The organism is Teichococcus oryzae (genome assembly GCF_008386565.1).
GTDB lineage: Bacteria > Pseudomonadota > Alphaproteobacteria > Acetobacterales > Acetobacteraceae > Pseudoroseomonas > Pseudoroseomonas oryzae.
Genome location: NZ_VUKA01000003.1, coordinates 281,723 through 337,854, shown reverse-complemented (window position 1 = coordinate 337,854; position 56,132 = coordinate 281,723). Strand labels below are relative to the sequence as shown.

The following is a 56,132-nucleotide window of genomic DNA, read 5'->3' as shown; positions in this document are numbered from 1 at the left end:
GCAGCGTCGCGGTGATCGGTGCCTCCGCCGATGCCGGCAAGATGACCGGCCGCCCGGTCGGCTATCTGCAGAAATACGGCTTCACCGGTGAGATCTGGCCGGTGAACCCGCGCGCCGACAGCATCGCGGGCCTGCGCTGCTACCCCGATGTGGCCGCGCTGCCTGGCGCTCCGGACGCCGCCATCGTGCTGCTGGGGCCGGAGCGGGCCGAGGCGGCGGTGCGCGACCTCGCGGCCAAGGGCTGCCAGGCCACCATCGTGCTGGCCAGCGGCTACGGCGAGGCAAACGAGGACGGCGCCCAGCGGCAACAGGCGCTGAAGGACGCGGCGGGCGGGATGCGGCTACTCGGCCCCAACACCATCGGGCTGGTGAACCTGACGGACGGCATGATGCTCTCCGCCACTGGCGCCCTGGAGGTCGGCAACTTCGCCACCGGCCGCATTTCGGTGGTGTCGCAGAGCGGCGGCATCCTGGGCTCGCTGCTGTCGCGCGCGGCGGACCGGGGCATCGGCTTCGCCAAGCTGGTCTCCACCGGCAACGAGGCGGATATCGACAGCAGCGAGATGATCGCACATCTGGTGGAGGACGAGGCCACCGACGTCATCGCCGTCTACATGGAGGGGCTGCGGCGGCCCGAGGTCTTCAAGCAGGCCGCGCGGCGGGCGGCCGAACTGGGCAAGCCCATTGTCGTGTACAAGGTCGGCCGTTCGGATTCCGGGGCAAGGGCGGCCACGTCCCATACCGGCGCGCTGGCCGGGGCGGACCGGGTCTACGATGCGCTGTTCCGGCAATACGGCGTCATCCGCGCCGAGAGCTTCACGGACCTGCTGGACATCCCCGCGGCCCTGGCCTCCGGGCGCCGCATGAAGGGGGACCGGGTCGCCATCCTGACCTCCACGGGGGGCGCCGGCACGCTGCTGGCCGACAATTGCGGCCTGGCGGGCATCGAGGTCCCCTCGCCGGACGAGGCGACGACCCAGCGCCTTGCCGCCTTGCTCAACGAGGACCCCGCCGCAATTGGTCGGAACCCCGTGGATGTCACGCTGGCCGGGCTGCGGCCGGACCTGTTCCGCGGCGCCATCGACGCGCTGCTGGAAAGCCCGAGCTACGATGTCGTGGTCGTCGTGATCGGTTCCTCCGCCCTGGCGACGCCGGACATCGTGGCGGGCGCCATCGTCGAGTGCCAGGCGCGCAGCGAGAAGCCCGTGCTGGCCTATGTCAGCCCGCACGCCCCGCATCTGGTCCGGCTGCTGAATGGCCAGGGCATACCCGCCTTCGCGACGCCGGAAAGCTGCGCCACCGTGCTGCGTGCCCTGCATCGCCGCGCGCTTCCGCCACTGCCGCATCCCGTGGCCAGCGATGCTTCCGTGCTGGCGGACCTGCCCGCCGGGAACCTCAACGAGGCCGAAAGCAAGGCCATCTTCGCACGGTTCGGGGTACCGATGACCCGCGAGCATGTGGCGGCCGACGCGGCAGGCGCTACGGCCGCCGCGCGGGAGCTTGGCGGCGAGGTGGTGCTGAAGGTGCTGTCCCGCGCCATTGCCCACAAGAGCGACATCGGCGGTGTTCGCGTCGGCCTCCGGGCCGAAGAGGTGCCGGATGCCTGCGCCACCATGCGGCAGCGGCTGAAGGACGCCGGGGCGCCGGATCCGGAAGGCTTCCTGGTGCAGGAGCGTATCCGCGGCGGGGTCGAGATGATCCTAGGCTTCCACCGGGACCCGCAACTGGGACCGGTCATCCTGCTCGGCTCCGGCGGCGTGGCAGCGGAACTGTTCCAGGACACCACCCTTCGCCTGCTGCCGATTTCCCGCACTGACGCGGAGGCCATGGTGGAGGAACTGAAGGCCGCCCGGCTGCTGCGCGGCTACCGTGGTGCTCCGGCGGCCGATGTCCCGGCCCTGGTGGACGCCGTCATGGCCTTTGCCGCCATGGCCGGCGCGGCGGGGGAGCGCCTCCTGGAAGCGGAGATCAACCCGCTCTTCGTGCTGCCGGGGGGTCAGGGCGCCCGGGCGGTGGATGGATTGGCGGTGCTTCGGTGACCACGGCTCCGCTGCCCATCCTGGCCGCCCATGCCGCAGGCTGGCGGCATGCCGCCTGGCCGGAGGGCCTGGAGCACCATGCGCGGCGGGCCCTGCTGGACTGGTTCGCCGCCACCCTGCCCGGCACGCGGCAGCCCCCGGCCACCTTGCTGGCGGCGGCGCTGGCGGATGAGCGGGGGGAAGGCACCGCCATCTGCTACGTGGACGGGCAGCGCGGCTCCGCCCGGCATGCTGCGTTGCTGAACGGCATCGCGAGCCACACGGTCGAGTTCGACGACATCCACCGGGATTCCGGGTTGCACCCTGGCAGCCCGACCGTAGCCGCGGCCCTGGCCGTGGCGCAGGCGCGCGGCACCGGCATGGACGCGCTGCTGCGTGCCATGGCGGCGGGCTACGAGGTCGGGGGCCGCATCGCCCTGGCGGTGCAGCCCAGCCATTACCGCATGTGGCACACCACCGCGACGGTCGGCACCATCGCGGCCGCCGTGGCCGCTGCGGTTCTGCTGGATTGCGATGCCGATCAGGTTGGCCATGCGGTCGCCCTGGCCGCCACCATGTCCGGCGGGTTGCAGCAGGCATTCCGTGGCAGCGGAATGAGCAAGCCGATGCACCCGGGCCACGCCGCCGAGGCGGGCGTGCTGGCGGCGCGGGCCGCGGCGGCTGGCGTGACCGGTGCGCCGGACGTGCTGGATGGTCCGGCTGGCTTCGCCGCCGCCACCAGTGATTCGACCGGGCGCTGGGACCTCGCGCTGGCCGACCTCGGCACCCGCTTCGTGATCGGCGAGATGACGTTCAAGAACCACGGCTGCTGCGGGCATATCTTCCCGGCGCTCGACGGCTTGCTGGCTCTGCGGGCGCGGCATCCTTTCCAGCCGGAGGACGTGTCCCGCATCCATGTCGCGGGATACCGGGCCACGGCGGAGATGTGTGACCGGCCATCCGTGCGAACCGAGCAGGAAGCCCGTTTCAGCATGCAGTTCTGCGTCGCGGCGCTGTTGCACCACGGGGCGGTCCGGCTGAATGCCTTCACGCCGGAGCGGCTGCGCGACCCGGTTCTGCAGGCTTTCATGCCCAAGGTGTCCGTCAGCCTGGCGCCGGAACTGGTCGACGCCTATCCGAGACGTCGCGCGGCCCGGCTGCTGCTGGAGCTCAGGAGCGGTCAGGTGTTCGAGCACGAGCAGCCTAACCGGAAGGGAGATCCGGAGGATCCGCTCACCGATGAGGAACTGGACGCCAAGTTCGGAGAACTGGTGGAGCCTCTCTTGGGAAAGCCGGGAGCGGTAAAGCTTCGAGAGCTGATCCGGCGGGGCGGGGAACTCCCGGGCTCGGTGGTGCCCATCTCAGTGCCGATCGCGCAGCCTCATGAAGCATGAAAGGTGCTTCATCATGGCTGTAGCAGGGCCCGCCATATCGTTCAGCCGCGAGGGCGCCGTCACCCGATGCGCCCCATCTGCGCGCCGGTTGACGCCCTTTCCCGTCCTTCGCGCCCGTAGCGTGAAGCGGAAGCTGAATGCGAGGGAGCGCATGCTTTAAAGCGGGCAGGCATCAGCTTTGTTGTCGCATTTGGGCGCGAAGCTGCCGATGCCTGGAGGACAAGGGCATCGCGAACCAGTGGGGCCATGCCGCGTCAACCCATCACCTCCCGCAGACAGCGCCGGAACTCCAGTGCCAGGCGCGAGGGAGGGCGGTGGCGGGACTCCACCAGATAGGCGCTGTTGCGCACCGGCAGGTCGAGCGGACGGGTTTCCAGGTCGGCCCCGCCGGCGGCAAGCAGGCCGAAGCCGTCCAGCACCGCCACCCCCGCCCCGCGCCGCACCAGCGCCCCGGCGACCGAGGCCAATGCGCTTTCGATCGCGATCCGGAAGGGCAGGCGGGCCTGTTCGAAGGCCACACTGAGCTGCGCGCCGGTTTGGTACTGCAGGCCCGGACAGATCAAGCGCTCGCATGCGAGGTCGGCGAGAGAGATGCTTTCCTGCGCGCACAGCCTGTGGCCGCGCGGCAGCAGGCAGCCGAGGCCACGCGACCCCAGCTCGATTGTCCGCACGCTGGCATCGCCGGTCGCGCCAATGATGGCGCCGAGGTCAACCTGGTGATCGGCCACCAGATTCACCACCTGCTGCGCCGGCGACACGTGCAGCAGCACCGCGACCTCCGGCCGGTCGGCGTGGAAGCGCTGAATCGAATCCGCCACCGCGCCGCTGGCCAGTGCCGCCACCGTCGCGACCTTCAGCGTGCCGGCCCGGCCCTCGCGCAGGTTCTCGGTCAGGCGGTGCACGGCATCGAGCGCGGCGAAGGCATTCGCCGTCTCGGCAAAGAGGGCGCGGGCCTCCGGCGTGGGGAGCAGGCGCTTGCGGACGCGAGTGAACAACGGAAAGCCGATCCGCGCCTCGGTCTGGCGCAGCATCCGGCTGACCGCGGGCTGGGAAACGCGCAGCCTTGCAGCCGCTGCCGTGACACTGCCCGCCTCCATGATGTGCCGGAACACTTCGAGTTCGCGGAATGGAAGGTTCATAACGCCACGTTATCATGAAGACGTGCACTTTGTATTGGCGGCCTCCGCTGGGCACGCTGCACCATCGCCGCATCCCGGCATTCAGGACCCGTGACAGCAATGAACTTCCTCGATCGCCGAGAACGGCGCCCGATCACAGATGCGCTGCGCGCCAGAGTGCTGGAGGACCTGCCCGAGCTGTCCAACGTCCAGAACAGGGAGCTGCGCCGGAAGACCATCGAAGCCTGGGCCCATGCCCTTTCCGAGAGCAGCTTCGAGCGGATCCGCGACATCCCCGGCGAGGCCAACCCGGGCATGTTCCGCCTCAGGCATGGCGACCAGGCGACGCATCTGCGCGGCGTCGCCCGAATAGCGCTGGCCATCGCCGATGACTTCCTCGGCACCTTTCCTGAGGCGGAGATCCATCGCGACATCATCCTCGCCGGTGGGCTGATGCACGATGTCGGCAAGGCGTTCGAGTTCGATCCTGCGAACCGCGCCCGCTGGGCTGCGGACGGCTCGCAGGCTGGCATGCCATCCCTCCGGCACCCGGTCTATGGCGCGCATGTCTGCATCGCCGCCGGCCTGCCCGAGGAGATCGTGCACATCGTCATGGGACATTCCTTCGAGGGCGAGCTGGTCAATCGCAGCCTGGAATGCCTGATCGTGCACAAGGCGGATCATCTCTGGTGGTCCATCGCCGGCGCCTGCGGCCTGCTGGAGCCCGAGACGGCAAAGGCGCTGGAAGCCCGGAAGATCACGCCGCGCGCGCCGCGCGGCTGACACGCCTGGCCCTCGGCCATAGATGGAGACGCCGATGACGCACTTCCCGCGCCGCGCATTGCTTGGCCTCCTGGCCGCGGGCAGCATGGTCAAGCCGTTCACGGTGTGGGCGGTGGATTATCCGAGCCGCGCGGTCCGCATCATCGTCCCCTATTCAGCCGGCGGCAGCAGCGATGTGGTGGCGCGCTTCGCCGCGGAGCTGCTGCGCCCGCGCATGGATGGGCAGCCGGTGGTGGTGGAGAACCGCCCGAGCGCCAATGCGGTGACCGGCATGCAGCATGTGGCGCGGGCCGAGCCGGATGGATACACGTTGCTGCTCGGCGGCGCTTCGACCAATGCGGTGAACCCGCATCTTTATCGCCGCAAGCCGTATGACGGGATCGCCGACTACACCGTGCTCGGGCTGGTGGGCACGGGGCCGCTGGTGGTTTCCGTGCATCCAGGGCTGCCGATCCATAGCCTCCAGGAACTGATCGCCTATGCCAGAGCCAATCCGGGCAAGCTCGCCTTTGGATCAAGCGTCGGGGTGACGTTGCATCTGGCGGGCGAACTGTTGAAGACGCTGGCCGGCATCGACATGCTGCACGTGCCCTACAACAGCAACACCCAGGCGCTGACCGACGTTGTCGCTGGGCGGCTGCAGGTGATGTTCGATCCCGTCAGCAACTCCGCATCCTTCATCGCCGATGGGCGGCTGCGCCCGATCGTGGTGCCGGCGCCTCGGCGCGCCGCCGCGCTGCCAGAGGTGCCGACCTCGGCCGAGGCCGGGCTGCCCGCCTTCGAGGTCCTGACCTGGTTCGGCCTGTTCGGCCCGGCCGGCATGCCGGCGGAGATCGTGACGACGCTCAACCGGCGGCTCAATGCCGGGCTCATGGAGCAGGCATCGGTGGATCAGCTGGCCCGGCTCGGGCTTAACCCGGCGCCGACCGATCCGGCAGGTGCGGCGGCTTATCTGAAGGCGGATTCCGAGAAATGGGCTGGGGTAATCCGGCGCATCGGACTGGTGGTGGATTGAAACGGTGCTGCGGGAGGGACAGGCTTCCCAGCATGGCACTCGCAATCAGCCCAGGATGCCTTTCCAGGATCCGGCACGGGAAGCACAGGCCACGCGCCAGGCGGCCGAGATGGACGGAGACGAGGCCGGGATGGCAGAGGCCAGAGCCGCCTTGAACCAGGCGCGGGCGCCCAACCGGCCGGGAAACGCGCCGGGCTGCATGGAGGCGGTGGTGGAAGCCGAGTGCCGGCCGGCATTCCGGCCCTGAAACCCTTGCACAATGCAGCGAGCGGCAGGCGCGGATCGAGGAAGCGAGCCAGAGCCGGTGGCTGAAGGAAGGAAGCTCCTACTCGACCGCGGGAGCGGTCCTGTCGCTGTCGCCCAGAGACAGCTGCATCAGCACGGTGTCCAGCCAGCGCCCATGCTTGCGGCCGACCGAACGCAGGGTGCCGGTCAACTCGAACCCGAGCGTCCGGTGCAGGCGGATGGATGCCTCATTCCCGCTATCGCCAATGACGGCCACCATCTGCCGGTAGCCAAGGGCCGTGCATTCCTGGATGAGGGCTTCAAGCAGGCGGCGTCCGATGCCCCGGCCACGGGCTTCCTCGCCGATATAGACCGAGTTCTCAAGGGTGTGGCGGTAGGCGATCCGGGGCCGGTAGGCACCCGCATAGGCGTAGCCCAGCACCGCGCCGCCTGCGGCTTCGGCCACCAGATAGGGCAGCCCGCGTTCGGTGATGGCCGCGCGGCGCTGCCGCATCTCCTCGGCCGTTGGCGGCTCCGTCTCGAAGGTGGCGGTGCCATGCAGGACGTGGTGGCGGTAGATGGCGGCGATGGCACCCATATCCGCCTCGCTGGAAGGGCGGATCCTCACCTCGACCTTTTGCGGATTTCCGGAAGTCTCGTTGGGAGGCGCCATCGTCAGGTCTCGTGCTTGAATGAAAATCGCGTGGCAGGTCAGGATGGTATCCGCGCAGTGAAGCCCGCTTCCGGGCCATGGGCAACGGCATTGCCCCCCGGAAGATGTTGTCTTTCCAGGCGCCGGTGGGCTGTCACGGCGCCGCATGGCGCGACGGCCGGTCAGCGGGGCGTGGCCGCGGTTACGGCGTTTCCCGCCGAAGCGGCAGGCCTCCCGGTCAGTCGCGGTAGGAGGGGTCGGTGTCGTCCAGCAGCCGGCGCAGGGATGGCCATGCTTTCTGGCCACGGTCCAGCGCGAAATCCTTCTTGCTGAGCAGGGCGCCGAACCAGGCGGCTGCCTGATCGGAAATCGGGTTCAGCTTCGCCCCGCCGGACAATGCGGCGATCTGGGCGGCGCAGGCGCGCTCCAGCGTGTGCATCAGCCAGAACGCTTCGCCCACCGTGCGGCCGCAGGTCAGCAGCCCGTGATTGCGCATGATCAGCGCCCAGCGTTCGCCCAGGTCCCGCGCCAGGAAGGCGCGGCCATCGACGCCAGATTCCATGTGCTCGATGTCGTGATAGGCCAGGATGTCATGGAAGAAGCAGGCATGCTGACTGGCCTGCAGCAGCCCGTGCGACTGCATGGAAACCGCCATGCCTGCCACAGTGTGCGTGTGCATGACGCAAACGGCATCCGGCCGCGCCATGTGGATGGCCGAATGGATCACGAAGCCGGCGGGATTGACGCCATGGGCGGATTCCATCACCGGCTTGCCCTCCCAGTCGATCTTGACCAGCGAGGAAGCCGTGACCCGCTCGAACAGCATGCCATGCGGGTTGATCAGGAAGTGCTGGTTGTCGCTGCCCGGCACCGCCAGCGATGTGTGCGTGCCGGTCAGGTCCGCCCAGCCATAGCGGGCGATCAGCCGGTAGCAGGCGGCGAGATCAAGCCGCGCTTCCCATTCCTCCGGCGAAACCCGACCTTGGACCGAGGCGGGTTTCAGGGCTGCGACCGATGTCATGTTCCTGTTCCTCATGCATCGTCACGCACGCCGTATGTTCCACGGCAAAGCGTTGGTTGAAGAAATCCGGCCGGTGAGATGAGCGCGATGCGCCGTGGCGGGATAATACTGGCCCAGCGGCACGATCGGCGCGGTCTGGAAGGCTTCCTTTTGGATCTCGTCAAAGGCGGCCTGCTTTTCCGCATCCGTGGTTGCTTGGGTCCAGGCATTGGTCACGCGCTCGATCCCGGCATTTTCATACCAGCCGAACCAGCCATCCTTGCCCTGGCCGCGGATGTAGTAGTTCAAAGCGGGATTGGAGATCGAGACGCTTGTGGTCCAGGTGTGGAAGATGTTCCACCCTCCCTCCTCGACCGGCGCCCTGGATGTCCGCCTTTGCCCCAGGGTGCCCCAGTCCATCTGCTGCAAATCGACATTGAAGCCGAGCTTCTTCAGCAGATCCGCGGTCACCTCGCCTAGCGGCGCGATCGAGGGGAAGTCGGCGGGGTTGATCACCACCACGCGCTCCCCCCCATACCCGGCGCGCCGCACCGCTTCCTTGGCGCGGTTCAGGTCGCGTGGCTGATTCATCAGGCCGGAGCCGAGTTCCTTCACGAAAGGAACGCCGCAGGGGAACATGGCCGCGCAGGGCCGCCAGCGGACATTGTCGCCGTTCACGGCGCGCATGTAATCCGACTGGTCCACGGCGGAAAGCACGGCGGCGCGCAATCCGGGGTTGTTGAAGGGCGGAACCAGGGAATTGAAGCGCAGGATGGACAGGAAGCCGAGCTCGTCGATCTGCGAGACCTTGATGTTCCTGTCCCGGGTCAGCAGGGGCAGCAGGTCCGGATGCGCGAACTCCCACCAATCAACCTCGCCATTGCGCAATGCGGATGCCGCGGTCGAGGGGTCGGGGATGATCTGCCATTCTATCCGGTCGAAAAACGCCTGTTTTCCGCCGGACATGAAATCCGCGGGTTCCGTCCGTGGCACATAATCCCCGAACCGCGCATAAACGACGCGGCTGCCCGACACGAATTCCTTGTCCAGGAAACGGAAGGGGCCTGATCCGACGACCTCCGTGACCTGCGTGTTGCCATCCGTTCTGGCCAGCCGCTCGGGCATCATGAACGCGACCATCGAGGCCGGCTTGGCGATGGCATCGAGCAGGGGGGCGAAGGGCGTTTTCAGGCGGATGCGGATGATCCGGTCATCCGCTGCCTCCCAGGCATCGACGGAGCGGGCGAGGGTCTGCCCGAAGCTGTCCCGCTGGCTCCATCGCCTCAGGCTTGCCACGCAATCTGCGGCACGGACGCGTTCGCCGTCGTGGAATTTGAGGCCTTCACGCAGCTTGATGCGCCAGGTCAGCCCATCAGGGGAAACCTCATGCCCCTCGGCCATCTGCGGCTGAGGCCTGAGCTGGCTGTCCAGGCCATAAAGGGTGTCAAACACCGCATATCCATGGCCCGTGGTGACCGAGGCCGTCGTCCAGATGGGATCAAGCGCTGTGAGGTTGGCCTGAGGCACCATGCGGAGCGTCCGGTCCCGCACCGGCTGCCCGATGGTCGGGGAGGCGAGCATCGCTGCCCCCGCGGCGGCTCCGGCCAGAAGCTTCCGTCGATGCATCCCTCAAACCTCCCTCCGGCCGGCTAGTTCTTGCCTGCTTCGAGAATTGCGTATGGATGTTTCCGGTACAAACGTTCGGTGCCGCGCGCGAAGACGCGGCGGACCATCGGCTCGAAGGCTTCAAGCGGAAGGTTGTCGTAACTCCCGTCGAAGCAGCTCTGGTCGAAGCGCTCGCAGAAATCCAGCGTCCGCTCAAAGGCGGGATGTCCCTGGTATTTGAGGCAGGCTGCCCTGTCATACTGGGAGTGGTCCCGGAAATGCAGTTGAAAGATCGGATGGTTCGCCACCATCCAGTGATTTTCCGCCGATACGAAGTTCCTGACCACCTCTCCGGCGATGTCGCCGTGATTGAAAGGGTCAAGAAACTCGCCGACATCATGAAGCAGGGCACAAACGACGTATTCCTCGTCCATGCCGGCCCGGAACGCCTTTGTGGCCGCCTGCAACGCATGCGTATAGGCATTCACCTGCCAGCCGCTGGTTTCAACCGTTTCCTGGCTTCGCAACAGGGCAAGAACATGAGCGCCGGCGCTGCTGATGTCCCGCTCGCGGGATCGGTGAAATACCTGCTCCCATTCCTCGGCGGAGGTGTCTCGAAAGCTGCCAGCGGCAATGAATGCGCTCATGCATCCCTCCATGCGGTTGTAGGTCCGGTCGGTAACCTCGTGCGACAATCGGGAATGGAGAACCGTTGCGTTCAGGGACCGAAAAAGTCAATCCTTTTCCAGCTTCATCTTCGCGGGCATCGCCAGGCCGGGATGCATGAGCGGGACGCTGGCGGCTGTGGCGGGGCCTTTGGCGGGCCGGACGATGGGCGCAGCGGTGATGCGGTGCCGGACAGCCCTCCTGCGCCCCCAGGGCAAGCGGCAGCGGGCGGCTTTTTCAACAACGCCGCAATCGTTTAGCAGGGTTCACGGGAAGGCGGCGGCGCCGCATGATCCCGCCGCGAGACCATGGATCTGGAGTGGATATGAGCAAGCAGCCAACAATCGGCATGATCGGCGTCGGCCTCATGGGGCATGGCATCGCCTGGAACATCGCGAAGGCCGGCTATGGCCTGACCGTGCTGGACCATCCGGGAAATCAGCCGCTGGACGACCTGCGCGGGATGGGGGTGCAGGTGAAGCCGCAGATCGCCGATGTTGTCGAGGCCGCCGATATCATCGTGCTGTGCGTGACCGGCTCGCCCCAGGTCGAGGCCATCCTGACCGGGCCCGGCGGGGTCGTGGCCAATCTGCGGCCCGGCATGATCGTGGTGGACTGCTCCACCGCCCTGCCCGAGTCCAGCGCGCGCATGGCCGCCGCGATTGCCGCGGCGGGGGGGCATTTCCTGGATGCGGCCATGACCCGGCTGCCGCAACATGCCCGTGCCGGCACGCTGAACCTGCTGATCGGCAGCGAGCCGGCGCTGCTCGAACGCGTGCGGCCGCTGCTGGAAACCTTCAGCGAGAACATCACCCATATCGGCGGCGTCGGGTCCGGCCACCTGATGAAGCTGCTGCACAACTATGTCTCGCTGGGTTTCATGGCGCTGCTGGCCGAAGTGGCGGCGCATGGCCAGAAGGCCGGCGTGGAGATGGCAACGCTGATCGATGTGCTGGCGCAGGGCGGCGGCGGCGGCACGGCGCTGCAGCGCATCTCGCCCTTCCTGCTGGCAGGTGACCCATCCTCGGTGCCGTTCTTCATCAGCAACGCCGCCAAGGATCTGGGCTATTACCGTGAGGCGGCGGAAGCGGCCGGCGTGCATCGTGCCATCGCCGATGCGGTCGGAGCCACATTGGATGGGGTGGTCGCGAAAGGCCATGGGCAGGATTTCGTGCCGCAACTCGTGGAACTGCTGAAGCCAGGGAAGATCTGAGCCCGGGATTTGCCCCGGCGCAGCCTGGCTGGGCGCATGTCGGCCGCCGGCTCGCGGTCCCGTCAGGCGGCGGGGAGGGGAGGCGGCCGTTGACCCTTCCCGTCCCGGCATGGCAGGCAGGGTCCATGCCGAAGCTCCAAGCCGCCCAGATCCCCGTCACGCCCTTCCAGCAGAATTGCGCCCTGGTCTGGGATGCCGAAACCCGGCGCGGCACCGTGATCGACCCGGGCGGTGACGTGCCGCGCATCCTGGCGGCGCTGGACGAGGCGGGTTTCGAGGTGGACCGCATCCTTCTCACCCATGGCCATCTGGACCATGCCGGGGGCGCCGCCGCGTTGAAGCGCGAGCTGGAGGCGCGGCAAGGCAGCGTCGTGCCGGTCGAGGGGCCGGACCGCCGGGACGCCTTTCTGCTCGAAGGCCTCGTCGATCAGGGCGCGCGCTTCGGCATCGAGGGGCTGGAGAACGTGACCCCCGACCGCTGGCTGGCCGAGGGCGACACGGTCTCCATCGCCGGCCAGGACTTCGCGGTGCTGCATTGCCCCGGCCACACGCCCGGCCATGTGGCCTTTGTTTCCACGGCCCTGGGGGTCGCGCTGGTGGGGGACGTGGTCTTCCGCGGCTCGGTGGGGCGAACCGACTTTCCTTATGGCGACCATGCGGCGCTGATCGCGGCCATCAGGAACAAGCTGCTGCCGCTGGGCGACGCGATCCAGTTCCTGTGCGGCCACGGCCCCGGCTCGACCTTTGGCGAGGAGCGGCGGTCCAATCCCTTCCTCAAGGGCCCCGGCTGAAGAAGCCAGGGGGCTTAAAAAGCCAGGGAAATGAGGAAGTTGGGGCTGGGGCGCGATCGCGGCGGCGCCCGGCCCGGCCTATGCGCCGAGAAGCCGCCGCATCTTCCGAACCGCGCTGTCGGGTGTCGTCAGCACCGGCTTCCCGGTCGCCGCCACGATGGCCGGCGCCGCCGAGGCGAGGCTGAACTGCGCCAGGGCAATGATGTCGCAGCCCTCCAGGCCAGCGGCGGCCTGCGCCGCGAGCCGGTTATGGGCCGCGACGTCGCCGGCATTCAGCGCCTCCAGCGCGCCTTCGGCCAGTCGCGGATGCAGCCTGGTGCCGGCGGGGAACTCGGGCGGCATGGAGCGCAGGGTGGGCGCGAAGCTGGCCAGCAGCCCGATCGTGCCGCCAGCGGCCACGGCTTCCTCGATCATCGCCTCGTTGGGCTTCAGCACGGGAAGCGGCGCCAGCGCCTCGCGGCAGGCATCGATGCAGGGGCCGAAGGCGGAGCAGGTGAACAGGATTCCGTCTGCCCCGGTTCCCACCGCGTAGCGCGCCAGATCGAGAAAGCGCCCGGTCATCCTGTCCGTCAGCTCGCCTTCCCGCATCAGATCGGCCGACAGGCTGTCATCCAGGAGGTTCATCAGGCGCGCTTCGGGCCAAAGGCGGGAAAACGCCTCCTCCACCGGGGGCGGCGAATGGCGCAGGGCGTGGATCAGGGCGATCCGGGGCAGGCTTCCGGTCATGGAACATTTGTATCATGATCTAATCCTTGAGGGCAAAAAGGATATATGTGTTGCATGATGGCGGGGCGCGGTGCGACGCTGCCGCCATGGATGACGAGACGCCTCTTGCCGCCCTGCGCCGGGCGATGCCCGGCCTGCCGCCGCGGCTGCGGGAAGCGGCGCGCTATGTCGTCCGGCATGACTACGACGCCGCCACACGCTCCATGCGCGAGCTGGCGCAGGCCGCCGGCACCAACCCGGCCACCTTTACGCGGCTGGCCCAGGCCCTCGGCTATGCCGGCTGGGAACCGCTGCGGGACACGCTGATCGAAGCCCGCCGCAGCGGCCCGGAAACGCCCTTTTCCGGCCGGCTGCGCCAGGCGGCGGCCCGCCCGCCCGGCGCCGCGGCCCCGGCCGGCGAGCTTCCGGCCGAGATGCTGGGCAGCGACCTGGGGGCCCTGGCGCAGCTCGACCCCACGCCCATCCTGGCCGCCGCCACGGCGCTGCACGAGGCGCCACGCATCTGGGTGGCGGGGTTCCGGTCCTGCCGCGCGGTGGCGCAGCTGCTGCATTACCAGCTGCGCCTGTTCCGCCCCGACAGCGTGCGGCTGGTGGGCGGCGCCGGGCCGGAGGACCTCGACCTGGGGGATTTCCGCGGGGGGGACGCGGTGGTGCTGATCGGCTTCGTGCCTTATTCGCGCTCCATCGCCGTGGCCGCCCGGATGGCCCATGCCGCCGGCTGCACCATCCTGGCGCTGGCCGACCGCGCCGATGCCCGCATGGCGGCCGGTGCCCATCACCTGCTGCTTTTCGAGGCCGAAGGCACGCCGGGCTTTTTCCCGAGCCTCACCGGCGCGCTGTCCATCGCCCAGGCCCTCGCGGCCACCGCCTTTTCCCTGGGTGGGGAAGCGGCGCTGGCCCGCCTGCGGGAAACCGAGGCACGGCTCGCCGCCCTTTCCGCCTACATGCCCGACCAGGACCTCACGCCATGAACGATCTTCCCACGGCGCCGCGCCGCTCGCGCGTGCTGCACCGCTCCTCCCGCGCTACGCCGCCGGTGGCGGTGGGCGGGCATGGTGTCTGGCTGGTGGAGCAGGGGGGGCGGGAAATCCTGGATGCTTCCGGCGGCGCCGCCGTGTCCTGCCTGGGCCACCAGCACCCGCGCATCGTCGCCGCCATCCACCGGCAGGCCGACCGGCTCTGCTACGCCCATACCGGCTTCTTTTCCAACGAGCCCGCCGAGGCCCTGGCGGAGGAGCTGGTGGGGCACGAGCCGGGCGGGCTGACGCAGGCCTATTTCGTGTCCGGCGGGTCGGAAGCGGTGGAGGCGGCGCTGAAGCTGGCGCGGCAATACTTCCTGGAGATCGGCCAGCCGCAGCGCGGCCGCTTCATCGCCCGCCGGCAGAGCTATCATGGCAACACGCTGGGCGCGCTGGCGGCCGGCGGCAACGCCGCGCGCCGCGCGCCCTACGCGCCACTGCTGTCGGATGCCTTCAGCCATGTCTCGCCCGCCTTCGCCTATCGCGGGCAGGGGGAGGGCGAGGACGAGGCGGCCTTCACCACCCGCCTTGCCGCCGAGCTGGAGGCGGAGTTCCAGCGCCTCGGCCCGCAGAACGTCGCGGCCTTCGTGGCGGAAACGGTGGTGGGCGCCACGGCCGGCTGCGTGCCGGCGCCGGAAGGCTATTTCCGCGCGGTGCGCGAGATCTGCGACCGCCATGGCGCGCTGCTGATCCTGGACGAGGTGATGTCCGGCATGGGCCGCACCGGCACGCGGCACGCCTGGGAACAGGAAGGCATCGCGCCCGATATCCAGGCGGTCGCCAAGGGGCTGGGCGGCGGCTACCAGGCCATCGGCGCCGTGCTGCTGTCGGGCCGCGTGGCGGATGCCGTCGAGCAGGGCTCGGGCGCCTTCCAGCACGGGCACACCTATCTCGCGCATCCCATCGCCTGCGCCGCCGCGCTGGAAGTGCAGCGGGTGATCCGCGAGGACGGGCTGCTGGACAACGTCATGGCCATGGGCACGCTGCTGGACGCCAGGCTGCAGGAACGCTTCGGCAACCACGCCCATGTCGGCGACATCCGCGGCCGCGGCCTGTTCCGCGCCATCGAGCTGGTGGCGGACCGCGCCAGCCGCGCGCCCTTCGATCCCGCGCGGCAACTGAATGCGCGGGTGAAGAAAGAAGCCCTGGCACGCGGCCTGGCCTGCTATCCTGGCGGCGGCTCGGTGGATGGCGTGCGGGGGGACCACGTCCTGCTCGCGCCGCCCTACATCGTTTCCGCCGCCGAGATCGGGCTCATCGTCGAGCGGCTGGGCGAGGCGGTGGACGCCGCCCTCGCCGGCTGAGGCCAGGGCCGCCCGGCACCGGCCTGGTTCTTTCACATTTCCTCCGGGCATCCGCCAGGGCGCAGTGCCGTCACTTCCCATTGGTTGAAGGTTCAACATGAAAGTTCTGATGCTTGCCGGCGGCCTGCTGCTGGCCGCCACCGCCACCATCCAGGCCGCGACGCTGGACACCGTGAAGCAGCGCGGCACCCTGGCCTGCGGCGTCAGCACCGGCTTCGCCGGCTTTTCCACACCGGACAGCCAGGGCAATTACCGCGGCATCGATGCCGATTACTGCCGCGCCATCGCCGCCGCCGTGCTGGGCGACGCGGCCAAGGTGCGCTTCGTGGGCCTGACTGCGCAGAACCGTTTCACCGCGCTCCAATCGGGCGAGGTGGACGTGCTGCTGCGCAACTCCACCCAGACCTTTCTGCGCGATGCCACCATCGGCCTGCATGCCGGGCCGGTGAACTTCTATGATGGCCAGGGCTTCGCGGCGAAGCGCGAGGCCGGCGTCGCCAAGGTGGCCGAGCTGGACGGCGCCACGGTTTGCGTGGCGCAGGGCACGACGCATGAATCCACGCTGGGCGACTACGCCCGCGCCAACAGGATCACCCTGGAGCCGGTGGTGTTCGAGCGCCCGGACACCATGTACCAGGCCTTCTTCTCCGGCCGCTGCGACGCCATGACGCAGGACGCCTCCGCCCTGGCCGGCGCCATCAGCGTCGCGCCCAACCCGGCGGACTACATGGTGCTGCCCGAGACCATCTCGAAGGAGCCGCTCGGCCCCTTCACCCGCAATGGTGACGGCCAATGGTCCACCATCGTCGCCTGGGTGCATCACGGCCTGGTGGAAGCCGAGGAGGCCGGCGTGACGCAGGCCAATGCCGAGGAGCAGGCCAAGGGCGGCAGCCCCGTGGCGCAAAGGCTGCTGGGCACGTCGGGCGATTTCGGCAGCCGCATCGGCCTCGACAACCGCTGGATGCTGAACGCCATCAAGGCCGTCGGCAATTACGGCGAGGTGTTCGAGCGCAATGTGGGCGGCGGCAGCGCCCTGAAGCTGTCCCGTGGCCGCAACGCGCTCTGGTCCCAGGGCGGCATGATGTACGCCATTCCCTTCCGCTGAGGCGCCATGCGCCGGACCGCGGCCTCCGGGCCGCGGCCCGGCGCACCAGCCGCGGAAAGGTCCGCGGAAAGACAGGCTTCCTGCCCGGCATCCCCGCTGCCGGAGGGAGGGGCGGCTGGACATGGCCGGTCCTGGCGCGCCATCACAAGGCGGCGGGATGCGCGGGCGACAGGTGGCCGCGATTGTGCGCGGCGCGGAATGATGGGCGCCGGCGCATCGACATTCCGGCTGGCTAGGATCATCTTGCGCCTCAAGCGAAGCAATAAATCGAGGGGGAAATTTCCCATGACGCAGTCCCTGGAAACAGGTATGGCGATCAGCCGTCGCGCCTTGCTGGCCGCTCCGGCGATCCTGGGTTCCACAGGCGCCCTGGCGCAGTCGGGCAGTGGCGATTGGCCCCGGCGCACGGTTCGCGTCGTGGTGCCCTGGCCGCCAGGGGGTGGCGCCGACACGGTGGGCCGCATCCTGTTCACCCATCTTTCGGAAACCCTGCGGGCTTCCTTCGTGATCGAGAACCGGCCGGGTGCCGCGGGCGCGATCGGCGCCGCCGCGGCCGCGCGATCGGAGCCGGATGGCTACACCGTGCTCTATGATTCGACGCCGCAGACCATCAATCCGGCCTTGCATTCCGACATGCCCTTCGACCTGTGGCGCGACCTGCGGCCGGTCTTCCTGGCCGCGGTGGTGCCGAACCTGCTGATCGCCACGCCTTCCGCCCCGGCGCGAAGCGTGGCCGACCTCATCGCCCTGGCGAAGGAATCGCCGGGCAGCGTCAATATCGGCTCCTCGGGGAATGGTTCGGCGCAGCACATGGCCCTGGAACTGTTCCGGCAGGCGGCGGGCATCACGGTCAACCATGTGCCCTATCGCGGCGGCGGCCCGCTGACGAATGACGTGATCGGCGGCCAGATCCATTACGGCTTCGCCAATGGCTCCGGGGCGACAGGGCATGTGCGGGGCGGATCGGTCCGTGCGCTTTGCCACACCGGCACCGGGCGCCTCGCCTCGCTGCCCGATGTGCCGTCCATGGCGGAAACCCTGCCGGGCACGGAAGCCTATGAATGGAACGGCGTGTTTGTTCCCACCGGAACGCCGGACATCGTGGTTGAGCGGCTGAACACGGCGATGAACGCCGCCATCCGGGACCCGGCCATCGCCAACCGCCTGGCGCAGCTCAATGTCGGCACGCGCGCCAACACCCCGGCGGATTTCAACAGCTTCCTGCGGGCCGAATGGGACAAGTGGCACCGCGTCGTCAAGCAGGGCAACATCCGCATCGACTGAGGCCTCCCATGACCATACCCACACCCGGCCCCGACCCGCATCCGGAGCCGGTTTCCCCGCCGCCGCCCACCGGCGGCTGGGATTGCCACGCCCATATCTTCGGCCCCTCGGACCGCTTTCCCTATGCCGAGGGGCGCGGCTACACGCCGCCGGATGCGCCACCCGCGCATTTCCTGCGCCACCTCGACGCGCTGGGGCTGCGGCATGGCGTGGTGGTCCAGGCGAATGCGCATGGGCTGGACAACGGGGCCATGCTGGCCGCGCTGCGGGAAGCGCCGGAGCGGCTGCGGGGCGTCGCCATCATGCCGGCCGGAACCACGCCGGATGTGCTGCGTGAATGGCACCGGCTGGGCGTGCGCGGCCTGCGCTTCCACCTGTTCCACCCCGGGCACCGGCCGAACTACCGCCGGGGCGTGGGCTGGGACGCGGTGGACGCCTTGCTGCCGACCCTGCGCGAACTCGGTTGGCATGCGCAGTTCTGGGCGGATGCGCGCGTGCTGCCGGATGAGGAGGAGCGCCTCGCCAGGCTGGCGACGCAGCTTCCCGTGGTGCTGGACCATCTTGGCGAGGCCCCGGCGGCGGATGGCATGGAGACGCCCGGCTTCCAGGCGTTTCTCCGGCTGGTGCGCGACCATGGCGCCTGGGCGAAGCTGTCGGCGCCCTACCGCGTCTCGCTCCAGGGGCCGGATTATCCGGATGCCGTGCCGCTCTACCAGGCGGTGCAGCGCGCGGCGCCCGATCGCGTGGTCTGGGGCAGCGACTGGCCGCACCCCCAGATCCCGGAGGAGCGGATGCCCAATGACGGGCGCCTGCTCAACCTGCTTCTCGCCTGGATCACCGATCCTGGCGAGCGCGAGCAGGTTCTGGTCCGCAATCCGGGGCGGCTCTACGGCAACTGAAGCTCCGGCGGTTGGCGCGCGGGCCTTTGATGACGCGCGCCGCCCTTGGCTGCCCCTTGAGCGGCGTGGGCGGCCGGAGGGGTTTTCCTCCGGCCGCCTGACCGCCGCGCAAGGATGGTGTCGCCGCGGCGTTACTGGGCGATGGACGGGATCGGCGACGCCTCGACCGACGCCTTGGTCCGTTCATAGCCGGTGAGCGCCATGTCCCGGTATTGCGCGCCCGGGATGCCGGCGGGATCGACGCCGATGCGCTTGAAGGCCTGCACCATGGCCGGATTCCTGGAAGCGGCGATCATGGCGCCCTCCAGCCGGGCGACGACGTCCTGCGGCGTTCCCTTGGGCACAGCGAGGCCCAGCCAGGAATCGATCTCCACGTCGTAGCCGGCTTCCTTCATGGTCGGAACATCGGGGAATTCCGGCCAGCGCACCGGGCTGGCCGATGCCAGGATGCGCAGCTCGCCGGCTTCGATCTGCGCCATCACGTCGGAGGGGTTCTGGACGATGACCTCCACCTGGCCGCTGAGCAGAGCCACCACCGTGTCATTGCCGGATTTGTAGGACACCTGCTCGAACTTGGCGCCCGAAACCCGCGCCAGGTCGAACATCGCCAGATTGTTCGGCGCCGAGGGCGCGCCAAAGAAGACCGGCTTTCGCTTGCCCGCCTCAACCAGGTCCTGGAGCGTCCTGTAGGGCGAGGACGCCTTGACCACGACACCGTAGCGATAGCGGCCGAAGGCGCCGACATAGGTGAAGTCGTCCGTCTTGTAGGGCACCTTCATCAGCAATGGCGTGATGGCCACGGCCGAATAGGTGACCACGCCCAGCGTGTAGCCATCGGGCTGCTGGGAGGTCAGCCAGGCCGGGGCCAGCGTACCCAGAGCGCCGGGCCGGTTCGTCACCACCACCGGCTTGCCGAGCTCCGCCGCCATGGCGCGCGCCAGCTCGCGGCTGGCCACGTCGGTGTTGCCGCCCGCGCCGTAGTTCACCACCATCTGGACCTCGCGCTCCGGCCAGGCGGCCCATGCGCTTCCGCCCACCAGCGCCAGGGATGCGGCCAGCGCCACGCGGCGCCCGATCAGTGTCTTGTTCATTGTTTCACTCCCATTCATTTCATGCGGTCCGGACCGGAGCCGCGTCTCAGGGCATGTAGAAGCCGCCATTGACGTCGAGCACCGCGCCATTGACGAAGCCTGCTTCCTCGCTCGCGAGGTAGAGGATGGCGGACGCCACCTCGTCGGTGGTGCCAAGGCGGCGCACCGGGATCTGCTCGGCATATCGCCGGTTCACCTCGGGGCCGGCTTGGCTCGCCATCTCGGTCAGGATGCGGCCGGGCGCCACGGCGTTGGCGGTGATGCCGGACGGGCCCATCTCGGCCGCGATGGCGCGGGTCAGCCCGAGCAGGCCGGCCTTGGACGCCATGTAGCTGCCGCCCGCCACCAGTGATTTCGAGCGGCCGGCCAGGGAGGAGATGTTGACGATCCGGCCCCAGCCCATCTCCCGCATGCCGGGCAGGAAGGCCTGGCACATGCGCAGCACGGCGGTGAGGTTGACCCGGAGCACGAACTCCCATTCCTCCGGATCGATCTCCAGGATCCCGGCCGAGGCGCCATCGGGCTTCTTGGGCGACACGCCGGCATTGTTGACCAGGATGCCCACCGCCCCCCAGCGCCGCTCGATCTCGCTCCGCAGCGCCTGGATGCCCGCCATGTCGGTGACGTCGAGCTGTTCCGTCATCAGCGCCTCGGGCGCGGATGTTCCCAGCAGCGTGGCGGCATCGATCGGCGCGCGGTCGATGGCGACGACGCGGTGGCCCCGGCGCAGCATCTCGCGCGCCGTGGCGTGCCCGATGCCGCGCGAGGCGCCGGTGACGAGCGCGACCCGGCTCATGCCTCCGCCCCCGGCGTGTAGAAGGTGATGGGCGGATAGGCGTTCTGGTCGCAGATCACCTCGACCAGCGCCGTGGTGTCGGCCGCCATCGCGGCGCGCAGGGCGTCCGCCAGATCCCCCGGCGCCTCGACCCGCAGCCCCACGCATCCCGCGGCGCGGGCGATGGCGGCGTGATCGACGGGATGGAAATGCACGGCCGAGGTGTGCGCGCCGAACTTCACGTTCTCCGCATGCTTCTGGAAGCCCAGGATGCCGTTGTTGATGAGCAGCAGGACAACCTTGATGCCCATCCGCCGCGCCGTTTCCAGCTCCGACCAGACATGGCCGAAGCCACCATCGCCGGCGACGCAGAAGACCGTGGCCTCCGGCCGCGCCACCTTGGCGCCCAGTGCCATGGGGAAGCCCCAGCCCAGCCCGGCCAGGCCGCGCGGCGTCAGGAAGCGCTGCCCGGCCACGCGGGCCTTGAGGTAGTTGGTGATCCAGATCGAGGAATAGCTGGCATCCGCCACGACGATGCTGTCCGCCGTCATCACCCGCTCCAGCTCGGCCATCAGGCGCTCGGGGCGGATCGGCGCGGCGTCGGAGACGCGCACCGCCTCGGAATCCTGCCAGGAGCGCCGGCGGGCCTCGCCGATGCGCGCTTCCAGCGGCCCCCGCGCGGCGCGGCGGGCAGACAGGTCACGGTTCTGGAAAGCCTGCACCAGGGCGCGCAGGGTTTCCCGGGCATCGCCCAGCAGCCGGGTGGCCTCGTAGTTCCGGCCGATCTCGGCGCCGTCCACGTCGATGTGGATGTAGCGGGCGTCCGGCGGATAAAGCTGCCAGGAATCCGTGCCGTTCTGGTTGGTGCGGTTGCCGACCAGCAGCACGAGGTCGGCTTCCCGGATCAGCGCCCGCTGGTGCCGGCTGCTGGCATTGGGGCCCATCGAGGAACCCACCACGCCGAGCGACAACGGATGGTCCTCGCTGACCGCGCCCTTGCCCATGACGGTGGTGCCGACCGGCAGGTGGGCCACCTCCTGCAGCTCGGCCAGCTCCCGCGCGGCGCCGGAGATGTGCACGCCGCCCCCGGCGATCACCAGCGGGCAGCGGGCGGCGGCGATGGCCTCCGCCACCTCGGCCACTGTCTCGGCATTGGCGGTCGGCCGGTCCAGCGGGAAATGGCCCAGATTGGCGCGCCGGCTGGAAGCCGGGCCGGCTTCCGTCAGCAGGTCGGCCGGCAGCAGCAGGGCCACAGGGCCGGGCCGGCCGGAGCAGGCGATGGCGAAGGCCTGGTCGAGGTAATCCTCGATGCGGGAAGCCTCGGTCACCCGGCGGACCCATTTGGTGCAGGGCGCGAACAGGGCGAGGTGGTCGAATTCCTGGAAGGCGTTCCGGTCGGTCTGGTTCCGGGCCACGTCCTGCACCAGCGCGATCAGCGGCACCGAAACCTTCAGCGCCTCGGCCAGCGGCGGCACCAGCAGGGTGGCGGCCGGGCCGTTCTGGGCGGTGACCACCCCTGGTCGGCCGCTGATCCGGGCAAAGCCATCCGCCATGTAGCCGCCCGCATTCTCCGTCCGGTAGGCGACCTGGCGGATGCCCGCCTCCTCGCAGGCCAGGTGCAGCATGCTCGGAAGGCTTTGCCCGAAGACCTCGGTCACGCCATGGCGCAGCAGGCCCTGGGCGATGCTGTGCGCCACGGTCTGGCGATGCTGCAGCCCGGGGGCGGAGAGCGGTGACAAGGTGGCGTTCAAGGATTGTCCCTCCTGATGTTGGCCAGGAGGGTGCGCAGATTTTATAAAATGTAAAGAGCGGCTGACGAAAGCGGCGCAGGGGTGATAACCTCGTCCTCGCTGCCGGAAGGCGGCGCGTCGCGGTTTTCCAGGGGCTGCCAATCATGCCGATGCTGCTCGGGCAGGTGCCCCGCGAGAACATCGCCTCCCGCATCTATCGCTCGGTCAAGACCGAGCTGATGACGGGCCGCCTGCGCCCGGGCGAAACCATCACGCTGCGCTCCCTGACCGAGGAGCTTGGCGTCAGCCAGACGCCGGTCCGGGAAGCCCTGCTGCAACTGGCTTCCGAGAAGGTGCTGACGGTCAGTCCGGGCCGCTCCCTGTCGGTGCCGGTGCTGACGGAAGCGCAACTCACCGAGCTGCGCGACATCCGCCTGGAACTCGAATGCCTCGCCACCCGGCGGGCCGTGCCGGGGGTGGATGCCGCGGCGCGGCGCAGGCTGGCGGCGATCCATGAGGGCCTGGCGGCGGCACGGCGGGCCGAGGACCGCGAGGGCGTCCTGCGCGGCAATCTTGACTTCCACTTCACGCTCTACGCCGCTTCGGGGATGCCTCATCTGGTCGCCATGATCGAAAACCTTTGGGTGCAGACGGCGGCCTATCTGAGCTTTCTTTATGTGCCGCCCTTTCCATCCCTGCCGGGCCCGCATCCCCATAGCGGTGTCCTGGAGGCCCTGGAAAAGAACGATGCCGCCGCCGCCGTGCGCCATGTCCGGCGCGACATCCTCGATCATGGCGAATTGCTGATGGCGTCCTTGCGCCGGGGTGGGTTGATCTAGGCACGCGCGCGCCTGCCCGCGGGGTTCTGGCAACCTTTGGCATCCGGCAGCTTCCGGCCTGCGCCTCGCCTGCTCTCCCTCGGGTTCTCCCTTTGGCTCTCCCTCTGGTGCGCCCGGCTTCATGGCCGCACTATGGTCCGCACATGGCTGCCCTTTAGGCCCACCGGGAGCAAGCAATGCCCATCGAGACACGTCCCTTCGGTCCGGACGACCTGCCGGTTTCTTCCCTTGGCTTCGGATGCGGGGGCGTCGGCGGCCTGATGGTGCGCGGCGCGGCGGCGGACCAGGAACGCGCGATCGCCCGCGCCCTGGAAGCCGGCATCACCTATTTCGACACCGCCGTGCAATATGGCGACGGCGCTTCCGAGCGGAATCTGGGCAACGTCCTGCGCAAGCTCAGGCCGGCACAGGCCATGGTCGGCACCAAGGTCCGCCTGCGCTCGGACGAGTTCGGCAACATCGCGGCCGCGATCGCCGCTTCCCTCGATGGCAGCCTGAAGCGGCTGCAGCGGGAACAGGTCGAGATCTTCTACCTCCACAACGAGGTCACCCTGGATGGCGGCGGGGAGAACCTCAGCCTGCGCCAGGTGCTGGAGGAGGTGGTGCCCGCCTTCCAGGCGTTGCGGGCCGCCGGCAAGCTGCGGCTGCCGGCCTTCACCGCCGTCGGCGAAACCGCGGCGCTGCATCAGGTCATCGATGCCGGCTTCTTTGGCGGCGCCCAGGTCATCTACAACATGCTGAACCCCTCGGCCGGCGCGGCGCTGCCCGCGAACTATCCGGCGCAGGATTACGGAAGGCTGCTGGAGCGCATGCGGGCGGCGCGCATGGGTGCGGTCGGCATCCGCGTCCTGGCGGGGGGCGCCCTGAGCGGCTCCGGGCATCGCCATCCGGTGGCCAGTCCGGCGCCGGCCCCCATGGGATCGGGAGATTCCTACGAGGCCGATCTCCGCCGGGCGAGGCGGCTGATGCCATTGGTGGCCGAAGGCTTCGCGGACTCCCTGCCGGAAGCGGCCATCCGGTTCGCCATGAGCCATCCGGCCATGGGAACGATCCTGGTTGGCATGGCCAGCGTGGAGGAATTCGAAGGGGCGCTGGGGGCCGTGCTGAAGGGTCCGCTGCCGCCGGCGGCGCTGCAACGGCTGGCCGCGCTCACCGACGGCTTCTCGGGCGAAGGCGGCTAGAAGGGCCGCGATTCCTCCGCCGCGGCCGCTTGCATGGCTCGGCACCACCGGGCGGGACGAAAGCGTGGCGGCGAGTGACAGCACGTCCTGATCCCCTTACCGTCGTTGCAAAACTGCATCGAAGGCGGGGAGGGAGAACATGGCGGAGATACTGGTCGTCGGTGCGGGCCCGGTCGGCCTGACGCTCGCGAGCGAGCTGGCCCGGCACGGCGCGCGGTGCCGGATCATCGACCGGCTGGCGGCGCCATCCCCCTATTGCCGCGCGATCGGCGTGACGCCCCGCACCCTGGAAGTCTGGGATGACATGGGCATCGCGCGCGAAATGCTGGAAGCCGGCTTGTGGATCACCGGCCAGCGCGTGGCGATCCAGGGCCGCCCCGCCTTCGACGTCACCCGCGACACCGCCTCGATTCCCTATGGCAATCTCGGCCTGCCGCAGAATGTGACGGAACGCGTGCTGACGCGCCATCTCGGCCGGGCCGGCATCGCCGTGGAGCGCGGCACCAGCCTGGTGGCGCTGCGGCAGGAGGCAGGGAGCGTCACGGCGCGGCTGGACCGCCCGGACGGCACGGCGGAGGAAACCCCCTTCCGCTACGTGATCGGATGCGACGGCGCCCACAGCGCCGTTCGCCACCTGACGGGCATTCCGTTTGAAGGCGAGGCGATGCCGATGACCTTCATGCTGGGCGACGTCCATATCGATTGGAACCTTCCCCGCGGAATGTCCATGCGGGCGCTGCGCCTGAACGACGACGCGCCTCCCGACCTTTTTGTCGCCGTGCCGCTGCCGGAGCGGGGACGCTATCGCGTGACCATGGTGGCGCCGCCGCGGCTCGTTCTTCCGCGCGGCACCGCGCACGGATTGCAGGCCGAGATGCCGGGCCCCGCGCTAGATGACCTCCAGCAGGGCGCCGACGACCTGCTCACGGAACCCGCGCGGCTTTCCGACCTGCGCTGGTCCTCGGTGTTCCGCATCAGCATGCGCCTCGCCGCGCGCTACCGGGAAGGCCGCGTCTTCATCGCCGGCGACGCCGCGCATATCCATCCGCCAACCGGCGGGCAGGGGATGAACACCGGCATCCAGGATGCGTACAACCTGGCATGGAAGCTCGCCCTGGTGCTGGATGGCGCGGCGCCGGAAGCCCTGCTGGACAGCTATGAAGCGGAACGTCGCCCGGTCGGGGAGGAGGTGGTCGCCCGCACGCGTGCGGCCACGGAGAATTTCGGCCGGGAAACAAGGCGCCCGCACCCGCTGGAGGACACGCAGCTCCTTGTCTCCTATCGCGGCGGCGACTGGGTGCGGGACATGCCCGGCGAAGGCTGGGAAGGCCCCGTGGCGGGAGACCGTGCGCCCGATGCGGCGGGGCTGCGCCAGGCGGGCCTGGGATTTCCGCTGCGGCTGCACGACATCCTGCGCGGCACCGCGCATGTGCTGCTGGCATATTGCCCCGATGCGGATGCCGCCGCGTCATTCCCCGGCTTGTCCGCCTTCGCGCTGGACGCTCAGGCCCGCTTCGGCCCGCGCCTCCGCGTGGCGGCGGTGACGGCCCTGGCCGGTGCCGGCGAGCATCCCGGCCTCGCCGTGCTGCATGATGCGGAGGGCCGCTTCGCCGGGGCCTATGGCGGCACGGCGCGCAGCTTCCTGGTGCGGCCGGATGGCCATCTGGGCTGGCGTGGCCGGTGCTGGCGGGAAGATGGCTTGGCGCAACATCTCAGCCGGGTCCTGAACCAGGGGCGGCATTAGCCCGGCGGCGGCGCGATCATGGCCGCAACTCCGGCGGCCCGCATGGTCTTTTCAGGAACGGCCCTTCATCAGGCCGGCCGGATGCCCGTGCCGTCCGGTGGCGGGGCAGGCGGCATGACGGAGCAGATGGGCTGGAACCCCGCGCCGGTTCCGCCGGCCACCCCATCAGGATCGGAGGCTGGAATGGGCAACGGATCTTCCCCGAACTGCGGGGCGATCGGCGGATGGATTGCCCCGGCCGCCCGCCGCCGGCATTCCCGGCGGCGGCGCTGTTCATGACCGCCGTCCTGCCGGTTCCCGGAACGCATGGGCCGGCCCGCCTCCGCCTTGTGGCGGGTGCGGAACATGGCTGACCGATCATGGGGGCGGGCAGGGGGATGGAGAGGGAAGCGGGCAATGGCGGGGGCATGAGACTGGTGCTGCTGGCCATCGGCTATGTCAGCCTGGGGGTGGCCGCGCTTGGCGTCGTGCTGCCATTGCTGCCGACCACGCCTTTTCTGCTGCTGGCCTTCTGGGCCTTCACCCGCGCCTCGCCCGCCCTGGCGGAGCGATTGCTGCGGAGCCGCCGCCTCGGCCCGCCCCTGCGCGCCTGGCAGGAACGGGGCGAGATTTCGCGTGCCGCCAAGATCCGTGCCCTGCTGCTCCTGCTGGCGAGCTGGGTGTCCCTGGTCTTTCTGTTGAACAATTCCCTGGTGCTGGCCGGGGTGACGCTTTGCCTCCTTGGCTCCGGCGTTTTCATTGCCACCCGCCCCGGCGGCCCGCGCCCTGCCCGCGACCCGCGGGAACAGCCCTGAGCAAGGGTCCGGCAGGCGCCAGCCCCATGGCTCGCCCCTAAAGGCGGGAGGATCGGGGCTGACCCGCGCCGGCCTGGGCTTTGCAGCGCACTGCCATCTGGCTAGTGCTGCGGGGCGGCTCCCTCCATTCCGGGCAAGAAGGGCCGCGAAGGGTGGAATAGTCTCGTGTCCGCATTCCTGCGCCTGTGGGCCCTGCCGGCAGGCACCAGCGGCGGCATCGCCATGATGTTGCTGGGTGTGCTGCTTTTCGCCGTCAACGACACGCTCGGAAAATGGCTGGTTGGCGCCTATACGGTGGGCCAGTTGCTGCTGGTGCGCAGCATTTCCGGGCTTTGCGTCATGGCGCCGTTCATCCGGCGCGCCGGCCCTTACGCCTTTCTGCAGGCACCGCGCCGGGACCTGCAATTCCTGCGCATCATCTTCTCGACGCTCGAGACCTCGCTTTTCTTCTGGGCCCTGGTGGAACTGCCGCTGGCGGAAGTCATGACCTACTACATGGCCGCGCCGATCTACGTGACCGCGCTGTCCCCCTTTCTGCTCGGGGAACGGGTGGGCTGGCGCCGCTGGACGGCGGTGGCGGTGGGCTTCGCCGGCGTGGTCCTGGCGCTGCATCCCTCGCCCGGTTCCCTGTCGCTGGGCGCGGCCTGCGCCCTCGCGGGCAGCTTCAGCTATGCCTGCTTCATGATCGCCACGCGCAGGCTGGCCGGCACCTCCGGGACGGTGCTGATGACGGCGCAGCTTCTGGCCGCCCTGCTTTTCGGCGGCACGCTGGTGTTGTTCCAGGGCTGGACGCCGCCGGGGGCGCTGGACCTCCTGCTGATGCTGTTCCTCGGCATCGGCTCGCTTTGCGGCAATCTTTGCGTGAACCATTCCCTGCGGATCGCGCCGGCTTCCGTGGTCGTGCCCTATCAGTACACGCTGATCCTGTGGGGCATGATCTTCGGCTACCTGTTCTTCGACGAGGTGATCGGGCCACTCACCATGGCCGGGGCCGTCATCATCATTGGCGCGGGCCTTTTCATCTTCCTGCGCGAGCAGCAACTGCGTCGCAGGGATGGGTGAGCTGCCCCCGGCTGGGGCGGCGGCGTGCCGGACTCAGCCCGCCCCCCGGCCGCCATGCCGTTCCGACCAGCTCACGGGATCGGACAGGAAAAGCTCCAGGACCCGGCGCTGCGCCTTGTCGAGGCCTTCCATCGGCTCCATCCGCAGCAGGTCCCGCCAGCCGGCCAGGCTGTGCAGCCGCAGGCCCAGGGCCGCCAGCCGCTCCTGGCTGCCCGGGAACACCGCGTGGTGGAAGATGGTGAAGGCGTCCGTCACCACGCCCCCCGCCTGCCGCAGCCCCTGGGCGAAGGACGCCTTGCTGCCGCCATCCGTGATCAGGTCATCGACGAGCAGGACGTTGTGGCCTTCCACCTCGCCACCCTCGACCTGGGCGTTGCGGCCGATGCCGAGCGGCCGCTTGCGAACGTAGCGCAGCGGCAGGCCGAGCCTGTCGGCGATGAAGCCCGCCCAGGGGATGCCCGCCGTCTCGGCCCCGGCCACGATGCTGAACTGGGTGGAGGGGGAGCGGCGCAGCGCGGCGACGGCGAGGTCCGTCACCTTGCGCCGCCAGCGCGGCTCGCCGATCAGCAGGCGGCAATCGACGTAAACCGGGCTGGCCCATCCGGCCGCCAGGAAGAAGGGCTGCGCCGCGCTGACCCGGATGGCGCCCGCTTCCAGCAGAAGCCGGGCCGTGCTCTGCCCGGCAATGGCGGCGTGGTCGTCGAGGCTCATGCCGCCAGCTCCTGCAGGGCGCGGCGCAGCAACTCGGCGCCGACATGGAAATCGTCCATGGCCATGGCCTCCTTCGGATTGTGGGAGCCATGGGCGTTCCGCACAAAGATCATGCCGCTCGGCACGCCGGCATTGGCGAACACCGCGGCGTCATGGCCGGCCCCGCTGGGGATCGGCTCGTCCTGCTGGCCCATGGCCTGCAGATGCTTCCGCAGGATCTCGATCAGCCCCGCATCCATCCGGGCCGGCGCCGCCTCCACCCGCCGGCCGGGGATGAAGCGCACGCCGCGCTCCTGGGCGATGCCGGCGCATTCGGACAGGAAAAGGTCGTAGAAGGCTTCCAGCGTTTCCGGGCTCTGGGAGCGTATGTCGAGGGAAAAGGTCATCCGCCCAGGGATCCGCGCCAGGGCGTGCTCGGCCGGATCGGTGCCGATGATGCCCGAGGTCACGACCAGGTCCCGCCCGCGCTCCAGCAATGTGCGCCAATGGCGGTCCAGCCGGGTGATCAGCTCGGCCACCGCGAACACGGTGTCGCGCCGCAGCCAGCGCGGCACGGCGCCGGAATGGCCGGCCTCGCCCAGGCATTCCACCGCGCGGTGGCGGACATTGCCGCGGATGCCGGTGACCACGGCCGCCGGCATGTCGCGGGCCAGCAGCACCGGCCCCTGCTCGATATGCAGTTCCAGCCAGCAGGCGAGGGAGGCGGGGTCGATCAGCGCCTCGCCCCGCTCCACCCGCGCCACATCGACGCCGACGGAGGCCATGGCCTGGCGCAGCGTGCGGCCGCTGGCGACGTTGGTGGCCGCCAGATCCTCCGCCTTCAGCCGTCCGAACAGGGCGGAGGAGCCGAGATAGGCCTGGCCGTAGAAGGCGCTTTCCTCCCCCCGCAGCGCCAGCAGGCGGATGGAGCGGCGTGGCCGGAAGCCTGCCTCCCGCAGCCGGGACAGGGCCAGCAGGCCCGCCAGCACGCCCGCCGCCCCGTCGAAATTCCCGCCCTGCGGAACCGAATCGAGATGCGAGCCGCAGGCGATGGCGGGCAGGCCCGGTTCCTGCCCCGGCAGGGTGGCCCAGAGATTGGCGCCGGCATCGCGCATCGTTTCCAGCCCCAGGCGCCGTGCCTCGGCCTCCACGATGTCCAGCGCCCGCGTTTCGCCCTCGGCGTAGCATTCGCGGGTGATGCCGACGCCGTCGAAGCCCGCCTCCCGCAATTGCCCGAAGAGGCGTTCCGCGAGCCCCTCGCTCATGGCGCCGGCTCCCCGAAGGAAGCGCCGGCCCATTCGCGCCCCGGTCCGCCCGCGCCGCTGCGGCGATGCAGGCGGGAGGGGTGCGCCGGCCTGGGCGTCATGACAGCTCGCTGCCCCGGCGCTCGGGGATGAGGAGCCACATGACGAGGATGTCCAGCAAGTAAAGCAGGGCGAGCAGGGCGATGGCGGTGTCGAAGCCCAGGCTCATCGCGACGGCACCGACCACGACCGGCCCGAAGCCGCCGACGGCGCGGCCGATGTTGAACAGCACGTTCTGTGCCGTGGCCCGCGCGGCGGTGGGGTAAAGCTCGCTCATCAGCGCGCCATAGCCGCCCAGCATGCCGTTGACGAAGAAGCCCATCACGGCGCCGCCGACGAGCAGGGCGGCGGGATCGGTCAGCCGGGAATAAACCACCACCATCACGGCGGCGCCCAGCATGTAGCCGAAGAAGGCCGGCTTGCGCCCGACGCGGTCGGCGATGTGGCCAAAGGCGAAGATGCCGATGGCCATGCCGAGGATGGTCACCGCCGTCCAGGTCGCCGACTGGGTCAGGCCGAAGCCGAACCGCGTGGCCAGGTAGTTCGGCAGCCAGATCATCACGCCATAATAGCCGAAATTCTGCACCGAGCAGAGGATCACCAGGCCGAGGCTGTTGCGCGTCGTTTCCCGGTCGCTCACCAGCAGGCGGAGCGGGGAAGCCTTGGGCGCCCGCGCCGTCCGCCGCACGAAGACCTCCGGCTCATGCAGGCGCTGGCGGATGAAATAGGCGACAACGGCCGGGAAAAGCCCGATGGCAAACATCCCGCGCCAGCCGACGAAGGGCAGCAGCAGCGGCGTCAGCAACGCCGCGCCCAGCACGCCAAGCTGCCAGCCGAGCCCGACATAGGAGGAAGCGCGGGCCCGCTTGGAGGCGGGCCAGGCCTCGGCCACCAGCGCCATGCCGATGCCGAACTCCCCGCCCAGGCCGATGCCGGCGATGGTGCGGTAGATCAGCAGGTCCCAATAGCCCTGGGCCAGGGCGCAAAGGCCGGTGAACACCGCGAACAGCACGATGGTCCAGGTCAGCACCCGCACCCGGCCCAGCCGGTCGGACAGCATGCCGAAGCCGATGCCGCCGATCACCGCGCCCACCAGCGTGGCGGTGACCAGGGATGCGGCCTGTGCCTGGGACAGCCCCAGATCGGCCGAAATGGCGCGGAGCATGAAGCCCAGGATCAGCAGGTCGAAGCCATCCATGGCATAGCCCAGGGCCGAGCCCCAGAGCGCCTTCCAGGCCTGCGGGCTGACGTTGTCGCCATCCATCGTTCCGGAGTGCGGGGCGGGGCTTTCCCCCGGCGGTGCATCAAGGCTCATGTTCAGGGCAACTCCACGTCTTTCGGCTTTTCCCGGCATCCGCCGGACAGGCTTGGCGCGATGGCCAGGCTTCTCCGGCGGGCCGCTGTTCGTCGGTGCTGATGGCCCGGCCAGCGCAAGCCTTGCGGGATGGCTCTGGCCGGAAGGATGGCATGTCGGCCCCTTATACCCATCGGAACGCCGGTGGCGATCCAATCGGGCCGCATCGCGGACATGTCCATCCGACTATGAAGGGAAGTCCCCCGTTCGAGGCGTCCTGGCCCGCCTCCGCCGCGGCGCGGCATGCTTCTAATAGGGTTGGAAGCCGCGCCCGCCGAAGCCCTCTCCCCGGCGATAGGAATCCAGGCAGGAATTGCGCACACGGGCACCGATCACGGCGGCCCGCGGGTTGTTGGCGCCCAGCCAGGGCTGCTGCCGTTCCGCCATTTCCCCGCGCCGGATGCATTCCAGCTCGGCCGCGCGATCCCGCGCCGCCGCTTCCGAGGCTGGCGGGGGACGCCAGTTTTCGGCCTCGGGCGCCGGTGGCGGGGCCATGCAGCCTGAAAGCAGCAGGGGCAGCAGCATCAGGCGGCGCATTCGCCGTCTCCCTGTTTCTTGTTCCGGATTTCTTGTTCCGGGCGGGCGTCGCGGGCCCGCCCCGCCATCCTGCCATGCGGGAATGGTTGCGTCGTGCCGGAAAAAAGAATGCCGCGTTCCGCGCCTGCCGGGCCGGCGGCCATCGCCCGGGTTGATCCGGCGACGGGACGTGTTGCGGCGTTCCTGGCGGATCGGGCGAGGCACCCTCGGGCCCCTGGCTTTCGCCATCATCCTGGCGGCCTGCCCGGCAACACGATCCGGCCTCCGATGCGTTCCAGAAGGGTGCCTGGTTCGGCGTGATGTCCGCGTCCAGGCGCCATGGGCGGAAACCGGCCGGAAGCAGCGCATCCCATGAGGGAGGGAACACCATGACCAAACCGGAATCCAGGACCGGGCCAAGGCCAGCACCAGGGCCAGCGGCAACAGGGCCAGCGGCAACAGGGGCAGCGCCATCAGGGGCGGGGCACCATGCGGGGCCGGAGGGGAGCCGGCCTTCATCAGGCGCCCCGCCGCTGGCCGCGCCGGATGCCATGCTGGGCATCTGGTCCGCCTGGCTTGAGAGCGTATCGGCCATGGGCCAGTCCGGCACCCGCCCGGGCACCGATTGGTGGAAGGCACCCGACGAGTTCACCGGCTCACTCCTGGCCATGGGCGCCAGGCAACTCAGCGGCCAGTTGTCCAAGGACCCCTTGCTGCGTGCCATGGACCAGATGTGGAACGCCAATCCGCTGCGCGACGTGGTGCCGGTGGACTGGGCGGAAGTCGCGCGGGCCTTGCGCCTCGTCTGGCTGCGCTCGCTGGCCCGCCCCGGCACGGCCATGATGGCGGCCACGGAGTTCAACGCGGGCCTTTGGCGCGCCGCGCTGGAGGCATGGAACGATGCCGGGAAGCGCTGGTGGGGCAACGGGCCCAACCCCCCGGCGGAACGGACCGACAAGCGCTTCTCGGCCCCGGAATGGCAGACGAACCCCGCCTACCGCACCTTGAAGGAGGGCTACCTGCTGGCCTCGGACTGGCTGCTGCGCCAGGGCGATTCGGTGGCCAGCGGACTGGATGAGGCCGAGCAGCGCCGGCTCGCCTTCCATCTGCGCCAGTTCGTCGAGGCGATGAGCCCGACCCTGCTGCTGGCCAGCAACCCGGCGGCGCTGCGCCGCGCCATGGAAACGGGGGGCGCCAGCCTGGCGGCGGGGGCGCGCAACCTGATGGCGGACCTCAAGGCGGGCCGCCTCAGCATGGTGGACGCGACCGCCTTCGCGCCGGGGCGGAACCTGGCGCTGTCCCCCGGCAAGGTCGTCCATCGCAACAAGCTGATGGAGCTGATCCAGTACGCGCCATCCACCGAAACGGCGCACAAGGTGCCGCTGCTGATCCTGCCGCCCTGGATCAACAAGTACTACATCCTCGACCTGCAGCCGAAGAACAGCATGGTGCAGCACCTGGTGGCGCAGGGCTTCACCGTCTTCATGGTGTCGTGGAAGAACCCCGATGCCGCGATGGAGGATACCAGCTTCGAGGATTACATGGATCTGGGGCCCCTGGCGGCGAGCGAGGTGGCGCGGGAGATCACCGGCAGCGACACGCTGAACGTCATGGGCTACTGCATCGGCGGCACGCTGCTGGCGATGACGCTGGCCTGGCTTTCGGCCCGGGGCGACAGGCGCTTCGGCGCCGCCACCTTCATGGTGTCGATGCAGGATTTCGAGCGCGTCGGGGACACGGCCGTGTTCATGGACGAGCCGGCGCTCGACCTGATCGAGCAGCAGATGATGCAGCGCGGCTATCTCGACAGCCGCGAAATGTCCAACATGTTCAACCTGCTGCGGCCCACCGACCTGATCTGGTCCAATGTGGTCAACAACTACCTCCTGGGCGAGAAGCCCCCGGCCTTCGACCTGCTGTACTGGAACAGCGATGGCACGCGCATGGCCCGCGCCGCCCATAGCTGGTACCTGCGCAACACTTATTCCGAGAACAACCTGATCGTCCCCGGCAAGATAAGGCTGAAGGGCGAGCCGCTCGACCTCCGCCGCATCACGCTGGACCTTTACGCGGTGGGGGCGGAGAAGGACCACATCGTTCCCTGGGAATCCGCCTGGCGCGTCACCCGGCTGGCGGGCGGCAAGGTGCGCTATGTCCTGGCGTCAAGCGGGCATATCGCCGGGATCATCAATCCCCCTGGCGGCAAGGGCAATTACTGGACCAACGATGCCGCGCCCGCCCCGGCCACGGCCGAGGAATGGCGCCGAACCGCCACCCGGCATGACGGCAGCTGGTGGACCGACTGGACCGGATGGCTGGCGGCGCGCTCGGGGGCGCGGGAAGCGCCGCCCTCGCTGGGCAGCGCGGCGCATCCGCCGATCGCCGATGCGCCTGGCCTTTATGTGCTGGAGAAATAAGCACGGCTCGGGAACCCGGGGCGGCGGCTGATCGCGCCGCCCCGGATGGAGCCTTGAAGGGGCTCGGGAAGGCCCGTGCCTCAGGCAGCCGGGACGCCGGCCTCCTGCGCCATCCTGACCATGTCGTGCCGCGCCTTCTGCATGTCCTCCAACGTGCCGAAGGCGTTCATGTAGTGGCCCTTGAAGCCTTTCCGCTCCAGCAGGGCGAACATCGCGCCGAAGTCGAAATTGCCCTGCCCGGGCAGCAGGTGCTGCTCATGCCCGTTGCGGAAGCAATCGGCCAGCCGCACCTCGAACACGCGGTCGAGCGGGATGGCGTCCACGAAGCCTTCCACGCCCTCGGGCATCAAATGCGCGTGGTTGGCGGTGAAGGACAGCGCAAAGGCGGGCGAGTTGATGCGCTCGTAGTAGTAGCGCCATTCCTCGATCGTATGCGCGAGGTAGTGCACCTCGGCATCCGCCGGCTCCTTGTTCAGGTTTTCCAGCAGCAGCAGCGCGCCGCGCTTCTCGGCATGCTCGACCATGCGCTGCAGCCGCTCCAGCCCCGCCTCCATGCGGGGCTTCACATCGGCCGTGAAGTGGTAGCCCGCATGCACCACGATCCATTCGGCGCCAAGCTTCGGCGCCAGGTCGATATAGGCGCGCAGATAGGCATCCACCGCTTCCGAAAGGAAGGGAGAGTATTCCGCCACGTTCACGGCTGAAAGCGTGTGCAGGCCGAGCACCACGCCGCGCCGGCGGGCCTGCTCGCGGATCGCCCCGGCGCGGGCATCGTCGAAGCTGTCCACGCGGTTCGGGCCGGTGTCGAGCTGGATGTCGATGTAGCGGACCTGGTTTTCCGCCGCCCAGTCGATCGCATCCTCCAGCCGCAGGCGCCGCCCGACATCGATGCCGATCCTGTCAGTTCCCAACATGTCGTTTCTTCCCTTTGGGTGTTTTGTTGTCCTCCGCCGCCTCGCCATGCGCGATGGCGGCGAGGTAGCGGGCCCGCCCGGCGCGCGTATGCGCCTCGGCATGGCGTCGCGCCTGCTCCGCCTCGCCGGCCAGGATGGCGGCCAGCAGGCGGTGGTGCTCATCATTCGCGGCGCGCATGTTGCCCGCGGCGTCGAAGGAACGGCGGCGCAGCAACAGCAGCTTGCGCGTGTGCCCGAGATACACGTCGCAAAGCGGACGGTTGCCGCAGAACTCGACAATCTGTTGGTGGAACAGGGTGTTGCCGCTGAAGAACGCTTCGCGCTCGCCGGTGGCGACGGAGTCGTCCATGCCGGCCGCGGTGGCGCGAAGCTGCGCCGCCTGGGCGGGATCGAGCCTGGCCGCCAGCAGCGCCGCCGCATGCCCGAACAGCACGGCGTTCAGCTCGTAGGTCTGCATCACCTCGTCAAGGCCGATGCTGCGCACAAAGGCGCCGCGGTTGAGGATCACGGTGACCAGCCCGGTCCGCTCCAGCGCCCGGGCTGCTTCCCGCACCGGGCCACGGCTGACGCCAAGCTGCGCCGCCAGCTCCGCCTCGTTCAGCCGGGCTCCCGGCTGCAGCGCGCCTGTCTCGATCATGTGTTCCAGCGCCAGCTCGACGCCGCGGCCGAGGGACTCCCGCCCCGCCAGGCGTTGCCTGAACGCGGCCAGGGCCTCTGCCCCTGTTGCGGTGCCTTCGGCCGCGCCGGTGCTGGATGGGCGCCGCTGCTGCATAAGGAAAGCCGTCTCCGGATGACCGTGTTTATTGTTTACATTCCGCAGACCCGGTGACAAGCTTTCCGAACAGGGGAGAAACGAAGCTGCGTGGCACGGTCCGGAAAAGGACAGTCGCGCAGGGCTGGGCATATTGGCCGCATGGCAGAGCGGCCATTCGTGTCATGGCCTCTCCTGCTGCGCGTGGCTCAATCTCGCACTGCAACAGGATCCGGCGGACCATGGACACCAACCTTTCCCACCATGCCTCTGCGAAGATCCTCACGCGCAAGGAGGACGGTATCGGCTGGCTGACGATCAACCAGCCGGAAAAGCGCAACGCCATCTCGCTGGAGATGTGGGATGCGATCGCCGCCGCCGCGGATGATTTCGCCGCCGACGATTCCGTGCGTGCGGTGGTCATGCATGGCGCAGGTGGCAAGGCCTTCGCATCCGGCGCCGATATCAGCGAGTTCGACCGCGTTCGTGCCGATGCCGCCGCCCAGGCGGAATATGGCCGCCGCAGCGGCGCCGCGCGGCGCAAGCTGGAGAACCTGCGCAAGCCGTTGATCGCCATGATCCAGGGCTACTGCATCGGCGGCGGCTATGCCGTCGCGATGATGGCGGATCTGCGCATCGCCTCCACCGACAGCCGCTTCGGCATTCCCGCCGCGCGGCTCGGCATCGCCTATGGCCGGGAAAGCCTGGAGCGCCTGGTGGCGCTGGCCGGCCCTTCCATCGCCAAGGAAATCCTGTTCACCGGCCGGCAGCTCGATGCGGCGGAGGCGCTGGCCTGCCGCCTGGTGAACCGCGTCGTGCCGGCGGAGCAGTTGCGGGATACTGTCACCACCCTGGCGCGGGAGATCGCGCGCAACGCGCCGCTGTCGATCCAGGCCTCAAAGGTCGCGATCGACCAGATCGCCGGAAACCCCGCCGAGCGCGATCCTGAGCTGGTGGAAGAGCTGAACCGCGCCTGCTTCAACAGCGCCGACTACGCCGAGGGCCGCCGCGCCTTTCAGGAGAAACGCGCCCCGACCTTCGCCGGCCGCTGAGCCGGCGCAGCACGGCAGGGCAGGCCGGACGCCAGAGCCGCCGCCCGCATCGCAGAGGGAGGAAACCACCATGCTCACGATCAACAGGCGCCTGATGCTCGGCCTGGCCGCGGCAGGAGCGGCGACGCGCCTTGGCACCGCCCGCGCCGCGGAAATGCTGCCGCACGAGAAGGAACTCTACGAGGCCGCGCGCCGGGAAGGGCAGATCACCTGGTATACCGGCCAGTATCAGGCGGAACCGTCGCAGGCCATCGGGCGCGGCTTCACCGAACGCTTCCCCGGCATCACCGTCAATGTCGTGCGCAGCACCTCCCAGGTGGCCTTCCAGCGGCTGTCGCAGGACATGCGCGCCGGCGTCGCGCAATGCGACGTGTTCAGCTCCACCGACCACAGCCACGCCGCCTTCCTGAAGCAGCAGGGGCGGCTGATGGCCTACAAGCCGCGGAACGCAGCGGGGCTGATCCAGGCGGCCAAGGACGCCGCGGACCCGGATGGCTATTTCCAGGTCACCTATCTCGGGCTGTTCCTGATGGGGCGGCGCAGCGACGTGGTGTCGGACGCCGACGCGCCGAAAAGCTGGAAGGACCTGATCGACCCACGCTGGCGCGGCAAGATCGCGGTGGGCCATCCCGGCTACAGCGGCGCCATCACCTCCTGGTGCCTGGCGATGCGCCGCCTTTATGGCTGGGACTACTTCAAGGCGCTGGAAAAGAACCAGCCGCAGATCGGCCGTTCCAGCGCCGATCCGGTGACGATGCTGAATGCGGGGGAGCGCACCATCGGCGCCGCGCTTCCTTCCGCCACCAGCCTGTTGTCGATCTCCCGCGGCAATCCGATCAAGCTGATCTATCCGGAGGAAGGCACGCTGATGGTGCCGGCGCCGAGCGGCGCGCTGAAGGATGCGCCGCACCCGAACGCGGCGAAGCTGTTCATGGAGTTCATGACCAGCCCCACCTATTACGAGGTCACCCGCCCCTTCTTCAGTGAATCGCTGCGCCCCGAGGTGCCGCCCCCGCCGGGCTCGCGCCCGCTCGCCGAGGTCAAGATGATCTCCGCCGATCCGGATGAGCTGGAACGTGATGGTCAGGAAGTGAAGGAGCTCTGGCGCGACACCTTCGGCGTCTGATCTGATGATCCCCCCCGCGCAACGACGCGGGGGCGTGCAGGGAGGAAATGGATATGCGAGGGATGAGCCGGCGCGGCCTTCTGGCCAGCGCAGCCATAATCGGAAGCGGCGGCCCGGCGATGCGCGCCGCGGCCCAGGACCTGCCCGCCCATGAGCGCGAGCTGTACGAGGCCGCGCGGCGCGAGGGCGAGATCACCTGGTATTCCGGCCAGCAAAGCGCCGAAACCTCCGAGGCGGTGGGCCGCGCCTTTGGCGAGCGCTATCCGGGCGTGCATGTCAATGTCGTGCGCAGCACCTCCCAGGTGGCCTTCCAGCGGCTGTCGCAGGACATGCGCGCCGGCGTCGCGCAATGCGACGTGTTCAGCTCCACCGATTACAGCCATTCCACCTTCCTGAAGCAGCAGGGGCGGCTGATGCCCTACACCCCGCGGAACGCCGCAGGGTTGCTGGAATTCGTCCGCGCGGCTGGCGACCCGGACGGGCATTTCCACATCTTCTATATCGGCGTGCACCTGATCTCCCGCCACACGGGGCAAGTGCCGGAGGCCGAGGCGCCGCGAAGCTGGCAGGACCTGCTGGACCCGAAATGGCGGAACAAGCTGGCGGTCGGCCATCCGGGCTTCAGCGGCGCCATCGGGGCCTGGGCGGTGCTGATGCGCAAGCTTTACGGCTGGGATTATTTCACCAAGCTGGAGAAGAACCGGCCGCAGATTGGCCGCTCCAGCATCGACCCGGTGACGATGCTGAGCGCGGGGGAGCGGCAGGTCGGCGTCGCCGTGCCATCGGCCACCGCGCTGCTCGCCATTTCCCGCGGCAATCCGCAATCGCTGATCTACCCGACCGACGGCACGGTGGTGGTGCCCTCGCCCAGTTGCATCCAGAAGAACGCCCCGCACCCGAACGCGGCAAAGCTGTTCATGGAATACGCCACCGGTCCGGAATATTTCCGCGTCACCCGCCGGTATTTCTCGGAATCGCTGCGCCAGGACGTGCCGCCGCCGGACGGGGCCAAGCCGCTCGATTCCATCAAGCTCATCCTGCCCACGCCGCAGGACATCGAGGCGGGCGTGCCGGAGGTGAAGGAACAATGGCGCGACACCTTCGGCATCTGACACCGCCTCAGCATCACGGGGGAGTTCCGCCTGCATGACCGAGACCGCCGCGATCCTGCCGAAAGCCGCCGCGGAAGAAGCGCGGCGGCCGGCCTGGCTGCGCCGCCTGCGATACCTTGAACCATCGAACCTGCTCTGGATCCTGCTGGTCGCGGCGCTGCTGTTCCTGGTCGCGGTGCCGATCGGCAAGCTGCTGATCGTCAGCTTCGAGCAGCAGGGCACCGGCGCCTTCACCCTGTCCAACTACGCCACCGCCTATGGCCGCGCCCGCTACCTGGAGGCACTGGCCAATTCCCTGATGCTCGGCGCGCTGTCGTCGCTGCTGTCGGTGATCTTTGCCGTGCCGATGGCCTGGGCCGTTTCCCGCACGGACATGCCGGGCAAGGGCTTCACCTGGGCCATCGTGATGGGCGCCTTCATCATGCCGCCCTATCTGGGGGCCGTTGGCTGGATCCTGCTGGCGGGGCCGAATTCCGGCTTCCTCAACCAGGCCTGGACCTGGCTGACCGGGCTGCAGGCGCCGCTGGTGAACGTCTACACCTTCTTCGGGCTGGCGCTGGTGATCGCGCTGCATTCCTTTCCGTTGATCTTCATCTTCGTGAAATCCGCGCTCGACCTCGTATCCTCGGAAATGGAGGACGCGGCCAACATCCTCGGCGCCGGAACATCGACGGCGATGCGCAAGATCACGCTGCCGCTGGTGTGGCCGGCCATTCTGGGCGGCATCATCGTGGTGTTCCTGGAAACCGTCGCGCTGTTCGGCACGCCCGCCATCATCGGCATCCCCGCGCGGATCAACGTCGTCACGACGCAGCTCTGGCAGTTCTTCGAATATCCCGTGCGAGTCGAAGTGGCGGCGGCCTATGCCATGCCGCTGCTGCTGATCACCGTCGGCATGATCACCGTGCAGAAGCTGCTGCTGGCGCGGAAGGGCTTCGTGTCCCAGACCGGCAAGGGGGGCGAGCGGCGGCCGATCAAGCTCGGCCGCTGGCGCTGGGCGGTGCTGGGCTATTGCGGCTTCGTCGGCGCGCTGGCGGTGGTGATGCCGCTGATGGTGCTGCTGCAGGCTTCCTTCGCCAAGGCGTGGGGCCGCGGCCTCGCCTGGAGCAACCTGACCTTCGAGAACTACGCCTATCTGCTGTTCCGGCACGAGATGGCGCTGACCTCCATCTGGAACACGCTCTGGTTCTCCGCCGCCGCGGCCACGGCGGCGGTGTGCATTGCCGTCCTCGTCGCCTACATCGTCGCGCGGAAGCTGGTTCCCTTCGGCTCGGCCCTTGCCTTCCTGGCGATGGCGCCCTTCGTGATCCCCGGCATCGTCATGGCCATCGGCTTCTATGCCGCCTATGCGGCGCCGCCGATCGCGCTTTACGGCACGGCGCTGATCATCATCCTGGCCTTCACGGCGCGCTTCCTGCCCATCGCCTTCGCCAATTCCGCCGCCGCCGTGCGCGCGGTGCATCCGGAGATGGAGGAAGCGGCGCGCATCCTGGGCGGAGGGCGGCTGCGGACCATCGCCCGCATCACTGCGCCCTTGATCATCCGCAGCCTGATCGGCGGCTGGCTGATCGTCTTCATCGTCGCCTCGCGCGAGCTTTCGGCTGCGGTCTTCCTGGTCGGGCCGCGCACCCGCACCATGGCCGTCCTGCTTTACGACCTGAGCGAGGCCGGGAATTTCGAGGTGCTCGCCGCCTTTGGCGGGCTGCTGCTGGCGCTCACCCTGATCCTTGTCGCCATCGGCATGAAGCTGGCCGGGCGTGACTTCATGCTGCGGAGGAACTGATCCATGCCCCGTCTCACATTGAAGGGACTGAGCAAGTCCTATGGCCCGGTCAAGGTCGTGGACAATGTGGACCTGACCTTGCAGGAGGGCGAGTTCGTCTGCCTGCTCGGCCCGTCCGGTTGCGGCAAGACGACGACGCTGCGCATGATCGCCGGCTTCGTCGAGCCGACGGAAGGCAGCATCAGCATGGATGGCGAGGTGTTCTCCGCCCCCGGCGCGGTGCTGCCGCCGGAGCGCCGCCGCATGTCGATGATCTTCCAAAGCTACGCCATCTGGCCCAACATGACGGTGGCGGAGAATGTCGCCTTCGGGTTGAAGCTGCAGAAGCTGTCCTCCGCCGACGTCCGGGACCGCGTCGCGCAGATCCTGAAGGTCGTGCAGATGAGCCACCTGGCCGACCGCTACCCCGCCGAATTGTCGGGCGGGCAGCAGCAGCGCGTGGCGCTCGCGCGGGCCATCGTCGTCAAGCCCGCTGTGCTGCTGCTGGACGAGCCCTTGTCCAACCTCGACGCCAACCTGCGCGAGGAGATGCGGTTCGAGATCCGCCGGCTGCATGACGAGTTCCGCATCACCACCGTCTATGTCACGCATGACCAGTCGGAAGCGATGGCGACGGCCGACCGGATCGCGGTGATGAATGCCGGCCGCATCGAGCAGGTGGACGCGCCCCACCTGATCTATGCCCGGCCCCGCACCCGCTTCGTGGCGGCCTTCATCGGCCGGACGAATCTGCTGGCCGGCCATGTCGCGAATGGCGAGATCGGCCTTGACGGCTTCGCCCTGCCGACGGCGCAGCTGGGGGAGGCGGTGCCGGATTCCGCGCGCCCGATCCTGCTTTCGGTGCGGCCGCAAAGCATGGCGCTGCATCGCAGCCGGCCGCAGGCGCATGATGGCCGGCCGGTGCTGTCCGCCGTGGTGGCGCAGCGCACCTATCTCGGCGAATCATGGGATTATGTGGTCCATCCGCAGCAGAGCGGATTGCAGCTCCGCGTCACCGCCCCGCCCTTGCAGGTGCATGAGGTGGGCGAGGCGGTTTGGCTGGAGATCGATCCCCAGCAGATCGCCGTGGTGGCCTGAAGCCGGCCCCGCGCCGCCAGGATGCGGCCTGGGGCTGGCGGGATGCCGTGCATTTCCCCTGGGGATGGCGGCGTCCCGGAACAGGGCCCGCCGGCCGGAAATTGGGGACATCCTGGCCCGCCTCCGCCTTCCGCGGCGGCGGGCCTTTCCGGTTTCTTACCGGCCGATGGCGTAGGCCTGCATCAGCCGCGGCGTGGCCGCCGCGATGACGAAGCCATCCTCCCGCCCCACCGCGCAGACGCGGCCCAGCGACCAGGGCGCCTCGACCTTCACCCGGTGGCCACGGCGTTCCAGCGCCGCGATGGCGTCCGGACCGATGCGGTCCTCCACCAGCAAGCCGCCCGGCTCGAAGGTGCGCGGGTAGAAGGATTGCGGGAAATGCTTGCTGGTGAAGAGCGGCAGGTCGATGGCGGCCTGCAGGTCCAGCTTGTGGTGCAGGCGCCGCAGGAGGACGGCCAGCGTCCACTGGTCCTGCTGGTCGCCGCCCGGCGTTCCCATGGCCAGGTAGCCTTCGCCATCCCGCGTCACCAGGGTCGGGGTCAGGGTGGTGCGGGGGCGGGTGCCGGGGCGCAGGTCGCTGGGCAGCCCGGCCTCCAGCCAGCCCATCTGGCCGCGTGTGGAGATGGAGAAGCCCAGGCCCGGCACGGCGGGGGAGGATTGCAGCCAGCCGCCGGACGGCGTGGCGGAAATCATGTTCCCCCAGCGGTCCACCACGTCCAGATGCACGGTGTCGCCCCATTCCACGGGAAGGGGCGCGAAGGTCGGCTCGCCGGAGCCAAGTCCCACCGGCGTTTCCGCCCCCGCCCGGGCCAGGATGCGGCGCATGGCATCGGCGGCGCCGGGCAGGTCGCCCGGGATGAGGTCGAGGGAGGCCGTTTCGCCCACCAGCCGGCGGCGGCGATCAGCGTAGTCGCGGGACAACAGGGTATCGAGCGGGATGTCGGAGGCATCCGGGTCGCCGTAGAAGACCTCCCGGTCGGCATAGGACAGCTTCATGCACTCGACCACCAGGTGCACGAAGCGCTCCCCGGCGGGGTCCATGCCGGCGATGTCGTAGCCTTCCAGCAGGGCCAGCGTCTGCAGCAGGGCCGGGCCCTGGCCCCAGGGGCCGGTCTTGTGGACCGTCACGCCCGCATGGTCGCGGGACACGGTCGGCTCGACCCGCGCCTCGTAGCGGGCGAAATCCTCGGCGCGGAGCAGGCCGCCATGGCGGCGGCCGCTGGAATCCATCAGCTCCGCCGTGCGGTAGAACCGGTCCACCGCCTCGGCGACGAAGCCGCGGTAGAAGGCATCGCGCGCCGCCTGGATCTGGCGCCCGCGATCCGCGCCAGCGGCTTCCGCTTCCGCCAGGATGCGGCGATAGGTGGCGGCGATGCCGGGGGTGCGGAAGCGGGCGCGCGGGCGCGGCACCTCGCCGCCCGGCATCCACACCTCGGCCGAGCTGGGCCATTCGGCGGGAAAGAACTCGCGCGCCGGCAGGATGGAGGAGGATACGCGGGGCAGCACGGGAAAGCCGTCCTCGGCATAGCCGATGGCGGCTTCCAGCACCGCGCGCGGCGTCCAGGTGCCGTGGTCGCGCAGCAGCAGCATCCAGGCATCGAAGGCGCCGGGCACCACCGAGGGCAGCAGGCCGGTGCCCGGCACCTGCTTCAGCCCCAGCTCCGCGAAGCGCTGCGGCGTGGCGGCCATCGGGAAGGGGCCCTGGCCGCAGATCACCACGGGCTCCGGCGCGTCATGGCGCTTGAGGATGATGGGCACCTCGCCGCCCGGGCCGTTCAGGTGGGGCTCGACGATCTGCAGCACGAAGCCGGCGGCCACGGCGGCGTCGAAGGCGTTGCCGCCGCGCTCCAGCACGGACATGCCGACCGCGCTGGCGAGCCAGTGCGTGGTCGCCACCGCGCCGAAGGTGCCGCGGATCTCCGGGCGGGTGGTGAACATGGGCGCGCCTCCTTCTGGAACAGTTCCGGCGGGTCCGGCCTTTGGGCCCGCCCCCCTGGGCAGGGGCGGGGCTTATCATGCTCCCCGGCCGGGGCGAAAGCCGCGCGCCTTGCGCCGCCGGCGCGCCCATTCTAGCAAAGGCGCCATGCCCGACCGCTGGCCAGCGCGCGGACCGCCGCTGCGATGGGCACAACAGGTGGGCGGCCATGCCGGCACCGACGAACCCGCTGAACGAGCCGTCTTGCAGGACATCCAGACCATGAACCGATCGCACCTTCCGCGCCGTGCCGCGCTGTCCCTCCTCGCGGCGCCGGCCATCGCGGCGCTTCCGCAGGCGGCGCGGGCACAGGATGGCTATCCCGACCGGCCCGTCAGCGTGATCGTGCCCTGGGCGCCCGGCGGATCGACCGACATCCTGGCGCGCATCCTGGCCGAGCCGCTGCGCGCCTCCCTCGGCCAGCCCTTCGTGGTGGAGAACCGTTCCGGCGCCTCCGGCAATATCGGCTCGGCCGCCGTGGCGCGCTCGGCGCCGGATGGCTACACGCTGCTGTTCGGCTCCATGAGCACGCATGCGATGAACGATGCGCTGTTCAGCAACATGCCGTTCAACGGGGTGGATGATTTCACCCCCATCGCGCTGCTGGCCTATGTGCTGAACACGATGGTGGTGCATCCCTCGGTGCCCGCCAACACCGTCGCGGAGTTCATCGCCTACGCCAAGGCCAATCCGGGCAAGATCGCCTATGCCTCGGCCGGCTCGGGTTCCACCAACCATCTTTGCGCCGCGATGTTCGCGCAGGTGGCGGGGCTGGACATGGTGCATGTGCCCTATCGCGGCGGCGCGCCGGCGACGCTGGACACGGTGGCCGGGCAGACGCAGCTGTTCTTCTCCGCCGGCACCCAGACGCTGGACCATGTGCGAAACGGGCGCCTGAAGCTGCTGGCGGTGACGGAAGGGCGGCGCTCCGCCCTGCTGCCGGAGGTGCCGACGGTGAGCGAAACCCTGCCCGGCTTCGAGATGGCCGTGTGGTACGGCGCGCTGGGCCCGAAGGGCATGCGGCCTGCCCTGGTGGACCGCCTGAATGGCGAGATCAACAAGGCCCTCATGACACCGGTGGTGAAGGACAGGATGGCGGCGATCGGCGTCGAGGTGGTGAACGAATCCGCTGCCACCTTCACAGAAACGCTGCGGGCCGATGCCGTGAAGTGGAGCCGGATCATCCGGGACCTGGGCATCGACAAGACCGATGCCTGAGATGCTGCCCGACCTGATCGATGCCTTCGAGGCGGCCGGCCGCGATGCCGGCCCATTGCCACGCATCCGCATGGCCGACCGGCTGGGGCGGGAACTAGCCGGGCAGCAGCTCTGCACCGCCATGGTCTTCGATCCCGGAGCGATGACGGTGCAGCGCATCTACAGCTCGCGGCCGGACGAATACCCTGTCGGCGGCCGCAAGCCCAAGCGGGACACGGCCTGGGGGCGGCAGGTGCTGCTGGAAGGCCAGCGATTCGAGGGTGAGGGCGATGATGCGATCCGCGCGCATTTCTCCGATTCGGCCGTGATCCTCGGGCTCGGCCTGCGCTCCATCGTCAACCTGCCGATCCTGCGCAACGGCCGGTGCGCCGGCACCCTCAACATGCTGTGGCCCGAGCCGCTCCTGCGGCCGGACCGTGTCGCGGCGGCGCGGCTCCTGGCGCTTCTGGCCGCTCCTGACTGGGAATAACAGGCGCGCCCCCTCCGCGGGATTTCGGGCACCGCCACGCCGAATGGGGGGGGGGAGGGCATTGTTTTGCCCCGAGAACATGACCTACCCTTCCCCGGGATGGCGCAGCACGCGCCACCCCGGAGGAAATGATGACATCCCATCCTGCTTGGCGCGCGGCACTGGCCGGGGCGCTTTCCCTTTCCGTGGCACTTCCCGCGCTTGCTCAGCAGCCCGCGCCTCCCCCCGCCTGGGCGCAGGGCCGCTCGTCGGAGCAGGCGAACAGCCCGCTCGCCCCGCATGCCCCCCGCCTGACGGCGGTGCCGGCCGCCAGCATCCCGGTGGACGCCATCAAGCTGCCGGAAGGCTTCCGCGCCGAATTGTGGGCGTCGGGCATGCCAGGCGCGCGGATGATGGCGCGTGGGGAGGACGGCACGGTTTATGTCGGCACGCGCAGCATCGGGCGCGTCTACGCCGTCAAGGATGAGGGCGGCAGCCGCGCCACGCGCACCCTGGCGCAGCGGCTGGACCAGCCCAACGGCGTGGCCGTGAAGGACGGCGCGCTCTACGTCATCGCGATCAACCGCGTGCTGCGCTACGACAACATCGCGCAGAACCCGAATGCCGAGCCGGTTGACCTGACCCAGGCCTTCAACCTGCCGACCGAGGCGCATCACGGCTGGAAATTCGCCAATTTCGGCCCGGACGGCAAGCTGTACATGAATATCGGCGTGCCCTGCAACGTTTGCACCTTCGACGAGGACCGGCACGCGCTGATCGTGCGCTTCAACCCTGATGGCTCGGGCCGCGAAATCGTCGGGAAGGGCGTCCGCAACTCGGTGGGCTTCGACTGGCGGCCGGGCAGCAACGTGCTCTACGCCAGCAACAATGGCCGCGACTGGGCGGGCAATGACACGCCGGAAGACACGCTGCACCGGCTGGCCCGCCCCGGCGAGCATCACGGCTTCCCGTATTGCTCGGGCAATGCGTGGCAGGACCCCGGCCACACGGCGCGCAAATGCTCCGAATTCCCGGCGCCGGTTGCGCTGCTCGGGCCGCACACGGCGCCGCTCGGGATGCGCTTCTACACCGGCACCATGTTCCCCGAGGCTTATCGCGGCCGTGCCTTCATCGCGCGCCACGGCTCCTGGAACCGCGACGCCAAGAGCGGCTTCGACGTGGTGACGGTGGCGCTGAACGAGGATGGCTCGCAGGGCAAGGTCGAGCCCTTCCTGACCGGGCTGCTCGATGCGGGCGACAACAGCTTCAAGGGGCGGCCGACCGATGTGCTGGTCATGCCCGACGGATCGCTGCTGGTGTCCGATGAGCAGAATGGCGCGATCTACCGCATCACCTATCAGCGGTGACCGGCTTGCGTGCCATTATTCTTGGCCTGGCGCTGATGGCGCCAGTCCTTCCCGCCTCGGCCCGGGATGCCGCCGTGGAGCGCGGCGCGAAGCTGGTGGAGGAGCGCGGTTGCGGCGCCTGCCATGGCGAGCGGGGAATTTCCGAAATGCCCTCCACCCCGTCCCTGGCCGGGCAGCAGCGGGAGTTCATCACCCTGCAGCTTGTGCTGTTCCGCGAGGGGTTGCGGGACGTGCCGGCCATGCAGGCGCCGGTGGAGGGCCTGACGGACGAGCAATTGGAGGATCTGGGCGCGTATTTCGCCTCCCTGCCGCATGCGCCGCCGCCGGATCGCGGCCAGCGGGACAAGGCCGCCTTTGACAGCGGGGCCGCCCTGGCGGAACGGCTGCGCTGCGGCGTGTGCCACCTGCCGAGCCTGGCGGGGCAGAACCAAGTGCCGCACATCGCCGGGCAGCGGGAGGATTACCTGGCCGGCACGCTGAAGGCTTATCGCGACAGCACGCGGCACGGCACGGACACGCAGATGAACGCCGTGGTCCAGGGGCTGAGCGATGCGCAGATCGACCAGATCGCGCATTACGTGTCGCAGCATGAAGGATCTCCTTCGCAGCCGCGGTGATCTTCCCGCATGACCAGTGCCTGAAGGGTGCCGGGCCGCTGTCTGCCCCATGGCCGCGCCGACATCCCTCCCGACCGACACCGGAGCCCGCATGATCCGCATCGCCGTTCTTGACGATTACCAGCAGGTCGGGCGTGGCCTCGCCGACTGGAGCAGCCTCGGCCCGGATTGCGAGGTGGATTTCCTGGACCGGCCCCTGCCTGACCAGGAGGCGGCGGCCGCCGCCCTGGCCGGCTACGACGTGATCTGCCTGATGCGGGAAAGGCTGCCGGTGCCGGCGGAGCTGATCGGGCGATTGCCGCGCCTGAAGCTGATCGTCGCCACCGGCCCCCACAACCGCACACTGGACCTGGAGGCGGCGCGGGCACGGGGGGTGCGCGTCTGCCACACGCGCGGCGGGGAATCGCTGCATGCCACGACGGAACTGGCCTGGGCGCTGATCCTGGGCGCGCTGCGCCATCTTCCGCTGGAAGATCGCCGCATGCGCCAGGGCCTGTGGCAGAACACGGTGGGCCGGACCTTGCATGGCCGCACGCTGGGCCTGCTGGGGCTTGGCCGGCTGGGAGGGCGCATGGCCGAGGTCGCGCGCGCCTTCGGCGCCGAGGTCATCGCCTGGAGCCAGAACCTGACGGAAGCGCGCTGCGCCGAGGTCGGCGCGCGCCGGGTGGAGCGCGAGGCGCTGTTCCGCGAGGCCGACATCCTCAGCCTGCATCTGGTGCTGTCGGAGCGCACGCGCGGCATTGTCGGCGCGGCGGAAATCGGGCTGATGCGGCGGGACGCGATCCTGATCAACACCTCCCGCGGGCCGCTGGTCGACGAGGCGGCGCTGGTGGAGGCGCTGCGGACCAGGCGCATCGCCGCGGCCGGGCTGGACGTTTACGACATCGAGCCGCTGCCGGCGGAGCATCCCTTGCGCGGCCTCGACAATGTCGTGCTGAGCCCGCATCTGGGCTATGTGACCGAGGGCACCTACCGCATCTTCTTCACCGACATGGTGGAAGCCATCGCAGCCTGGCGGGGCGGGGCGCCGGTCCGCGTCCTGGCCTGAAGGGCGCGGCCGGCTCCATCCAGCTTACTCCTCCACCGCGCCGACATCGCAGGCGGTGTTGCGCGGGCGGGCGATGCCGCGCTGGTCCCGGGTCATGCAGGCGGGAAGGCTGGCATTGTTCGGCGCCCCGGGATGGCCGGCATCGATGGCCTGGGTGGACCCCGTCCGCAGCGGCCGGTGGGTCACCGTGGGCCCGCCATTGTTCTCGAGCGGCCCGAGCCGCAGATCCAGCATCGACGGATCGCCAAGCCGATCCGTCGCATCAGGCCGCCCGCCGATCGCGCCGGTCACCTCGCAGGGCGAGGTCGCCAGCCCGACGATGTTGTGGCCCCAGCTGCGCAGCCGCCCGACGCAGTCCCCACCCACGGCCGGAGCACGGTTGTTGGTGTTGCCCGCCAGGATCGTGTTGGCGATATGCACCTCGGAATCGCCGCTCTGGTAGATGCCGCCGCCACGCTCCGTCGAGGAGCCGCGCACGTCGTTCCGGGTAATGGTGGCGTTGCGGATCCTGAGCACCGGCGCTTCCCCCGGCAGGGGCGAGGCGTAGATCGCCCCTCCATAAACCTCCGACATGTTGCCGCTGAGCGTGCTGTTGACCAAATCCGTGCGGCCGCCCAGCACCGCGAGCCCGCCCGCGAGCCGGCTGGAGCGGTTGCCGCTGAAGGTGCTGCCCGCGATCAGCGCGGTTCCGCCGCCGATCGCCACGCCGCCTCCGGCGCCGCCCAGGAAATTCTCCGTTGAATTGTCCATGATCGTGCTGTCCCGCAGCTCCAGATGCCCGGCGGAATAGATCCCGGCGCCGCGCGCCGCGGCATTGCCGCTGATCGCCACGCGCTGAAGGAACAGCGCCCCCAGATTGTTGATGCCGCCGCCCGTGCCGCTGCCGGGGGCGGTGCCGCCACGGATCTCGATGTCGCGCAGCTCGATGTAGCTGCGCGGGTCCTCCGCGGGGGCGCCGGGCAGCGGCAGGATCTGCAGGACGCGCTGGCCGGGGGTCGCCTGCACAACCGGCCGGGTTCCTCCGCCCGGCTCCGGTTCGATGGTCATGATCGCCGCGGCGTTCAGCTGGCCGCGCGTCAGGGCATAGGTGCGGCCGCGCTCCAGCGTGATGCGGGTGAGGCCGGAAAGGCGCGCCGCCTCCGTCACGGCCGCGCGCAGGGTGCATTCGGCTGCCCCGCCGGCCACGCGCCGGCCGGTCCAGCAGATGCCGTCGCCGGGGCTGGAATCCGTTTCGTCCTGGATGGAGTTCACGCGGAAGGCCCGTTCGGCGGTGCCGCCGGGGCAATCCGCCGCCGAAGGGGGCGCCGCCCAGATCTGCCGGCTGCCAACCCGCGGCTCCGCCGTGCTGCCGCGGCCGAGCAGCAGGTCGTAGCTGGCCACGTAGCGCAGCGGGAAGCCGCGCGCGCAGGTCGCGTCATGCACGCCGTGCCAGAGGCGCGCATCCCCGGGATCGCGCGTCATCGGCACCGGCCTATCGCGCACGAAGGCCTGCAGCGTGACGTTGCGCACGCCGGTGGCATCCACGCTCGCCGTGATGGGATAGCCGGGGCCGGCGGGCTGTCCATGCGGCGTGGCGTCGGAGATCGCGACGCCGCAGCCCGCCGCCAGCAGCAGGCTGGCCACGGTTGCGGCGGCCATGGCGCCGCTTCGTGGGCGTCTGCCCGGGCAGGCTGATTTTCGCGACGAAGCCGCGTTCCGTGCCATCGCGTCGCCCTCCGGCAACCGGCGCGGACCGCCCCGGCTGCCCGGCCCCCAGGCTACGGGATTTCAGTCCCGGCCCGGAACACCCGAACGCGTGAGGAACCGGCGGCAGGCCGGGGATCGGCCGGTCAGGGCACCACCAGCCTTTCCGCTGGGGCGGCTCCGGGAGCGGAGCCGGTGCCCGCCCGCCCGTCGCTCCCCCGCTGTCACTCCGGCGCCGTTTCCGTGTCCCATCCGGCGGGCACGGGCAGGTTCAGCTCGGCCGCCGTTTTCGCCAGATCCGCCAGGGTCTTCCGGGGAAGCGGCAGGCCCTCCCGGTGATAGCGTTCCTCGTTCCGGGCCTCGATCTCGCCGGGATAGAAGACCTCGTCGCAGCCGGGCACGCGCGGCACCGCCTTGATCTGCCCGATCATCCGCTCCATCCGCTCGGCGAAGGCGGCCTCGGGGCCGAAGGCGGCGATGTTGAGCGCCAGGAACATGTGCCCGCATCGGCTGCGCTTCTCCGCCTGGTAGGGGCCGCTCACCTCATCGAGGATGCCGCTGCCCGACAGCACGCCCGACACCACGTCCATCATGACGGAGATGGCGTAGCCCTTGTGCTCGGCCATGGGCTGGATCACGCCGCCGAGCGCCGCCACGGGATCGGTGGTCGGCAGGCCAGCCTCGTCGATGGCCCAGTGCTGCGGGATCGGCTGCCCCTTCTGTCGGGCCAGGAAGATCTTGCCGCGCGCCACAACCGTGTTGGCGATGTCGAGCATCATAGGGGCATGCCGCCCGGCCGGTGCCGCGATCGACCACGGGTTGTTGCCGACCAGCTTGCGGCGCCCGCCCCAGGGCGCCATGGCCGGGCTGCCATTGGTGGTCAGCATGGCGACGCAGCCTTCCGCGGCCGCCATGCGGGTGTAGTAGCCGAGGGCGCCGTGATGGTTCGAGTTGCGGACCGAGACGACGCCGACGCCATGCAGCTTCGCGCGGCGCACCGCGTCCGACATGGCCTGCACGGCGATCACTTGGCCGACGCCGTCCTCCGCATCCACCACCGCGATGGCGCCGGCATCCACGATCTGGCGCGGCTGCGTCACGGGCCGCATGACGCCGCTGCGCAGGCGGTCGATGTACCAGGGGGCGCGCATCACGCCATGCGAGGAATGCCCCCACAGATCGGCGGTGACCAGGGTGTCGGCCACCAGCCGCGCATCCTCGGCCGGCACGCCGCTGGCGTGGTAGAGGCTGGCGACGAAATCGCGAAGCGTGTCAGGGCTGACGGGCTTCATGCGGCATGTCCTTCATGGATGGGCTGTCTCCTGGGGCGGGGATGAGCTTCCGCCGCCAATTCCGTGCGAGCCCGTGCGGGTGTACTCATGCGCCATGAGCATGAATTTCGAGGTGCTGGACCTTCAGGCGCTCATGACGGTGCTGGATCTTCGCAGTTTCGGCCTGGCGGCGGCCCGGCTGAACATGTCCCAGCCTGCGCTGAGCCGCCGCATCCAGCGGCTGGAGGCGAGGCTGGGAAGCCCGCTGCTGGAGCGCACCACGCGGCATGTCGCGCCATCTCCCTTCGGCCGGCAGGTGCTGCCACTGCTGCGGCGCGCGCTGAACGAGATGGAGAGCGCGCTGGAAGGCATCGAGGATCTGGGCGGGCCCGGCCGCGGCTGCGTGGTGGTGGCCTGCCTGCAGACGGCGGTGCCCTTCTTCATCCCGCCCGCCCTTCTCGCCTTCCGCGCCACGCATCCGCGCGTGCGCGTGCGCATCCTGGACATGACGGCGCAGGAGGCCCTGCAAAGCGTGGCACGGGGGGAGGCGGATTTCGCCATTACCGTCGCCGCCGCGATCCAGGACCCGGAGCTGGTGGCCGAGCCGCTGCTGGAAGATCCCTTCGTGCTGGCTTGCGACGAGGGGCATATCCTGGCCGGGCGCGAATGGCTGTCCTGGCGGGAATTGTCGGACTACCCCGTGATCGTCGCGGCCCGCACCAGCGTCCACCGGCCGCTGATCCAGGATGCGCTGGCCCGCGCCGGGCTGCGCCTGTCCTGGGCCTATGAGGTGCTGCACATGTCGAGCGCCTTTCACCTGGTCCGGGCCGGGCTTGGCGTCTCGGTCCTGCCGCGGATCGCCATGGCGGCGGCGCAGCCGGGCCTGCGGGCCATTCCGCTCCGCGATCCGCTGATCCACCGGCTGCTCTCGATCGTTCATCGCCGCTCCCGCCCCTTGCCGCCCGCGGCGGCGCAGCTTGCCGCCCTGGTGCGGAACCATGGCGGCGCCGCCTGAGCCACCGCGTGACGCGTGGATCAGGCCAGCCCGATCTCCTTCAGCACGGTTGTCGTGTCGGTCACTTCCCGCGCCAGGAAGCGGCCGAACTCCTCGCCCGGCAGCCAGGCGTCATCCAGGCCACGCTGCGCCAGGACCTCGCGCCACTCGGGCGTCGCGCGCATCCGCTCCATCAGCGTGATCAGGGCCGCCTTCTGCGGCGCGCTCAGGCTGGGGGCGCAGAAGACGCCGCGCCAGGTCGGCATCGCCACGTCCAGCCCGGCTTCCTTCAGGGTCGGGACATCGGGGCCGGCGCGGCGCTCGCCCGTGGTGGCCAGGGCCCGCAGCCGGCCGGCGCGAACCTGTTCGCCGAATTCGGAGATGCCGGAAATGGCCGCCGTCACCTGGCCGCCCAGCACAGCAGCCTGGGCCGGCCCGCCGCCGGAATAGGCGACGTAGGACGCTTCCCGCGCGGAGCGGCCCACGGCCTTCAGCATCAGGCCCAGGGTGATGTGCTCGGTGCCGCCGGCCGAGCCGCCGGCGACGGACACCGCCCCCGGATTCTCCTTCAGCCGGGCCAGCAGGCCCTGGATGTCCTTGATGGGCGAGTCCGGCGGCACCACGAGGACGCTGACCTCCTCGGTCAGCCGGGCGATGGGGGTGACATCCAGCACGCCGACGGGAGATTTGTTGGCGATCGACGCGCCCACCATGACGCTGCCGGCGACCATCAGCCCTTCCGGCCGGTTGCGGTATTGCGACAGGAAGCGCGGCAGGCCGACCGTGCCCCCGGCACCGCCGACATTCTCCACCTGCACGGTGTCCACCAGGCCGGCGCGGCGGACGACATGCTCGATGGCGCGGCCCAGCCCGTCCCAGCCGCCGCCCGGATTGGCCGGGATGAACAGGCGGAGCGAGGGGTACAGCACCTCGGCCCGCACTGGCAGGGCCGACAGGGCCAGAGCTGCGGAGGGCAGGGCCAGGGCGGCCTTCAACATATGCCTGCGGTTGGTCATGCGCGTTCCATCTCCATTTCAGCCGCCCTCGTGGCAGGGCCGGCCGCCACCCATGGCGCGGCCGGATGCCTCCGGGTTCTGGCGCAACGCATAGTCCGTTCCCGCCGGCTTGATAAATGCAGGGCCTTGGCTGTTCATGCATGGCGCGCATCAATCGCTGGGCTGGCAGGAGATGCCTTCGCCGAGCACCGGCAGAACCCGCGCATGATGGCGTGAAGGACCGCAGAATCTGCGTCCGCGCCTGCCATCATGACAAAACACCTGCTGCCCGAGCGAAGCCATGCTGGGGTCAGGGCAGGCCCGCCCTGACAGAAAGGCCGGGACGCAGCGATCAGCGCGGCCCGGCGGCGCCGCCCGGCGCCGCGTCGGGAAGCCAGACCGTGAAGAACGGGCAGGGGACAGGCGGCCTCTGTCCGCGACGCTGACAACCGCCCACGCAGATCGGCACAAGGAAGCCTTCCATCATGCTCGACACCCCGAACCCGACCGAACGCGCCCTGCGCCTGCGGGAGCGGCATGTTCCGCGCGGCATCGCCACCGCGCACCCGCTGGTGCTGGAACGCGCCCAGGGCGCCGAGGTGTGGGACATCGAGGGGCGTCGCTACCTGGATTTCGTGGGCGGCATCGGCGTGCTGAACCTTGGCCACAACCATCCCCGCGTGGTGGCGGCGGTGCAGGCGCAGCTCGGCCGGATCAGCCACGCCGCCTTCCAGGTCGCCGCCTACCCGCCCTATCTGGAACTGGCGGAGCGGCTTTCGGCGCTGGTGGGCGGCGGCGAGGCGTACAAGGCGCTGTTCCTCACCTCAGGAGCCGAGGCGGTGGAGAACGCGGTGAAGATCGCCCGCGCCCATACCGGCCGCGGCGGCATCATCGCCTTCCAGGGCGGCTTCCATGGCCGCACCCTGCTCGGCACGACGCTCACCGGCATGAGCGAGCCCTACAAGCAGAATTTCGGCCCCTTCGCGGGGGAGGTGTTCCACATCCCCTTTCCCAATGCCTATCGCGGCATCAGCGCGGCGGATTCACTGCAGGCGCTGGACAGCTTCTTCGCCACGGTCGCGGCGCCGGAGCGCATCGCAGCCATCCTGATCGAGCCGGTGCAGGGCGATGGCGGCTTCCTGGCGGCGCCGCCCGACTTCCTGCGCGCGCTGCGCGAGATCACGCGGCGGCACGGCATCGTGCTGATCGCCGACGAGATCCAGACCGGCTTCGGGCGGACCGGCCGCATGTTCGGCTTCGAGCATGCCGGCATCCGCCCCGATCTGGTCACCGTGGCCAAGAGCCTGGCGGGGGGCCTGCCGCTCTCCGCCGTGGTGGGCCGGGCCGAGATCATGGATGCGCCGGCGCCGGGTGGCCTGGGGGGCACCTATGGCGGCAATGCCCTGGCCTGCGCCGCCGCCCTGGCGGTGCTGGACGCCTTCGAGCAGGACGGATTGCTGGCCCGTGCCGAAAGCCTCGGCAACGCGCTGCGGAAGGGATTGCTGACCCTTCAGGCACGCCATGCCTGCATCGGCGAGGTGCGCGCCACCGGCTTCATGTGCGCCATCGAGATGGTGGCCGACCACGCCAGCCGGGAGCCCGACGCGGCGCTGGCGCAGCGGGTGATCGACGCGGCGCGGGAGCGTGGCCTGCTGGTCATCAAATGCGGCGTCCAGCGCAACGTCATCCGCTTCCTGGCGCCGCTGGTGACCACCGACGCGCAGCTGGACGAGGCCCTGGCCCTGCTGGACGGTGCCCTGGCCGCCGCCTAGCTGATCTGAGGCGCCCGGCCGCGTCGGGCGCCTCGCGGGCTGCTCAAAGGCGGCGGCCGGTTTCCGCGTCAAAGATGTGCAGCGGCTCGACCAGCGACACCGGCAGGGTGCCGCCATGGGCCGGGGCGGGGCCCTGCACCCGCACCGTCATGGCTTCCCCGCCGGGCAGCGTGCCGTGCAGCACGGTTTCCGAGCCCAGCGGCTCCACCAGCTCGACCGCCATGGGCAAGCTGCCGCCCAGCGTCACATGCTCCGGCCGGATGCCGACAACCAGCGCCCGGCCGGCCGGTCCGGGCCGCGGCCTGTCCAGCGGGATGCTGCCGCCGGCGGCCAGGGTAGCGGCGCCGCCCCCTTCCGCCAGGGTGGCGCGGAGGAGGTTCATGGTGGGGCTGCCGATGAAGCCCGCGACATAGGTGTCGGCGGGGTTGGCGAAGATCTCCATGGGCGTCGCGACCTGCGCGGCCCTTCCCTGGTTCATCACCACGAGCCGGTCGCCCAGCGTCATGGCCTCGACCTGGTCATGGGTGACGAACAGCGAGGTCACGCCGAGGCGACGTTGCAGGCGGCGGATCTCGGCCCGCATCTGCACGCGCAGCTTGGCGTCGAGGTTGGACA

Annotated in this window: 49 protein-coding genes (2 of these 49 running past the window's edge); 29 read left to right on the top strand and 20 right to left on the bottom strand. The window is 69.7% G+C overall.

From position 1 onward, the window contains the following. A protein-coding gene (locus F0Q34_RS10210; protein ID WP_149812095.1) for an acetate--CoA ligase family protein crosses the window boundary here: on the top strand, positions 1-2,039 show its 3' portion. The gene continues 31 nt to the left of window position 1, outside the view; only the last 2,039 of its 2,070 coding nucleotides appear in the window; the start codon falls outside the window, past its left edge; the stop codon is at positions 2,037-2,039. Next, on the top strand, positions 2,036-3,412 hold the full coding sequence (locus F0Q34_RS10205) for an MmgE/PrpD family protein (protein WP_149812094.1): 1,377 nt from the start codon (positions 2,036-2,038) through the stop codon (positions 3,410-3,412). The genes F0Q34_RS10210 and F0Q34_RS10205 overlap by 4 nt, the downstream gene beginning before the upstream one ends. A gap of 254 nt (positions 3,413-3,666) precedes the next feature. Here the strand turns inward: F0Q34_RS10205 and F0Q34_RS10200 are convergent, their stop codons facing one another. After that, on the bottom strand, positions 3,667-4,551 hold the full coding sequence (locus F0Q34_RS10200) for a LysR substrate-binding domain-containing protein (RefSeq protein WP_149812093.1): 885 nt from the start codon (positions 4,549-4,551) through the stop codon (positions 3,667-3,669). 99 nt (positions 4,552-4,650) lie between these two features. Between F0Q34_RS10200 and F0Q34_RS10195 the strand changes: the two genes are divergently transcribed. Next, positions 4,651-5,313 (top strand): HD domain-containing protein, encoded by a 663-nt coding sequence (locus F0Q34_RS10195; RefSeq protein ID WP_149812092.1) that lies wholly within the window; start codon positions 4,651-4,653, stop codon positions 5,311-5,313. A 34-nt stretch (positions 5,314-5,347) separates the two neighbouring features. Continuing rightward, entirely contained in the window at positions 5,348-6,328 is a 981-nt protein-coding gene (locus F0Q34_RS10190) for a Bug family tripartite tricarboxylate transporter substrate binding protein (protein ID WP_161600825.1), read from the top strand. Between the two features lie 325 nt (positions 6,329-6,653). Here F0Q34_RS10190 and F0Q34_RS10185 read toward each other — a convergent pair whose 3' ends face one another. The 4 genes from F0Q34_RS10185 to F0Q34_RS10170 all read right to left on the bottom strand — a co-directional run bounded on the left by F0Q34_RS10185 (position 6,654) and on the right by F0Q34_RS10170 (position 10,457). Beyond that, positions 6,654-7,226, bottom strand: coding sequence for a GNAT family N-acetyltransferase (locus F0Q34_RS10185; protein ID WP_149812090.1), 573 nt, complete (start codon positions 7,224-7,226; stop codon positions 6,654-6,656). 217 nt (positions 7,227-7,443) lie between these two features. After that, a complete protein-coding gene (locus F0Q34_RS10180) occupies positions 7,444-8,226 on the bottom strand; it encodes a class II aldolase/adducin family protein (protein ID WP_149812089.1) in 783 nt (260 codons plus the stop codon). Between the two features lie 21 nt (positions 8,227-8,247). Continuing rightward, a complete protein-coding gene (locus F0Q34_RS10175; RefSeq protein ID WP_149812088.1) occupies positions 8,248-9,831 on the bottom strand; it encodes an ABC transporter substrate-binding protein in 1,584 nt (527 codons plus the stop codon). A 23-nt stretch (positions 9,832-9,854) separates the two neighbouring features. Beyond that, complete coding sequence (locus F0Q34_RS10170; protein WP_149812087.1) at positions 9,855-10,457, bottom strand: phosphohydrolase; 603 nt, start codon at positions 10,455-10,457, stop codon at positions 9,855-9,857. Positions 10,458-10,801: 344 nt separating this feature from the next. Here F0Q34_RS10170 and F0Q34_RS10165 point away from each other — a divergent pair, with 344 nt between their 5' ends. After that, positions 10,802-11,689 (top strand): NAD(P)-dependent oxidoreductase, encoded by an 888-nt coding sequence (locus F0Q34_RS10165; RefSeq protein WP_149812086.1) that lies wholly within the window; start codon positions 10,802-10,804, stop codon positions 11,687-11,689. A 125-nt stretch (positions 11,690-11,814) separates the two neighbouring features. Continuing rightward, positions 11,815-12,480, top strand: a complete 666-nt coding sequence (locus tag F0Q34_RS10160; protein ID WP_149812085.1) for an MBL fold metallo-hydrolase — start codon at positions 11,815-11,817, stop codon at positions 12,478-12,480. Positions 12,481-12,558: 78 nt separating this feature from the next. Here the strand turns inward: F0Q34_RS10160 and F0Q34_RS10155 are convergent, their stop codons facing one another. Further along, positions 12,559-13,206: an arylsulfatase gene (locus F0Q34_RS10155; RefSeq protein ID WP_149812084.1), complete on the bottom strand. Its 648-nt coding sequence runs from the start codon at positions 13,204-13,206 to the stop codon at positions 12,559-12,561. Between the two features lie 47 nt (positions 13,207-13,253). Between F0Q34_RS10155 and F0Q34_RS10150 the strand changes: the two genes are divergently transcribed. From F0Q34_RS10150 to F0Q34_RS10130, 5 genes are all read left to right on the top strand, one after another. Next, the gene (locus F0Q34_RS10150) at positions 13,254-14,177 is read left to right on the top strand and encodes a MurR/RpiR family transcriptional regulator (RefSeq protein ID WP_241665425.1); all 924 of its coding nucleotides are present in this window, start codon (positions 13,254-13,256) and stop codon (positions 14,175-14,177) included. Further along, positions 14,174-15,529: an aspartate aminotransferase family protein gene (locus F0Q34_RS10145; RefSeq protein ID WP_149812083.1), complete on the top strand. Its 1,356-nt coding sequence runs from the start codon at positions 14,174-14,176 to the stop codon at positions 15,527-15,529. The genes F0Q34_RS10150 and F0Q34_RS10145 overlap by 4 nt, the downstream gene beginning before the upstream one ends. A gap of 97 nt (positions 15,530-15,626) precedes the next feature. Then, the gene (locus F0Q34_RS10140; protein ID WP_149812082.1) at positions 15,627-16,634 is read left to right on the top strand and encodes an amino acid ABC transporter substrate-binding protein; all 1,008 of its coding nucleotides are present in this window, start codon (positions 15,627-15,629) and stop codon (positions 16,632-16,634) included. Positions 16,635-16,919: 285 nt separating this feature from the next. Next, complete coding sequence (locus F0Q34_RS10135) at positions 16,920-17,918, top strand: Bug family tripartite tricarboxylate transporter substrate binding protein (protein WP_161600824.1); 999 nt, start codon at positions 16,920-16,922, stop codon at positions 17,916-17,918. 8 nt (positions 17,919-17,926) lie between these two features. After that, complete coding sequence (locus tag F0Q34_RS10130) at positions 17,927-18,817, top strand: amidohydrolase family protein (protein ID WP_161600823.1); 891 nt, start codon at positions 17,927-17,929, stop codon at positions 18,815-18,817. Between the two features lie 131 nt (positions 18,818-18,948). Here the strand turns inward: F0Q34_RS10130 and F0Q34_RS10125 are convergent, their stop codons facing one another. The 3 genes from F0Q34_RS10125 to F0Q34_RS10115 are packed head-to-tail and all read right to left on the bottom strand — an operon-like array spanning position 18,949 to position 22,434. After that, entirely contained in the window at positions 18,949-19,908 is a 960-nt protein-coding gene (locus F0Q34_RS10125; protein ID WP_149812079.1) for a Bug family tripartite tricarboxylate transporter substrate binding protein, read from the bottom strand. Between the two features lie 46 nt (positions 19,909-19,954). Continuing rightward, a complete protein-coding gene (locus F0Q34_RS10120; RefSeq protein ID WP_149812078.1) occupies positions 19,955-20,704 on the bottom strand; it encodes a 3-oxoacyl-ACP reductase in 750 nt (249 codons plus the stop codon). Beyond that, positions 20,701-22,434 carry an acetolactate synthase catalytic subunit gene (locus tag F0Q34_RS10115; protein WP_149812077.1) on the bottom strand — a complete coding sequence of 578 codons (1,734 nt, stop codon included), beginning with the start codon at positions 22,432-22,434 and terminating at the stop codon, positions 20,701-20,703. Before F0Q34_RS10115 ends, F0Q34_RS10120 begins: the two co-directional genes overlap by 4 nt. A 143-nt stretch (positions 22,435-22,577) precedes the next feature. On the opposite strand from F0Q34_RS10115, the gene F0Q34_RS10110 reads away from it, so the two are divergent. The 5 genes from F0Q34_RS10110 to F0Q34_RS10090 all read left to right on the top strand — a co-directional run bounded on the left by F0Q34_RS10110 (position 22,578) and on the right by F0Q34_RS10090 (position 28,033). After that, the gene (locus F0Q34_RS10110) at positions 22,578-23,252 is read left to right on the top strand and encodes a GntR family transcriptional regulator (RefSeq protein WP_149812076.1); all 675 of its coding nucleotides are present in this window, start codon (positions 22,578-22,580) and stop codon (positions 23,250-23,252) included. 176 nt (positions 23,253-23,428) lie between these two features. Further along, a complete protein-coding gene (locus tag F0Q34_RS10105) occupies positions 23,429-24,433 on the top strand; it encodes an aldo/keto reductase (protein WP_149812075.1) in 1,005 nt (334 codons plus the stop codon). A gap of 139 nt (positions 24,434-24,572) precedes the next feature. Further along, entirely contained in the window at positions 24,573-26,177 is a 1,605-nt protein-coding gene (locus tag F0Q34_RS10100) for an FAD-dependent monooxygenase (protein ID WP_149812074.1), read from the top strand. A 407-nt stretch (positions 26,178-26,584) separates the two neighbouring features. Beyond that, positions 26,585-26,971, top strand: a complete 387-nt coding sequence (locus F0Q34_RS10095; RefSeq protein ID WP_149812073.1) for a YbaN family protein — start codon at positions 26,585-26,587, stop codon at positions 26,969-26,971. A 165-nt stretch (positions 26,972-27,136) separates the two neighbouring features. After that, positions 27,137-28,033 (top strand): DMT family transporter, encoded by an 897-nt coding sequence (locus F0Q34_RS10090; protein WP_241665424.1) that lies wholly within the window; start codon positions 27,137-27,139, stop codon positions 28,031-28,033. Between the two features lie 33 nt (positions 28,034-28,066). Here the strand turns inward: F0Q34_RS10090 and F0Q34_RS10085 are convergent, their stop codons facing one another. From F0Q34_RS10085 to F0Q34_RS10070, 4 genes are all read right to left on the bottom strand, one after another. Further along, entirely contained in the window at positions 28,067-28,744 is a 678-nt protein-coding gene (locus tag F0Q34_RS10085; RefSeq protein WP_149812072.1) for an orotate phosphoribosyltransferase, read from the bottom strand. Then, positions 28,741-29,988, bottom strand: coding sequence for a Zn-dependent hydrolase (locus F0Q34_RS10080; RefSeq protein ID WP_149812071.1), 1,248 nt, complete (start codon positions 29,986-29,988; stop codon positions 28,741-28,743). Before F0Q34_RS10080 ends, F0Q34_RS10085 begins: the two co-directional genes overlap by 4 nt. Positions 29,989-30,085: 97 nt before the next feature. Continuing rightward, positions 30,086-31,342 (bottom strand): MFS transporter, encoded by a 1,257-nt coding sequence (locus F0Q34_RS10075; protein ID WP_149812070.1) that lies wholly within the window; start codon positions 31,340-31,342, stop codon positions 30,086-30,088. Positions 31,343-31,630: 288 nt separating this feature from the next. After that, positions 31,631-31,918 carry a hypothetical protein gene (locus tag F0Q34_RS10070; RefSeq protein WP_149812069.1) on the bottom strand — a complete coding sequence of 96 codons (288 nt, stop codon included), beginning with the start codon at positions 31,916-31,918 and terminating at the stop codon, positions 31,631-31,633. Between the two features lie 530 nt (positions 31,919-32,448). Here F0Q34_RS10070 and F0Q34_RS10065 point away from each other — a divergent pair. Next, positions 32,449-34,314 (top strand): PHA/PHB synthase family protein, encoded by a 1,866-nt coding sequence (locus F0Q34_RS10065; protein ID WP_174242025.1) that lies wholly within the window; start codon positions 32,449-32,451, stop codon positions 34,312-34,314. A gap of 80 nt (positions 34,315-34,394) precedes the next feature. On the opposite strand, the gene F0Q34_RS10060 is transcribed toward F0Q34_RS10065, so the two are convergent. Together F0Q34_RS10060 and F0Q34_RS10055 are read right to left on the bottom strand one after the other, a co-directional pair. Further along, positions 34,395-35,228, bottom strand: coding sequence for a sugar phosphate isomerase/epimerase family protein (locus tag F0Q34_RS10060; RefSeq protein WP_149812067.1), 834 nt, complete (start codon positions 35,226-35,228; stop codon positions 34,395-34,397). Next, positions 35,215-36,000, bottom strand: coding sequence for a GntR family transcriptional regulator (locus F0Q34_RS10055; RefSeq protein WP_161600822.1), 786 nt, complete (start codon positions 35,998-36,000; stop codon positions 35,215-35,217). Before F0Q34_RS10055 ends, F0Q34_RS10060 begins: the two co-directional genes overlap by 14 nt. Positions 36,001-36,221: 221 nt before the next feature. On the opposite strand from F0Q34_RS10055, the gene F0Q34_RS10050 reads away from it, so the two are divergent. The 5 genes from F0Q34_RS10050 to F0Q34_RS10030 all read left to right on the top strand — a co-directional run bounded on the left by F0Q34_RS10050 (position 36,222) and on the right by F0Q34_RS10030 (position 42,129). After that, on the top strand, positions 36,222-37,031 hold the full coding sequence (locus F0Q34_RS10050; RefSeq protein WP_149812065.1) for an enoyl-CoA hydratase: 810 nt from the start codon (positions 36,222-36,224) through the stop codon (positions 37,029-37,031). A gap of 70 nt (positions 37,032-37,101) precedes the next feature. Then, positions 37,102-38,157, top strand: coding sequence for an ABC transporter substrate-binding protein (locus F0Q34_RS10045; protein WP_149812064.1), 1,056 nt, complete (start codon positions 37,102-37,104; stop codon positions 38,155-38,157). Between the two features lie 119 nt (positions 38,158-38,276). Then, on the top strand, positions 38,277-39,269 hold the full coding sequence (locus F0Q34_RS10040) for an ABC transporter substrate-binding protein (RefSeq protein WP_241665423.1): 993 nt from the start codon (positions 38,277-38,279) through the stop codon (positions 39,267-39,269). Between the two features lie 34 nt (positions 39,270-39,303). Next, positions 39,304-41,052, top strand: a complete 1,749-nt coding sequence (locus tag F0Q34_RS10035; protein WP_149812062.1) for an ABC transporter permease — start codon at positions 39,304-39,306, stop codon at positions 41,050-41,052. 3 nt (positions 41,053-41,055) lie between these two features. Further along, a complete protein-coding gene (locus tag F0Q34_RS10030) occupies positions 41,056-42,129 on the top strand; it encodes an ABC transporter ATP-binding protein (protein ID WP_149812061.1) in 1,074 nt (357 codons plus the stop codon). 156 nt (positions 42,130-42,285) lie between these two features. Here F0Q34_RS10030 and F0Q34_RS10025 read toward each other — a convergent pair whose 3' ends face one another. Then, the gene (locus F0Q34_RS10025; protein WP_149812060.1) at positions 42,286-44,067 is read right to left on the bottom strand and encodes a gamma-glutamyltransferase family protein; all 1,782 of its coding nucleotides are present in this window, start codon (positions 44,065-44,067) and stop codon (positions 42,286-42,288) included. Positions 44,068-44,326: 259 nt separating this feature from the next. Between F0Q34_RS10025 and F0Q34_RS10020 the strand changes: the two genes are divergently transcribed. From F0Q34_RS10020 to F0Q34_RS10000, 5 genes are all read left to right on the top strand, one after another. Continuing rightward, entirely contained in the window at positions 44,327-45,322 is a 996-nt protein-coding gene (locus tag F0Q34_RS10020; RefSeq protein ID WP_149812059.1) for a Bug family tripartite tricarboxylate transporter substrate binding protein, read from the top strand. Then, entirely contained in the window at positions 45,315-45,791 is a 477-nt protein-coding gene (locus F0Q34_RS10015) for a GAF domain-containing protein (RefSeq protein WP_149812058.1), read from the top strand. The genes F0Q34_RS10020 and F0Q34_RS10015 overlap by 8 nt, the downstream gene beginning before the upstream one ends. A gap of 131 nt (positions 45,792-45,922) precedes the next feature. Continuing rightward, on the top strand, positions 45,923-47,137 hold the full coding sequence (locus tag F0Q34_RS10010; RefSeq protein ID WP_149812057.1) for a PQQ-dependent sugar dehydrogenase: 1,215 nt from the start codon (positions 45,923-45,925) through the stop codon (positions 47,135-47,137). Between the two features lie 5 nt (positions 47,138-47,142). Then, positions 47,143-47,754: a c-type cytochrome gene (locus tag F0Q34_RS10005; protein ID WP_161600821.1), complete on the top strand. Its 612-nt coding sequence runs from the start codon at positions 47,143-47,145 to the stop codon at positions 47,752-47,754. Positions 47,755-47,845: 91 nt separating this feature from the next. Beyond that, positions 47,846-48,802, top strand: coding sequence for a D-2-hydroxyacid dehydrogenase family protein (locus F0Q34_RS10000; protein WP_149812055.1), 957 nt, complete (start codon positions 47,846-47,848; stop codon positions 48,800-48,802). A 24-nt stretch (positions 48,803-48,826) separates the two neighbouring features. Here the strand turns inward: F0Q34_RS10000 and F0Q34_RS09995 are convergent, their stop codons facing one another. Then, a complete protein-coding gene (locus F0Q34_RS09995; RefSeq protein WP_149812054.1) occupies positions 48,827-50,440 on the bottom strand; it encodes a choice-of-anchor Q domain-containing protein in 1,614 nt (537 codons plus the stop codon). A 269-nt stretch (positions 50,441-50,709) separates the two neighbouring features. Further along, positions 50,710-51,777 carry an Ldh family oxidoreductase gene (locus tag F0Q34_RS09990; RefSeq protein WP_149812053.1) on the bottom strand — a complete coding sequence of 356 codons (1,068 nt, stop codon included), beginning with the start codon at positions 51,775-51,777 and terminating at the stop codon, positions 50,710-50,712. A 94-nt stretch (positions 51,778-51,871) separates the two neighbouring features. On the opposite strand from F0Q34_RS09990, the gene F0Q34_RS09985 reads away from it, so the two are divergent. Further along, on the top strand, positions 51,872-52,771 hold the full coding sequence (locus tag F0Q34_RS09985; RefSeq protein WP_161600820.1) for a LysR family transcriptional regulator: 900 nt from the start codon (positions 51,872-51,874) through the stop codon (positions 52,769-52,771). 20 nt (positions 52,772-52,791) lie between these two features. Here F0Q34_RS09985 and F0Q34_RS09980 read toward each other — a convergent pair whose 3' ends face one another. Beyond that, the gene (locus F0Q34_RS09980; RefSeq protein ID WP_241665422.1) at positions 52,792-53,766 is read right to left on the bottom strand and encodes a Bug family tripartite tricarboxylate transporter substrate binding protein; all 975 of its coding nucleotides are present in this window, start codon (positions 53,764-53,766) and stop codon (positions 52,792-52,794) included. A 464-nt stretch (positions 53,767-54,230) separates the two neighbouring features. Between F0Q34_RS09980 and gabT the strand changes: the two genes are divergently transcribed. Beyond that, complete coding sequence (gene gabT, locus F0Q34_RS09975) at positions 54,231-55,517, top strand: 4-aminobutyrate--2-oxoglutarate transaminase (RefSeq protein ID WP_149812051.1); 1,287 nt, start codon at positions 54,231-54,233, stop codon at positions 55,515-55,517. A 43-nt stretch (positions 55,518-55,560) separates the two neighbouring features. Here gabT and ugpC read toward each other — a convergent pair whose 3' ends face one another. Continuing rightward, positions 55,561-56,132, bottom strand: partial view of a sn-glycerol-3-phosphate ABC transporter ATP-binding protein UgpC gene (gene ugpC / locus F0Q34_RS09970; RefSeq protein WP_149812050.1) — the 3' portion only. Its footprint extends 481 nt past the window's final position; the window shows 572 of its 1,053 coding nt (coding positions 482-1,053); the start codon falls outside the window, past its right edge; it ends in the stop codon at positions 55,561-55,563.

Bases quoted from the DNA above. Each gene is read 5' to 3' on its own strand.
- F0Q34_RS09990 (WP_149812053.1), bottom strand. From the start codon at position 51,777: ATGAAGCCCGTCAGCCCTGACACGCTTCGCGATTTCGTCGCCAGCCTC.
- F0Q34_RS10120 (WP_149812078.1), bottom strand. From the start codon at position 20,704: ATGAGCCGGGTCGCGCTCGTCACCGGCGCCTCGCGCGGCATCGGGCAC.
- F0Q34_RS10155 (WP_149812084.1), bottom strand. From the start codon at position 13,206: ATGACCGGAAGCCTGCCCCGGATCGCCCTGATCCACGCCCTGCGCCAT.
- F0Q34_RS10100 (WP_149812074.1), top strand. From the start codon at position 24,573: ATGGCGGAGATACTGGTCGTCGGTGCGGGCCCGGTCGGCCTGACGCTC.
- F0Q34_RS10145 (WP_149812083.1), top strand. From the start codon at position 14,174: ATGAACGATCTTCCCACGGCGCCGCGCCGCTCGCGCGTGCTGCACCGC.
- F0Q34_RS10185 (WP_149812090.1), bottom strand. From the start codon at position 7,226: ATGGCGCCTCCCAACGAGACTTCCGGAAATCCGCAAAAGGTCGAGGTG.
- F0Q34_RS10175 (WP_149812088.1), bottom strand. From the start codon at position 9,831: ATGCATCGACGGAAGCTTCTGGCCGGAGCCGCCGCGGGGGCAGCGATG.
- F0Q34_RS10000 (WP_149812055.1), top strand. From the start codon at position 47,846: ATGATCCGCATCGCCGTTCTTGACGATTACCAGCAGGTCGGGCGTGGC.
- F0Q34_RS10045 (WP_149812064.1), top strand. From the start codon at position 37,102: ATGCTCACGATCAACAGGCGCCTGATGCTCGGCCTGGCCGCGGCAGGA.
- F0Q34_RS10065 (WP_174242025.1), top strand. From the start codon at position 32,449: ATGCTGGGCATCTGGTCCGCCTGGCTTGAGAGCGTATCGGCCATGGGC.
- F0Q34_RS10035 (WP_149812062.1), top strand. From the start codon at position 39,304: ATGACCGAGACCGCCGCGATCCTGCCGAAAGCCGCCGCGGAAGAAGCG.
- F0Q34_RS09980 (WP_241665422.1), bottom strand. From the start codon at position 53,766: ATGACCAACCGCAGGCATATGTTGAAGGCCGCCCTGGCCCTGCCCTCC.
- F0Q34_RS10190 (WP_161600825.1), top strand. From the start codon at position 5,348: ATGACGCACTTCCCGCGCCGCGCATTGCTTGGCCTCCTGGCCGCGGGC.
- F0Q34_RS10125 (WP_149812079.1), bottom strand. From the start codon at position 19,908: ATGAACAAGACACTGATCGGGCGCCGCGTGGCGCTGGCCGCATCCCTG.
- F0Q34_RS10010 (WP_149812057.1), top strand. From the start codon at position 45,923: ATGACATCCCATCCTGCTTGGCGCGCGGCACTGGCCGGGGCGCTTTCC.
- F0Q34_RS10055 (WP_161600822.1), bottom strand. From the start codon at position 36,000: ATGCAGCAGCGGCGCCCATCCAGCACCGGCGCGGCCGAAGGCACCGCA.
- F0Q34_RS10085 (WP_149812072.1), bottom strand. From the start codon at position 28,744: ATGAGCCTCGACGACCACGCCGCCATTGCCGGGCAGAGCACGGCCCGG.
- F0Q34_RS10050 (WP_149812065.1), top strand. From the start codon at position 36,222: ATGGACACCAACCTTTCCCACCATGCCTCTGCGAAGATCCTCACGCGC.
- F0Q34_RS10070 (WP_149812069.1), bottom strand. From the start codon at position 31,918: ATGCGCCGCCTGATGCTGCTGCCCCTGCTGCTTTCAGGCTGCATGGCC.
- F0Q34_RS10060 (WP_149812067.1), bottom strand. From the start codon at position 35,228: ATGTTGGGAACTGACAGGATCGGCATCGATGTCGGGCGGCGCCTGCGG.
- F0Q34_RS10200 (WP_149812093.1), bottom strand. From the start codon at position 4,551: ATGAACCTTCCATTCCGCGAACTCGAAGTGTTCCGGCACATCATGGAG.
- F0Q34_RS10195 (WP_149812092.1), top strand. From the start codon at position 4,651: ATGAACTTCCTCGATCGCCGAGAACGGCGCCCGATCACAGATGCGCTG.
- F0Q34_RS10020 (WP_149812059.1), top strand. From the start codon at position 44,327: ATGAACCGATCGCACCTTCCGCGCCGTGCCGCGCTGTCCCTCCTCGCG.
- F0Q34_RS10165 (WP_149812086.1), top strand. From the start codon at position 10,802: ATGAGCAAGCAGCCAACAATCGGCATGATCGGCGTCGGCCTCATGGGG.
- F0Q34_RS10140 (WP_149812082.1), top strand. From the start codon at position 15,627: ATGAAAGTTCTGATGCTTGCCGGCGGCCTGCTGCTGGCCGCCACCGCC.
- F0Q34_RS10130 (WP_161600823.1), top strand. From the start codon at position 17,927: ATGACCATACCCACACCCGGCCCCGACCCGCATCCGGAGCCGGTTTCC.
- F0Q34_RS10040 (WP_241665423.1), top strand. From the start codon at position 38,277: ATGCGCGCCGCGGCCCAGGACCTGCCCGCCCATGAGCGCGAGCTGTAC.
- F0Q34_RS10025 (WP_149812060.1), bottom strand. From the start codon at position 44,067: ATGTTCACCACCCGCCCGGAGATCCGCGGCACCTTCGGCGCGGTGGCG.
- F0Q34_RS10075 (WP_149812070.1), bottom strand. From the start codon at position 31,342: ATGAGCCTTGATGCACCGCCGGGGGAAAGCCCCGCCCCGCACTCCGGA.
- F0Q34_RS09985 (WP_161600820.1), top strand. From the start codon at position 51,872: ATGAGCATGAATTTCGAGGTGCTGGACCTTCAGGCGCTCATGACGGTG.
- F0Q34_RS10135 (WP_161600824.1), top strand. From the start codon at position 16,920: ATGACGCAGTCCCTGGAAACAGGTATGGCGATCAGCCGTCGCGCCTTG.
- F0Q34_RS10170 (WP_149812087.1), bottom strand. From the start codon at position 10,457: ATGAGCGCATTCATTGCCGCTGGCAGCTTTCGAGACACCTCCGCCGAG.
- F0Q34_RS10105 (WP_149812075.1), top strand. From the start codon at position 23,429: ATGCCCATCGAGACACGTCCCTTCGGTCCGGACGACCTGCCGGTTTCT.
- F0Q34_RS10080 (WP_149812071.1), bottom strand. From the start codon at position 29,988: ATGAGCGAGGGGCTCGCGGAACGCCTCTTCGGGCAATTGCGGGAGGCG.
- F0Q34_RS09995 (WP_149812054.1), bottom strand. From the start codon at position 50,440: ATGGCCGCCGCAACCGTGGCCAGCCTGCTGCTGGCGGCGGGCTGCGGC.
- F0Q34_RS10110 (WP_149812076.1), top strand. From the start codon at position 22,578: ATGCCGATGCTGCTCGGGCAGGTGCCCCGCGAGAACATCGCCTCCCGC.
- F0Q34_RS10180 (WP_149812089.1), bottom strand. From the start codon at position 8,226: ATGACATCGGTCGCAGCCCTGAAACCCGCCTCGGTCCAAGGTCGGGTT.
- F0Q34_RS10030 (WP_149812061.1), top strand. From the start codon at position 41,056: ATGCCCCGTCTCACATTGAAGGGACTGAGCAAGTCCTATGGCCCGGTC.
- gabT (WP_149812051.1), top strand. From the start codon at position 54,231: ATGCTCGACACCCCGAACCCGACCGAACGCGCCCTGCGCCTGCGGGAG.
- F0Q34_RS10160 (WP_149812085.1), top strand. From the start codon at position 11,815: ATGCCGAAGCTCCAAGCCGCCCAGATCCCCGTCACGCCCTTCCAGCAG.
- F0Q34_RS10015 (WP_149812058.1), top strand. From the start codon at position 45,315: ATGCCTGAGATGCTGCCCGACCTGATCGATGCCTTCGAGGCGGCCGGC.
- F0Q34_RS10095 (WP_149812073.1), top strand. From the start codon at position 26,585: ATGAGACTGGTGCTGCTGGCCATCGGCTATGTCAGCCTGGGGGTGGCC.